General features: G+C 52.2%; 54 protein-coding genes and 1 other annotated feature. Of the genes, 21 read left to right on the forward strand and 33 right to left on the reverse strand.

What is annotated here, in order from left to right; translation table 11 throughout:
- From M891_RS0110345 to M891_RS0110365, 5 genes are all read right to left on the reverse strand, one after another.
- On the reverse strand, positions 1-126 hold a 126-nt coding region (locus tag M891_RS0110345), incomplete at its 3' end, for a transposase (protein ID WP_028538779.1).
- 192 nt (positions 127-318) lie between these two features.
- Positions 319-2319, reverse strand: coding sequence for a peptidoglycan D,D-transpeptidase FtsI family protein (locus M891_RS0110350; RefSeq protein WP_028538780.1), 2001 nt, complete (start codon positions 2317-2319; stop codon positions 319-321).
- A gap of 99 nt (positions 2320-2418) precedes the next feature.
- A complete protein-coding gene (locus tag M891_RS0110355) occupies positions 2419-4455 on the reverse strand; it encodes a peptidoglycan D,D-transpeptidase FtsI family protein (RefSeq protein WP_051416917.1) in 2037 nt (678 codons plus the stop codon).
- 187 nt (positions 4456-4642) lie between these two features.
- The gene (locus M891_RS0110360; RefSeq protein WP_036700037.1) at positions 4643-5803 is read right to left on the reverse strand and encodes a transglutaminase domain-containing protein; all 1161 of its coding nucleotides are present in this window, start codon (positions 5801-5803) and stop codon (positions 4643-4645) included.
- 44 nt (positions 5804-5847) lie between these two features.
- Positions 5848-6291, reverse strand: coding sequence for a hypothetical protein (locus M891_RS0110365; protein WP_028538783.1), 444 nt, complete (start codon positions 6289-6291; stop codon positions 5848-5850).
- Positions 6292-6610: 319 nt separating this feature from the next.
- On the opposite strand from M891_RS0110365, the gene M891_RS0110370 reads away from it, so the two are divergent.
- The 4 genes from M891_RS0110370 to M891_RS0110385 all read left to right on the forward strand — a co-directional run bounded on the left by M891_RS0110370 (position 6611) and on the right by M891_RS0110385 (position 10783).
- Positions 6611-7783, forward strand: coding sequence for an MFS transporter (locus M891_RS0110370; RefSeq protein WP_028538784.1), 1173 nt, complete (start codon positions 6611-6613; stop codon positions 7781-7783).
- Between the two features lie 137 nt (positions 7784-7920).
- Positions 7921-8046 carry a sporulation protein YjcZ gene (locus M891_RS25785; protein WP_139816659.1) on the forward strand — a complete coding sequence of 42 codons (126 nt, stop codon included), beginning with the start codon at positions 7921-7923 and terminating at the stop codon, positions 8044-8046.
- A 170-nt stretch (positions 8047-8216) separates the two neighbouring features.
- Positions 8217-10295, forward strand: a complete 2079-nt coding sequence (locus M891_RS0110380) for a serine hydrolase domain-containing protein (RefSeq protein ID WP_028538785.1) — start codon at positions 8217-8219, stop codon at positions 10293-10295.
- Between the two features lie 128 nt (positions 10296-10423).
- Positions 10424-10783, forward strand: coding sequence for a toprim domain-containing protein (locus tag M891_RS0110385; RefSeq protein WP_028538786.1), 360 nt, complete (start codon positions 10424-10426; stop codon positions 10781-10783).
- A 12-nt stretch (positions 10784-10795) separates the two neighbouring features.
- Here the strand turns inward: M891_RS0110385 and M891_RS0110390 are convergent, their stop codons facing one another.
- From M891_RS0110390 to trpS, 3 genes are all read right to left on the reverse strand, one after another.
- On the reverse strand, positions 10796-11395 hold the full coding sequence (locus tag M891_RS0110390; protein WP_028538787.1) for an SCO family protein: 600 nt from the start codon (positions 11393-11395) through the stop codon (positions 10796-10798).
- A gap of 15 nt (positions 11396-11410) precedes the next feature.
- Entirely contained in the window at positions 11411-12349 is a 939-nt protein-coding gene (gene cyoE, locus M891_RS0110395) for a heme o synthase (RefSeq protein WP_028538788.1), read from the reverse strand.
- Between the two features lie 226 nt (positions 12350-12575).
- Positions 12576-13559 (reverse strand): tryptophan--tRNA ligase, encoded by a 984-nt coding sequence (gene trpS, locus M891_RS0110400; protein ID WP_028538789.1) that lies wholly within the window; start codon positions 13557-13559, stop codon positions 12576-12578.
- An 80-nt stretch (positions 13560-13639) separates the two neighbouring features.
- Positions 13640-13922 (reverse strand) — a binding site (T-box leader).
- Positions 13923-14043: 121 nt separating this feature from the next.
- On the opposite strand from trpS, the gene M891_RS0110405 reads away from it, so the two are divergent.
- Both M891_RS0110405 and M891_RS0110410 read left to right on the forward strand, forming a co-directional pair.
- Positions 14044-15033 carry an aldose 1-epimerase gene (locus tag M891_RS0110405; RefSeq protein ID WP_028538790.1) on the forward strand — a complete coding sequence of 330 codons (990 nt, stop codon included), beginning with the start codon at positions 14044-14046 and terminating at the stop codon, positions 15031-15033.
- Positions 15034-15199: 166 nt separating this feature from the next.
- Positions 15200-15427 carry an alpha/beta-type small acid-soluble spore protein gene (locus M891_RS0110410; protein WP_016310922.1) on the forward strand — a complete coding sequence of 76 codons (228 nt, stop codon included), beginning with the start codon at positions 15200-15202 and terminating at the stop codon, positions 15425-15427.
- Positions 15428-15506: 79 nt separating this feature from the next.
- Here M891_RS0110410 and M891_RS0110415 read toward each other — a convergent pair whose 3' ends face one another.
- Entirely contained in the window at positions 15507-15923 is a 417-nt protein-coding gene (locus M891_RS0110415) for a hypothetical protein (protein WP_009224742.1), read from the reverse strand.
- A 220-nt stretch (positions 15924-16143) separates the two neighbouring features.
- A complete protein-coding gene (locus tag M891_RS0110420; protein ID WP_028538791.1) occupies positions 16144-17946 on the reverse strand; it encodes a M3 family oligoendopeptidase in 1803 nt (600 codons plus the stop codon).
- 109 nt (positions 17947-18055) lie between these two features.
- On the opposite strand from M891_RS0110420, the gene M891_RS0110425 reads away from it, so the two are divergent.
- Both M891_RS0110425 and M891_RS0110430 read left to right on the forward strand, forming a co-directional pair.
- Positions 18056-18259 (forward strand): YycC family protein, encoded by a 204-nt coding sequence (locus M891_RS0110425; protein WP_028538792.1) that lies wholly within the window; start codon positions 18056-18058, stop codon positions 18257-18259.
- Positions 18256-18486 carry a hypothetical protein gene (locus M891_RS0110430; RefSeq protein WP_016310918.1) on the forward strand — a complete coding sequence of 77 codons (231 nt, stop codon included), beginning with the start codon at positions 18256-18258 and terminating at the stop codon, positions 18484-18486. Before M891_RS0110425 ends, M891_RS0110430 begins: the two co-directional genes overlap by 4 nt.
- A 93-nt stretch (positions 18487-18579) precedes the next feature.
- On the opposite strand, the gene M891_RS0110435 is transcribed toward M891_RS0110430, so the two are convergent.
- Positions 18580-19278: a DUF2225 domain-containing protein gene (locus M891_RS0110435; protein ID WP_028538793.1), complete on the reverse strand. Its 699-nt coding sequence runs from the start codon at positions 19276-19278 to the stop codon at positions 18580-18582.
- Between the two features lie 55 nt (positions 19279-19333).
- A complete protein-coding gene (locus M891_RS0110440) occupies positions 19334-19711 on the reverse strand; it encodes a globin domain-containing protein (RefSeq protein ID WP_016310916.1) in 378 nt (125 codons plus the stop codon).
- Between the two features lie 393 nt (positions 19712-20104).
- Here M891_RS0110440 and ylbJ point away from each other — a divergent pair, with 393 nt between their 5' ends.
- From ylbJ to M891_RS0110455, 3 genes are all read left to right on the forward strand, one after another.
- Positions 20105-21334: a sporulation integral membrane protein YlbJ gene (gene ylbJ, locus M891_RS0110445; protein ID WP_028538794.1), complete on the forward strand. Its 1230-nt coding sequence runs from the start codon at positions 20105-20107 to the stop codon at positions 21332-21334.
- Positions 21335-21445: 111 nt separating this feature from the next.
- A complete protein-coding gene (locus M891_RS0110450) occupies positions 21446-22249 on the forward strand; it encodes an NAD kinase (RefSeq protein ID WP_028538795.1) in 804 nt (267 codons plus the stop codon).
- A gap of 57 nt (positions 22250-22306) precedes the next feature.
- On the forward strand, positions 22307-23800 hold the full coding sequence (locus tag M891_RS0110455; RefSeq protein WP_051416910.1) for a S41 family peptidase: 1494 nt from the start codon (positions 22307-22309) through the stop codon (positions 23798-23800).
- 30 nt (positions 23801-23830) lie between these two features.
- Here the strand turns inward: M891_RS0110455 and M891_RS0110460 are convergent, their stop codons facing one another.
- Both M891_RS0110460 and lipA read right to left on the reverse strand, forming a co-directional pair.
- Positions 23831-24193, reverse strand: a complete 363-nt coding sequence (locus M891_RS0110460) for a YutD family protein (protein WP_028538797.1) — start codon at positions 24191-24193, stop codon at positions 23831-23833.
- Between the two features lie 20 nt (positions 24194-24213).
- Positions 24214-25110, reverse strand: coding sequence for a lipoyl synthase (gene lipA / locus M891_RS0110465; RefSeq protein ID WP_016310911.1), 897 nt, complete (start codon positions 25108-25110; stop codon positions 24214-24216).
- 165 nt (positions 25111-25275) lie between these two features.
- Here lipA and M891_RS0110470 point away from each other — a divergent pair, with 165 nt between their 5' ends.
- Positions 25276-26331 carry a M23 family metallopeptidase gene (locus M891_RS0110470; RefSeq protein WP_028538798.1) on the forward strand — a complete coding sequence of 352 codons (1056 nt, stop codon included), beginning with the start codon at positions 25276-25278 and terminating at the stop codon, positions 26329-26331.
- Positions 26332-26342: 11 nt separating this feature from the next.
- Here the strand turns inward: M891_RS0110470 and yunB are convergent, their stop codons facing one another.
- Positions 26343-27233, reverse strand: coding sequence for a sporulation protein YunB (gene yunB, locus M891_RS0110475; RefSeq protein ID WP_028538799.1), 891 nt, complete (start codon positions 27231-27233; stop codon positions 26343-26345).
- A gap of 231 nt (positions 27234-27464) precedes the next feature.
- Here yunB and M891_RS0110480 point away from each other — a divergent pair, with 231 nt between their 5' ends.
- Positions 27465-27827, forward strand: coding sequence for a hypothetical protein (locus M891_RS0110480; protein WP_016310907.1), 363 nt, complete (start codon positions 27465-27467; stop codon positions 27825-27827).
- A 49-nt stretch (positions 27828-27876) separates the two neighbouring features.
- Here M891_RS0110480 and M891_RS0110485 read toward each other — a convergent pair whose 3' ends face one another.
- Together M891_RS0110485 and M891_RS0110490 are read right to left on the reverse strand one after the other, a co-directional pair.
- Entirely contained in the window at positions 27877-28668 is a 792-nt protein-coding gene (locus M891_RS0110485) for a TrmH family RNA methyltransferase (protein WP_028538800.1), read from the reverse strand.
- A 62-nt stretch (positions 28669-28730) separates the two neighbouring features.
- Positions 28731-29402, reverse strand: coding sequence for a potassium channel family protein (locus M891_RS0110490; RefSeq protein ID WP_028538801.1), 672 nt, complete (start codon positions 29400-29402; stop codon positions 28731-28733).
- A gap of 447 nt (positions 29403-29849) precedes the next feature.
- Between M891_RS0110490 and sspI the strand changes: the two genes are divergently transcribed.
- Complete coding sequence (sspI, locus tag M891_RS0110500) at positions 29850-30050, forward strand: small acid-soluble spore protein SspI (RefSeq protein ID WP_442952247.1); 201 nt, start codon at positions 29850-29852, stop codon at positions 30048-30050.
- Between the two features lie 79 nt (positions 30051-30129).
- Here sspI and M891_RS0110505 read toward each other — a convergent pair whose 3' ends face one another.
- From M891_RS0110505 to M891_RS0110520, 4 genes are all read right to left on the reverse strand, one after another.
- Positions 30130-31713 carry a peptide chain release factor 3 gene (locus M891_RS0110505; RefSeq protein ID WP_028538804.1) on the reverse strand — a complete coding sequence of 528 codons (1584 nt, stop codon included), beginning with the start codon at positions 31711-31713 and terminating at the stop codon, positions 30130-30132.
- Between the two features lie 160 nt (positions 31714-31873).
- On the reverse strand, positions 31874-33424 hold the full coding sequence (gene zwf, locus M891_RS0110510; RefSeq protein ID WP_028538805.1) for a glucose-6-phosphate dehydrogenase: 1551 nt from the start codon (positions 33422-33424) through the stop codon (positions 31874-31876).
- A 130-nt stretch (positions 33425-33554) separates the two neighbouring features.
- Positions 33555-34304 carry a spermidine synthase gene (locus M891_RS0110515; RefSeq protein WP_028538806.1) on the reverse strand — a complete coding sequence of 250 codons (750 nt, stop codon included), beginning with the start codon at positions 34302-34304 and terminating at the stop codon, positions 33555-33557.
- Positions 34305-34334: 30 nt separating this feature from the next.
- Entirely contained in the window at positions 34335-35174 is an 840-nt protein-coding gene (locus M891_RS0110520; RefSeq protein WP_028538807.1) for a YwmB family TATA-box binding protein, read from the reverse strand.
- Between the two features lie 69 nt (positions 35175-35243).
- Here M891_RS0110520 and M891_RS23705 point away from each other — a divergent pair, with 69 nt between their 5' ends.
- From M891_RS23705 to M891_RS0110535, 3 genes are read left to right on the forward strand one after another with little or no spacing between them, the layout of a single operon-like run.
- Entirely contained in the window at positions 35244-36335 is a 1092-nt protein-coding gene (locus M891_RS23705; RefSeq protein ID WP_051416911.1) for an endospore germination permease, read from the forward strand.
- The gene (locus M891_RS0110530; RefSeq protein WP_028538808.1) at positions 36332-37822 is read left to right on the forward strand and encodes a spore germination protein; all 1491 of its coding nucleotides are present in this window, start codon (positions 36332-36334) and stop codon (positions 37820-37822) included. The genes M891_RS23705 and M891_RS0110530 overlap by 4 nt, the downstream gene beginning before the upstream one ends.
- Positions 37823-37824: 2 nt before the next feature.
- A complete protein-coding gene (locus tag M891_RS0110535; protein WP_232228325.1) occupies positions 37825-38964 on the forward strand; it encodes a Ger(x)C family spore germination protein in 1140 nt (379 codons plus the stop codon).
- A gap of 18 nt (positions 38965-38982) precedes the next feature.
- On the opposite strand, the gene M891_RS0110540 is transcribed toward M891_RS0110535, so the two are convergent.
- The 7 genes from M891_RS0110540 to M891_RS0110570 form a co-directional block, all read right to left on the reverse strand.
- Entirely contained in the window at positions 38983-39636 is a 654-nt protein-coding gene (locus tag M891_RS0110540) for a response regulator transcription factor (RefSeq protein WP_028538810.1), read from the reverse strand.
- Positions 39611-40693, reverse strand: a complete 1083-nt coding sequence (locus M891_RS0110545; protein ID WP_016310895.1) for a sensor histidine kinase — start codon at positions 40691-40693, stop codon at positions 39611-39613. The genes M891_RS0110540 and M891_RS0110545 overlap by 26 nt, the downstream gene beginning before the upstream one ends.
- 20 nt (positions 40694-40713) lie before the next feature.
- Positions 40714-41364 carry a cell wall-active antibiotics response protein LiaF gene (gene liaF, locus M891_RS0110550; protein ID WP_028538811.1) on the reverse strand — a complete coding sequence of 217 codons (651 nt, stop codon included), beginning with the start codon at positions 41362-41364 and terminating at the stop codon, positions 40714-40716.
- Between the two features lie 114 nt (positions 41365-41478).
- The gene (locus M891_RS0110555; protein WP_016310893.1) at positions 41479-42180 is read right to left on the reverse strand and encodes a PspA/IM30 family protein; all 702 of its coding nucleotides are present in this window, start codon (positions 42178-42180) and stop codon (positions 41479-41481) included.
- 3 nt (positions 42181-42183) lie between these two features.
- Entirely contained in the window at positions 42184-42684 is a 501-nt protein-coding gene (locus M891_RS0110560) for a PspC domain-containing protein (RefSeq protein WP_028538812.1), read from the reverse strand.
- A 6-nt stretch (positions 42685-42690) separates the two neighbouring features.
- On the reverse strand, positions 42691-43365 hold the full coding sequence (locus M891_RS0110565; protein ID WP_009224714.1) for a PspA/IM30 family protein: 675 nt from the start codon (positions 43363-43365) through the stop codon (positions 42691-42693).
- Positions 43366-43426: 61 nt separating this feature from the next.
- Positions 43427-43723: a hypothetical protein gene (locus M891_RS0110570; RefSeq protein ID WP_016310891.1), complete on the reverse strand. Its 297-nt coding sequence runs from the start codon at positions 43721-43723 to the stop codon at positions 43427-43429.
- A 352-nt stretch (positions 43724-44075) separates the two neighbouring features.
- Here M891_RS0110570 and M891_RS0110575 point away from each other — a divergent pair, with 352 nt between their 5' ends.
- The 4 genes from M891_RS0110575 to M891_RS23710 all read left to right on the forward strand — a co-directional run bounded on the left by M891_RS0110575 (position 44076) and on the right by M891_RS23710 (position 47437).
- Positions 44076-45359, forward strand: a complete 1284-nt coding sequence (locus M891_RS0110575) for an ArsB/NhaD family transporter (protein WP_028538813.1) — start codon at positions 44076-44078, stop codon at positions 45357-45359.
- Positions 45360-45456: 97 nt separating this feature from the next.
- Complete coding sequence (locus M891_RS0110580) at positions 45457-45810, forward strand: hypothetical protein (RefSeq protein WP_028538814.1); 354 nt, start codon at positions 45457-45459, stop codon at positions 45808-45810.
- Positions 45811-45941: 131 nt separating this feature from the next.
- A complete protein-coding gene (locus M891_RS0110585) occupies positions 45942-46433 on the forward strand; it encodes a cation:proton antiporter regulatory subunit (protein ID WP_009224701.1) in 492 nt (163 codons plus the stop codon).
- 146 nt (positions 46434-46579) lie between these two features.
- On the forward strand, positions 46580-47437 hold the full coding sequence (locus M891_RS23710; protein WP_051416912.1) for a YitT family protein: 858 nt from the start codon (positions 46580-46582) through the stop codon (positions 47435-47437).
- A 58-nt stretch (positions 47438-47495) separates the two neighbouring features.
- Here M891_RS23710 and M891_RS0110595 read toward each other — a convergent pair whose 3' ends face one another.
- From M891_RS0110595 to M891_RS0110615, 5 genes are all read right to left on the reverse strand, one after another.
- Positions 47496-48338: an aldo/keto reductase gene (locus tag M891_RS0110595; protein ID WP_028538815.1), complete on the reverse strand. Its 843-nt coding sequence runs from the start codon at positions 48336-48338 to the stop codon at positions 47496-47498.
- A gap of 130 nt (positions 48339-48468) precedes the next feature.
- Positions 48469-50499: a glutaminase family protein gene (locus M891_RS0110600; protein WP_028538816.1), complete on the reverse strand. Its 2031-nt coding sequence runs from the start codon at positions 50497-50499 to the stop codon at positions 48469-48471.
- A gap of 67 nt (positions 50500-50566) precedes the next feature.
- Entirely contained in the window at positions 50567-52909 is a 2343-nt protein-coding gene (locus M891_RS0110605; RefSeq protein WP_028538817.1) for a hypothetical protein, read from the reverse strand.
- An 89-nt stretch (positions 52910-52998) separates the two neighbouring features.
- Entirely contained in the window at positions 52999-56037 is a 3039-nt protein-coding gene (locus tag M891_RS0110610; RefSeq protein ID WP_036700047.1) for an alpha-mannosidase, read from the reverse strand.
- Between the two features lie 25 nt (positions 56038-56062).
- Positions 56063-57529: an extracellular solute-binding protein gene (locus tag M891_RS0110615; protein WP_028538819.1), complete on the reverse strand. Its 1467-nt coding sequence runs from the start codon at positions 57527-57529 to the stop codon at positions 56063-56065.
- Positions 57530-57671: the final 142 nt, after the last annotated feature.

The following is a 57671-nucleotide window of genomic DNA, read 5'->3' on the forward strand; positions in this document are numbered from 1 at the left end:
AAATATTTCGATCAAATCTCTCCTCACTTGATTATAGATCTCTTTCCGTCTATACTTCGGGGTGAACACGATATGGTATTTGCACATCCACTTCGTGTGAGCTAAACTATAGCTCTTGTTTGCCATCTAAGACCATTCCTTTCTTTTATTGAGCCTGAACATCTCAATTTTATGGGAATGGTCTAGTTGGTCAAACCTTCGTTCCTCCACCCGCATAGCGGGTGGTTTTTTGTTTCGCACGCTTCGCGAGCTCAACTGGCTAAAGCCATAACAAAAAAAGCCTGCTCATCGCGAGCAAGGCTTCGTTTAATCCTATATTTACTTCTTAGGGTTACCGCCCAAACCGTATTCCCGATCATATGCATCAAAAATTTTCCGAGCAACCGGTGCCGCGCTGTAAGCCCCAAAGCCTCCTTCGGGAATTACAACCGCCACCGCCAGCTTCGGCTTCTCCCTTGGGGCGAACGCAATAAACACGCCGTTATCCAACAGTTCTCCTCTGTAATCCTGCTGCGAAGTTCCCGTCTTGCGGGCAAAATCGTAAGGAAAACCCTCAAAGGCGTTCACAGCTGTTCGCATCCCTTCAATAACTTCATCCCAATAGGCGTCCTTCATTTTCACTTCGTTAAGCACCTTCGGTTCAAATTGAACCACCACTTGGCCTTCGGCATCGGTGATCTTCTGCACAAGTCTAGGTTGCATGCGTTTTCCCCGATTGGCCAGCGTTGCGGCATATTGCGCCAGTTGCATCGTCGTATATTTACCCTGCTGCCCGAAGGAGGCATAAGCCAAGCGGGACAATGCCGTCTGCGATTCGTCTTTATAATCCAAGATCCCTCGGAAATCATCAGGCAAATCGATTCCTGTGGGGACGCCTAACCCAAATTGCTTCATGTAATCGTCCCAAACCTGAATCCCTTTGGCTCCATATTTGTTGTACAGCTTCTCCCCGACCATATCGACCATAAATGCATTGGACGATACGCGAATGGCGTCTTTCGGATAAAGGGGGCCGTAGACATGCCCGGAGGAATTCCGCACACTCGCTGAATCGTTGCGGCCGAAATAAGCGATCCCTCGATCATTGTACTTCGTCTTGGTCGTAAACAAACCTTCGTTCAAGCCGATCAACACCGACAATGGCTTGATCGTCGAACCCAGATACACGGTGGACTCAAAATCGTGGTCGGAGCGCCCGGAGGAATACGGCCATACCGTGCCATTCCGATAATTTGACGAAATTTGGTTCCATACCTCATTGGATACTCCGCCAGTTTGCCATACATTCGTATCATAATCCGGCATGCTGGCCATCACGATGACGTTTCCAGTGTCGACTTCCATAGCCACGGCATAACCCGTTTTGGCGTGAGGATGCACTCTACCGGATACTAGGTTTTGATGAACCCACTCGATTTGATCCAGAATCGCCTGTTCTGCGACCTGTTGCACCTTTTTATTGATTGTCGTATGTAGATCGTACCCCTTCTCCGGTGGTACGATTTCGGGAACGCCATTCACCATGTTCCGCGGATCAATCGGCACGCGCTTATATCCGTTTTTCCCCCGCAGTTCCTGCTGATAATATAGCTCCAACCCATCGAAGCCGACAAACTCGTCTTCCGTGTATTGCAGCGCCGGGTCGGCATTTCGTTGTTCCCGTATCGGCTGATACCAAGCCAAATCATATGTGGATTGGAACTTCTTTAGATAACCGATCGTTTGCACCGCAACCAAATCAGGGTCATAGTGGCGCACCGACTCCTCAATGATGTCTATTCCAGGAAACCTGCTTTTTTGAGCAAGGAAATAGGCGGTTTCTTGTTCCGTCAGGTTGCTCTTGATTCGACGTGGAGCAAACCCGCTGCTGCGGCGAAATTTCAAATCCATCGCATCCAGAATCTCTTCCTCCGTCATCTGCGCGTTGGGATCGCCATACGAATCAAACACCTTCTTCAATTCTTTCGCCAGGGCCTTAGCTTCCGTCAAATTGGCTCTGCCCGTTTCAGTTGTAGAATCATAGTTACTTTTCTGTAAAGTCAAATATAAGGTTTGGATTGGCGTGGAATAAGCCAGCTTCGCTCCATCGGCGGACAGAATCGATCCTCGAACCGGCGGCATCGGGACATCCCGGAACCTCATTTTCACCTCTTCCATAGAGATTGATGGTCCTTCGACAAACTGCAAGATGGCAAGTCGGATAATGATGAGGGTGAACAACGCGAAGGCACTGAAGAAAAACAGATTCAGCCGAATATAGAAATGCCGCCGCATGGAGGCTTGCTGTTCCTGGGGATCCTCAATGACGAATTTGTTCATCCACTTTACGCCTCCCTGTTAGTGATGAATCGTCCTTCCATAAGAAAAACGACCCTTTCAACATCGCTGTGAAAAGGTCGTTGCTGTCATTGGATTCAATTAAGGATTCGTTTGCTCGGTTTGATTTCCGTTTTGCTGGGAAGCATTATTGTTTGTCTGTTGCTGATTTTGGTTTTTGGTCTTTTTCGGAACCCCGTCCAAGCCATATTCCTGATCGTATGCATCAAAAATTTTACGGGCAACCGGCGCGGCGCTGTATGCACCAAAGCCGCCTTCCGGGATAACAACTGCTACCGCCAGCTTCGGGTTCTCCCGAGGGGCGAAAGCGATAAATACGCCGTTATCGCGATTGGCACCATCAGCCCATTGCTCCGAGGTCCCGGTTTTTCTAGCAAAATCGTAAGGGAATCCCGAGAAAGCCATGGAGACATCGGTCTCCATACCGCTGATGACCTCTTTCCAATAAGCATCGTTAAATTTGACCTCATTGAGAACTACCGGCTTAAATTCCTTTACGATATTGCCGTCCGTATCGGTAATTTTGCTGACGAGATGCGGTTCCATGCGTTTCCCTCGCGTAGCCAAAGCCGTTGTATATTGGGCGAGCTGCATCGCGGTGTATTTCCCTTGTTGTCCAAAGGAAGCATAGACTAGTCTTGATAAGGCTGTCTCCGATTCATTTGTATACTCCAGATTGCCCAAATATTCTTTTGGCAGATCCACACCCGTCGAAACCCCTAGACCAAACTGCTTCATGTAGTTGTCCCAAATTTCAATCCCTTTCGATCCGTATTTGTTGTAGAGTCTTTCCCCCACCATATCAACCATAAAGGTGTTTGAAGAATGACGGATCGCGCCAGCCGGGTCGATGGAACCATAAGCATGGCGTTGGGAGTTCCGGACACTTGCAGAATTGTTCTTCCCAAAGTAGGCAATACCTGTATCGTTATAATAGGTACTTGTTGTAAACAAACCTTCATTCAAGCCGATCAACACCGATAACGGCTTAATGGTTGAACCCAACAAAATAACAGATTCCAAGTCATGCCCCGACCGCCCCGAACTAATCGGCGTGATCGCCCCGTTCTGATAGTTGGAAGAGATCTTGCTCCAATTCTCAGGAGATATCCCGCCGGATTGCCACACATTGGTATCGTAGTCCGGCATGCTGGCCATAGCCACCACATTGCCGGTCTCGACTTCCATCGCAACCGCGTAGCCGGTTTTAGCATTAGGATGAACCTTCCCGGATACCGGGTGGGTATGCACCCATTCGATCTGATCAAGGATTGCCTGCTCAGCGACCATCTGAATGTTCTTGTTGATCGTCGTGTGAAGATCATGGCCTTTTTCCGGCGGCGTAATTTCCGGGATCCCGGTGGCCATGTTCCGCGGATCAATCGGCACGCTCTTATAGCCGTTCTTCCCGCGCAGCTCGTCCTGATAGTACAGCTCCAGGCCGTCGTATCCGACGTCCTCAGTTTCTGTATATTGCAGTGCCGGATCATCGTTCTTCGCTTCCCGGATCTGCTTGTACTTCTCCAGCGATGTAGATGCCCCTTTAAACTTTCGGATATAGCCGATCGTTTGCACAGCTACGGTATCAGGATCGTAATGGCGGATACTCTCCTCAACGATGTCGATCCCCGGAAATTCACTTTTCCGTTCCAAGAAATAAGCAACTTCCGCAGGCGTTAAATCGATTTTAATTCGACGCGGCGTAAACCCGTTATACTGCCGGTAATCAAGGTCCATCGCCTTGATGATGTCCTCTTCCGTCATTTGGGTCTCCGGCGAACCTAATTTATCGAAAACTTCCTTCAGCTTCTTGGCAAGTGCCAATGCTTCCGGACGATTGGCTTTTCCCTTATCTGTGGAATTGCTGTAGTCTTTCTGCAGCGTGATATACAGCGATTGAACCGGCGTGGAATAGGCTAACTTCTCGCCCCCCGCCGCATAAATCGTTCCGCGGGTTGGAGCAAGCGGCACATCCTTAACGCGCAAATTACTCTCCTGTTTAGACAACGTTGGACCTTCTACGAACTGTAATATGGCTAAACGTACGATGATAACGGTAAATATGGCAAAAGCACTAAAGAAAAACATGTTAAGCCGAATGTTAAAATGGCGTTGCATTGCGATTTCTTGTTCTTGCGGATCCTTCGCATAAGTGCTTTTCAAGGTGTTTCCCTACTTTCTATCCCTTAAATCCTCATTTCTTGCAGTCAACTTCTCTATAGTACCATAACGAAATAAGGGGCGGTGAAGTTACGCCCCCTTTCCAGTATTTTTTCATCGCACCAACTTAAATTGCAGCACATACTTAAATCAGCTTGTTAGGGACATGGGTTTCACTGAATGCCGGCGGATTAAACCAGTCGCCGCTCTTGGCCCAGGTCGAATCCAGCGGAATCCAGGCGTCTTTCTCGGACAAGTATACCTCGTTCCAGGCATGAGGACCGTACCCGCCTTGCCCGTCGTATCCAAGTCCGGTCACGACCTTCACCTGAAGTCCGACGGTTCTGGCCATGACGGCATAGAGCCGGGCATAATCGATACACACCCCGCGTTTGGTATCAAACGTCATTTGCGGCGTTTGCTCATGCCAGATGCCTTTCTCCTCATAGTCTTTCACTTTATCGTAATCGTATGACACCCGGGTTCCAACCCAGTCGTATAGGCGCCGGGCCTTCTCTTCATCCGTGTCAGCGCCTTTGGTGATCTCTACAGCGGCCAACTCAATGGATTCGGGAATGTTGGCATCAATCACTTCGTATTTCTGCTGCAGGATGCTGCCAAGCTCTGCTTCTACGCTGCGCGTGAATACCGGCAGCTTCTCCTTGATCAAATTGCCGGTAATCGGCTCAATAATCGTTCTTGCCCCTTGTTGATAGACCGGCGAGGCTTCTACGTAACGGCTGAACCCGCTGTTGGGATACAACGTCACGACAATAAATAAGATGGCGATCAGCATCACGCAACGCGCCGCACCAATCACCGCGCCGATTCCTGCGCCAGCCAAACGGCTCAGCAGCGAAGCCGGACGGTCCCCGCCGGAGAACACCCAGCCGAACAGACCGCTTCCCCCGCGAACGAACAGCATCGCGAAGCCCGCCAAAGTACGTATGATCCAATAGAGCAGAAGAAAAACGACGGCAAATCGCATCAGCGGAAAATCCCGCACCGCCATGACCAGCATATATAGAACTTGCTCCCACTTCGCCAGCTCTCGATCCGGCAACGGCAGCTCCGTCAGCCAAGTCTGAACCTTCGGAGATAACCACATCGTTAACGGGATGGCGATGGCAATGCCAACCAGCGATAAGACGCCGCCGCTTAATAGCGTGAACAGACGGCCTGCCGAACGGGAGGCTCCGCGCACCAATCCCTGCAGCACCGAGCTGAGAAGCACGGCAAGCAGCAGCACCGTGATCCAGTTATATTCGCTTAGCGTTTGCAGCAATGTCGTCATGTCCAGCTTCATAAGCTCCTCCGTCCAATCTAGGTGTAAGTCGTCATTATCTTAGGTTATTGAGAATTCCGTTTCGCTTCTTGGATGAAAGCCTCCAGCGTGTCGTTCATCGACCATTCACCCAACGAAACGCCGCGGAACGATACTTTCACTTTATCGCTGCCCGCTTGTCCGGTCACTTCCAGATTCGGGGTCGTAATGGTAAACGAACCGTCCGGATTTTGCGTGATTTGGGCTTCCTTCGCTTCATTTTTCATCATGTTCAACGCTTCGGTTTTACTGATGTCGAGGGCTTGTTCCTTCACCGTTGTTACTGCCTCCCCGATATCCTTCAGCGTGATCCCGCTGTAAATCACGATAAATGCGGCGATGACCAGCACCAGTGCCCATTTGACAACCGTTCTCACAAAATTGAGCACAAGGAAGAGAATGACCAGTGCTACAACAATCACCAGCCAATTTTCTTTCAGAAATTCAGTCCATACTTGTACGTCATACATTGATGAATCCTCCATATTTAGATTTTCCATGATTTTTGATTTCTGTATTTTGATTCTAACCCATTATACATGATGGCCCAAGACCATGTCAGCTTAACCCCCAATCCCGCGGAAATCAAGCTTGGATGAAACTTGGATCGAGCAGCGGAGCGTAGCTGGAAGCTACGTGAGCAACGAAGAGACAAGGTGAATTCAAGATTCGAAGTCGAACAGCATCTCCGCCTCTACTTCGTGATGGAAAGCCGATCGGGTAATAAGTTCGTCCATGGGAGCGTACAAGTAATACTAACGTTCATTCTACGAAAAGGAGGGGCGACGCGTGAAAATCGCCTTCTGGCTGTACTTCTTTATGTTTCTGGCTTTCTTCGACCTGCACGCCCAGTACCCGATCCTGACTCCGTTTGCCTTGTCGCTGGGAGCCGCGCCGACGTTTATCGGCTGGATGATGGGGATTTATGCGCTGACGCATCTGCCGGGCAACCTGCTCGCCGGCCAGGGCGTCGATCGCCACGGCAGCAAACCGTACATGATCTTTAGCCTGGTGACTGCCGGCTTGGTTTTGCTGCTTCAAGCCTATGTCACGGAGCCTTGGCAGCTGCTCGTGCTGCGTTCCATCAGCGGTTTTGTGCTCGCCTTCCTGTCCCCGGCCTGTCTGGCGATGCTCGCTTCGCTGTCCAAAAATCCGGTGCAGCAAGGCAAGCTGATGGCCGGTCACGGGGTGATGCATACCGTTGCTTCCGTCGTATCGCCGGCCGCCGGCGCTTTTCTTGTCGCTCAATCCGGCTTTTCCATCGCCTTTCAAATGCTGGGCTGGCTGTTGATCTCGACAGGCATCATTGCCATTTTTACGATCAAGGAGCCTCCCCGTTTGGTTACGGAAGGTCCGGCCAAATTGGACGCGGCGAAATCACAGGTACCAGTGAAGATCAATGTGATCCCTTTGCGTTATTACGTGTTGCCGTTCGCCGTCTCCTGCTCACAGGGCATTTTGTTCTTTGAACTGCCGCTGCAAGCCGGCGGGGCAGAGGGGATCATGAATACCGGCTTTTATTTTTCTATTATCAGCTTAGGAGCGCTGGTCACGCTGTCGATGTTATTTTTGAGCCGCTATTCCCCTTATTTAAGAGCCAGTATCGGCATTCTGGGGATCGCCTTATCTTTCTTCGCCTTGGCCGCCTTTGAGTTCATTCCGCTTCCCGTGGTGCTTGTAGCCCTAGGGATGGCGAAGGGAGTCGTGTATCCCGCCATGGCTTCGCTGTTTATCGATTTAAGCGGAGGAAAACGGCTCGGCACCGTGTTTTCACTGCAATCGATCGCCATGTCGCTGGGTTCCTTTATCGGCCCGATTGTCGCGGGAGCCATGCACGGCAGCTATTCTCCTTACTTCCTAGCCTTCTTCGTGCTGATGCTGGCCACCATCATCGTCCCGCCTAGAAAGTTTACCGCAACCCTGCCGCCCCCAGTTGGCGCGGGTACGGGACACCATCACTAATCGATGGACTTATGCCCGCGGGACAAGTGCAACGGATTTTTCATTTCAGTTTAGGCTGCCGCACAGGGCACATGATACGGTCCTACATAAGATAATCGTGTAGTAACCGATCATGTTTGAAAGCGGGGTGAACATGAATGGGCGGCATTGACAATTGCGGACCGGGCCCGGTGGTTCCTGGCTATGGATTCTGGACAACGACGGGGACGATCCTCGTGTTGTACATCTTGCTGGTAATCATCCTCCGTGCTCCTCTTTATTAATTCTTGTAATCGTTACTGACCCCTGCACACCGGTCTGCCCTCGGGCAGGCCGCTTGTGTTTAAGGGGGGCTTTTGCAGCACAAGATTCCATCATCTACCGAAAAAGATGAACCCTCCCTTCCTCTGTTAACGTACTAAAAGATAGAACAAATTTTAAGGGAGGGCTCTAGTTGAAGAAAAAACGAAACTCGATTTTAGCCATCATTCTGACTCTTACGCTATGGTTACCTGGAACGGTTATGGCGGCAGAGGCGCCGCCGGCCAACACCTCACCGCAAGGATTGGAGGAAATCGCCGCCGCGAAGGCCGCATTGCTCACCGAGACGTACGGAACAACCAGCGTTCAGTACGCCCTGGTCGACCATGGCAAACTCCTCATTTCAGGACAAGCCGGAAAGAATGATCCTGAAGACAAAATCCCGCTGACCGCTGAAACGATATATGGCATCGGATCGACCAGCAAAATGTTTACGACCGCTGCCGTTATGAAACTGGTCGATCAAGGTAAAATCAGCCTCGATTCGCCGTTGGTTAATTATATCCCGGAGTTTAAGATGAACGATGAGCGATACAAGCAGATCACGCCGCGCATGCTGCTGAACCATTCCTCAGGTTTAAGGGGATCCAGTCTCACCAACGCGTTTTTGTTCGAAGACAACGACCCTTATGCGCATGATACGCTGCTTGACCAACTGGCCAATCAATCCCTGAAGGCTGACCCAGGAGCGTATTCCGTATACTGCAACGACGGATTTACACTGGCGGAAATTTTAGTCGAACGTGTCAGCGGGATGGATTTTACGGATTTTATCCACCAGGAATTCACCGGACCGCTTGGGATGGAGCATACGTTGACGCCGCAGGACGGTCTCGACTTTGACAAGCTTGCCGCACTCTATGCACCAGGAAATCCACAGCCATTACCGAAGGAAACGGTGAATGTAATCGGGACGGGCGGCGTTTACTCGACCGCTGAAGATCTGGTGAAATTCGCCGGCTTGTTTACGGGCGAAGCCGACAACATTTTGTCCAAGCAAGCAGCTAAAGCGACGGCACAACCGGAGTATAAAAGAGGGATCTGGCCTCAGGATAACGACAACAGCGTCGACTTTGGTCTAGGCTGGGACAGTGTAAAACTGTTTCCTTTTAATGAATACGGTATCCAAGCATTGGCCAAAGGCGGCGATACATTGCTGTATCATGCCCAGCTGGTCGTGTTGCCAGAGCAACAAATGGCAGCAGCGGTTCTCTCCTCCGGCGGGTCCAGCTCGCTGAACCAACTGCTTGCGAACGAAATCCTGCTCCAAGCGTTAAAGGAGAAGGGGACGATTTCCGAGCTCAAGCCAGCCAAATCCTTTGGTACGCCGGAACAAGCGGACATGCCTGAAGAACTCAAGCAGTTCAGCGGATATTATGGAGCCACCAACCAGCTGATCCGCATCGATGTCGCCGATGGGGAAATCCAAATCACGTCCCCGTTTGCGCCTAGCGAATCGTTAGGACTTCCTAAGCTCGTGTATACGAAAGACGGAACCTTCGTCAGCGAGGACGGATCACTGAAAGTCAGCTTTGTGAAAGAGAAGAACGGACGCACCTATCTGTGGGAAAGACAATACGCCACCGTTCCTGAATTAGGCCAGCTCGCCCTCAATCTGTACTCCGCAGAGAAACTTACGGACAACACCATTTCACCGGAAGCGGAGGCAGCCTGGAAGCAACGCGATGGGAAAAGTTATTACCTCGTATCGGAAAAATACAGCTCGATGGCCTACTTCATGATGTTGCCAGTTGTCCAAATGAACCGTACGGACAGCCTGCCCGGTTACGTGATGGACAAGCAAATTACAGGCCCTGATACCCTGATGGGCAAACATCAGGTTCCAGCGACGGGCAGCCGAGACTCCGAAGAATATCGCTTCTTCACTCAAGGTGGAAGTGAATATTTGGAGGCCGGCGGCGCCTTGTACCTCAGCGGCGATCAAATCAAAGAGCTGTACCCTGGCAAGAAGTCCACGGTGACCTTGCAGCCGTCTGAACAAGCGCGTTGGTACACGATTCCGGCAAAAGCAGCAGGAAAGACGATCACGGTGGAACTTCCAGCCAAAGCCTCCTTTGCCGTGTATGATGCTGCAGGGGCTTGCGTGAACTTCTCGGTAGCCAGTGGCAGCACCCAAGTAAACCTGCCTGAGAACGGAACGATTGTGTTTATTGGTGATCCAGGCATGCGCTTTGGCATAGAATTGAACTAATCGAATCGAACAGCCCTTATTTTCTTATCTAGTTTCTAGCAGTTTTGCATGAAGTCCCCTCCCGGGTATAAACTAGAACGTAATAACCCCAGCTTGGTGGATTACGTTTAGCCTGGAGGGGATTTATTTTGCCAATCAGCATCATTGTGGAAGGGAAGAACGACCGCAGTAAGCTGCGGCGCCTATTAGATGAAGAAGTCCGCATTTACTGTACGTTTGGGACATTAAATCATGAGAAACTGGAGAGCTTGCGGAAGAAGGTCAAGGATGACGAGTTGTTTCTGTTCCTCGACAACGATCCTTCCGGCAAACGAATTCGCGGCGTACTTCGGGATGCTTTTCCCGATGCGGAGCAAATTTACACAAGACGAGGATATGCCGGAGTCGAAGGAACGCCCGATGAATACCTGATCGCTCAATTAGAAAAAGCCGGGCTGGAGGAATACATCATCTATCCCCCAACACCGGCTACCTATGACAAGTTTTGATTGTGAATGAAGTTACTCCTTGGCGAGGCTGATCACACCCGCGGCGATTTCATCCGGCGTCGCCTCTGGCCGGTAAATTTCCCGCAGCTGGCCTTTGCGATCAACGAGACCGATGAGATCCATATGCACGTAGTTTCCATCCGCGTCCTTATCGATCAGAATTTTAAAGGAGTCCATCGCCAGGTCGATCGTCTTCTGCTGATCCCCCCGCAGGAAATACCAACCGGAATAATCCGCTTTGAATTTATCCCCAAACGCCTTGATGTTCTCCAGCGTATCGCGTTCCGGATCAAACGAGATCGAGACAATCGACGCATCCTTGCCGAACAAGCCTTTCTCTTTCAAAATATCCTGGACTTGGCTCAGCCGGAAGGTTGTGATCGGGCAAACATCGGGACAGTTGGTGAAGAAGAAATAAAACAGCCGGACTTTGCCATTGGTATCCTGCAGCGAGACCGTCTTGCCGTCTACGTTCTCCATGCTAAAATCCGCAACAGGGCGGATCACGGGAAGCTTAGGCTTCGCATACGTATCCCAGAGCAGATAGCCGGCTAAAATCACGCAGATGGCCAGCAGAATCCATGTCCATTTATATTTCTTCAAAACCGCCATTTCCCATCCCCCTAATTACAACCTAACCGTATCCAAGATCATCACGATTAAAGCAATGGTTAAATAGTTCACGGAGAAAATAAATACCCGTTTCGCCCAAGCGTCGTTATCCTTAGCCCGGAACCCTTGGAGTGCCATGAGCAGCCAAGCCACCGACAGCAGGGTGCCGATGATGAGGAACCAAACGCCCGTATAGCCATAGACATACATCAAAATCGGTATCGGAATCAGCAATGCCAGATAAGGGATCATCTGCAACTTCGTGCGCGGAATGCCCTTCACGACCGGCAACAACGGGAAGCCCGCGGCCCGATATTCCTCGGTACGGCGAATCCCCAGCGCCCAGAAATGAGGCGGTTGCCATAGGAACAACAGGGCGAATAACATCCAAGTTCCCAAATCGATCCGGCCGGAAGCCGCAACATAGCCAATGACCGGCGGCATTGCGCCGGAGATGGCCCCAACCGACGTGCTCCAGGTCGAGCTACGCTTAAGCCACAGCGTATACACCACCACGTAGACAAACATCCCTACCGCACCAAACAACCCGGCCAGCAGACCAGAGAAGATAAACAAGACGGATAAGCCCAGCACTCCCAAGATAACGGCATACCATAACACCGTCCTCGGAGCCAGCTTCCCCGTAGGGAGGGCTCGGTTCTTCGTCCGGGCCATCTTCGTATCCATCTCCCGGTCGAAGTAATTGTTAAAGACACAGGACGATGCCATCACCAACATCGTTCCCAGCAACATGACAACTAATTGAATATAATCAAGCTCCCAGCGGGAAGCCACCCAAAACCCGGCAAACGCAGCAATCAGATTCGAACGTAGAATGCCCGGTTTCGTTAAGGCGATAAAATCTCTCCAAGTCGCCGTCTCTCCCGGAGGAGTAGGTCTCACGGACAACGCAGCGGATTCCGAAGAAGCCTGAACACTTAATGGTTTGTCCACGCGCGATTCATTCCTCCTATATTTTGAAATAAAGTTCAGTTTAGGTTTAGGCTTACCTTTATCGATCATTCATAAAATTCAACGTTTTTACCCTTACGCTATAAACTTTATCATATCAAAAGCTAGAAGTGTTTGACAATCGCTGGAATATCGCGCGTTAACTATGACAATTTAGTGACACAATAAGCCGCCGGGCACAGCCGGCGGCTTTCTTTTGACATATCGCTTATTTTCCGACAAACCCCATCAGACGTTGAACATCCTGCAGCGTTTTCTCAGCCATTTCGGAAGCGCGTTCCGCCCCTTGGCGCAAGATGTTGCGCAGCTCGCCCGACTCGCGGATATCACGGTACCGCTGTTGGAGCGGCTCAAGCACACTGACGACCGCTTCAGCCAAGTCTTTTTTGAACGGACCATACATTTGCCCTTCATACCGTTTCTCTACTTCCGCGATGGTCAGTCCCGAGCATTGGCTGTAGATCGTAATCAGGTTGCTGATCTCCGGTTTCGTCGCCGGATCGAATTTTACTTCTCGCCCGGAATCCGTAGTTGCCCGGCTGATCTTCTTGCGGATTTCGTCCGGCGTGTCCAGCAAGGCGATGTAGCTGCCTGGATTCGGATTGCTTTTGCTCATTTTCTTGGAGGCATCGTCCAGCGACATGATCCGTGCCCCAACCTCAGGAATGTACGGTTCCGGCAGCGTAAAGTATTCACCAAACCGATGGTTGAACCGTCCCGCCAAATCACGGGTTAATTCCAAATGCTGTTTCTGGTCATCTCCGACCGGCACCAGATCCGCATTATAAATCAAAATATCCGCCGCCATTAAAGCAGGATAAACGAACAACCCGGCCCCGACGGATTCTTTCCCGGCCGATTTGTCTTTAAATTGCGTCATCCGTTCTAGCTCGCCCATCGAGGTGAGCGTCGTCAGCAGCCATCCGAGCTGGGCATGCTGCATCACATGGGATTGCAGATAAACATTCGCTTTATTCGGATCGATACCAGCTGCGAGATAAAGCGCCGCCACCGCTTCGGATTGCTCCGTCAGTGCAGCCGGCTCCTGCGGAACGGTGATCGCGTGCAAATCCACGATCATAAAGTTACAAGCATGATCATCCTGCAGCTTCACAAAGTTCTTAATCGCCCCGATGTAATTGCCTAGTGTCAGTTTGCCGCTGGGCTGAATGCCCGATAATACTCTCTTCATAACAAAAATCCTCCCTTTAATTCTATTTCTGCATAAGTAAGATCCCGGTTTATTGTAAAATGCAAAAAGGCCCCACGCCCGCAAGGGACGTGAGACCGTGGTGCCACCCTTCTTTGCTGATGTTGGAGCATGAATGTTACGCAGTCAACTTAAGACGCTGATGCGTTTGTCGCAACAAGATCAGCCTTTCCAATCCGTAACGTGGATGACCCGGCCGGCCTACTGGCAACAGGCTCATCGCCTCTTGTGTTCAACCTGGCGCTCCGAGGCCCATTCGGCACAAGCTCCTTCACCGGTTCGCATCAACCACCGGCTTTCTGAGGAACGGAAACTTCGCTTACTTCCCCTCATCAACGCTTTCTCATTATGCCTATCATCATAATTAACACCAGCGTTGGTGTCAAATCTATTTTTCGTCTTACGCAAAAAGTGTTATGATTAGTCTAGTCTAAGGAACTGATTATGTGGGAAAAGGAGCAACGATATGAAAAAGGTGACCAAAGGGCAATGGAACGGTTACGATACGTACATCTTACATAGCCGAGAGCTTGAAGTCACGCTGCTACCTCGCCTAGGAAATAACGTCATTCGTATATGGGACAATGTCCAGCAGCGCGATGTGCTGCGTCATCCAGAAGAGAACGAACTTGATTTCTACCTGCAGAAGCCATATCATTTCGGCATCCCGCTCTTAACTCCCCCCGGACGCATTCGCAGAGGGAAATTCACGTATGCCGGGCAAGAATATCAATTTGATCGCAATACGGCAAATGACAACCACATCCACGGTCTGCACCGTACGCAAAGCTGGTGCGTGAGCGATATTGAAGAAGACGACGAAGGCTGCACGATCACCACAGAATTCAAAACCTCTGACGATCCCAATTGGATCCGTCAGTATCCCGAACCCTTGAAGCTGGAAATGACGCTCAGATTGCAAGGGGCAAAATTAACGCAAACCTTCAAAATTACGCACTTGGGTCAAAACCCAGCCCCCTTTGGTTTGGGGCTGCATACCTGGTTTCTCATTGACGGCGAACCTGGTCGCTGGAATGTGAAGCTGCCCGTGACGGAGCTTTACGATTTGGACGAGGAGAACATTCCTACCGGGAAGACCGCTCCGCTAGGAAGCTGGGATGCATTAAACACAGGGATGAATCTGCAAGGCGTGAATTGCGATACCATGCTGCGAATCGGAGATAAGCCGGTCGAAGCGTTGATGCTGCGCGATGACGGCTATGGCCTTCGCTACGCAGCGGATCCTGAGTATTTTAAATTTTGGGTGATCTACTCCAAGGGGGAAGCTGATCAATTCTTCTGCATTGAACCTTACACTTGGTTGCCGGACGCTCCAAATTTGAACCTACCCGCCAGTGAGACGGGGCTGATCGAGTTGACGCCGCAACAAACGTTGGAATTAAATCTTTCCCTAGAAATGATTTATCCGAATACCGGCGATGAGAACGAAGCTTAACCTTTTTCAAAATTTCCACCTTCCTTTAGAAGGCGGTTTTTTTGTATGATTCCACAGCTTGTCTGCGAGAAGAAATAATTACCACCGCTATAGTTTTGAAGCCTCCCGCATATTTTGCACCCTACGAACCATACTAACATCACAAACGCCAAAGGAGGTGACAAACATGGCAGGTCAAAGCCGCGGAAGCCGTAATAACCTTATTGTTCCTCAAGCAACTGCTGCGCTGCAACAACTGAAAATGGAAGCAGCTCAGGAATTGGGCGTACAAATTCCGCAAGACGGTTACTATGGGAACTATACTTCCCGTGAAACCGGTTCTCTTGGGGGCTATATCACGAAACGTTTGGTTCAAATGGCGGAGCAACAGTTGTCGGGTCGTTCGAACCTGTAACTTGCATCCTCCCATTACCCTCTATAGAAACAGGCGGTCTGCTTAGCAGATCGCCTGTTTCCCTTGAATGTTGAACCCTTTAGGAAGACAGCTTTCGGTATGTACTAGCGCCTTTCTCCTTCTGCGGATACCGTTGGATCAGCAAATTGGCCATGTTATAATTCGATTCCATGATTGCATCCACGACTACGGCCCCTTGGCGCAGGGCAAATTCGTAGCTGATCTCGCCATGCGTCCAGTACCGCTTGTACTTCAGCGCTTCAATCGCCATTTTTCGAAAAGAATGGATCTGTTCTGCATTTAGTCCGTAGGGTTCTTCACTAAGCTGCCCGTTTCGACCCGCAATCGGATTGTGGCGGATGCCAAATTTCCCGATGGTGTTATTCCGGATCTGCAGAAATACGGTACCCGAAGTTAACCCCGACAGCTCCTCCTCCAGTTCCTTAAAAACCATGTCGATCTGCCTAACCAGCGATAGTTGCTCGGCTTTCAGCATATTCTCCCACCTTTCCCCCAAAGAATGCAACCTATGAAATAGGTCTTATGTCACATTATAGGTTAAATTTTCCTATATATCAACATTATGATATAAGCTGACTAATTATGTCTGTTTCTCTCAACATTTTCTTTCCTCTTCCGACAAAATTCTTCAACAAAAAAGGTCCCCTCTCGAGGACCTAAAACAGTGTAACAGAATGAAGCAGGTAGCGCCCGGTTTATTTGGTTAATTCCAAGAATGCGTCAACGTCGGCCACACATACGGCCATCGCGTCACGCCAAAAGTCCGGCTTCGTCAAATCCACGCCCAGATGCTTGGCAGCCAGCTCTTCTACCGTCATGCGGCCGGTATCTTGCAGAAGCGCATCATATTTAGCCGCAAAGCCTTGGCCTTCACGGAGCGCTTGTGCGTAGATCCCCGTGCTGAACATGTACCCAAAGGTGTAAGGGAAATTATAAAAAGGCACATCGGTGATATAGAAATGCAGCTTAGATGCCCAGAAATGCGGGTGATAACTGCCCAACGCCCCCTGGAACGCTTCACGCTGCGCTTCTTCCATTAATTCGCACAATTCCGCAGCATCCAAGTAGCCCTGCCGGCGCTTCTCGTAGAACCGGGTTTCAAACAGGAAGCGAGCATGGATATTCATGAAGAAGGCAATTGAATTTTGCACCTTATCGGCGAGCAGAACAATTTTCTGTTGATCATCTTCCGCATGTTTGACGAAGGCGTCAGCTAGAATCATTTCCGCGAAGGTCGAAGCGGTCTCCGCCACGTTCATCGCGTAATCCTGACTGAATCTCGGCAGCTCTTCCATCACGTATTGATGGTAGGCGTGTCCCAGCTCATGCGCCAACGTGTATACGTTGGATACGTTCCCTCCATATGTCATGAAGATCCGTGTCTGCTTGCTCAGCGGCAGAGAAGTGCAGAAACCACCCGGGCGTTTACCAGGACGGTCCTCGGCCTCGATCCAACGTTTATTAAACGCCATGGTGGCAAACTCCGCCAGCTTCGGGCTAAATTTGCCGAACTGCTCGACGATGTCTTCGGCTGCCTGTTCGTACGAAATTTTGCCGGAGGCTTGGCCTAATGGGGCATCCACATCGGTCCAGCTTAATTTCTCCACCCCAAGCAGCTTCGCTTTGCGCTCCAAATAAGCCACAAACTTCGGCTTGTTCTCGACGATCACTTGCCACATCGCATCGAGCGTGGCTTTGGACATCCGGTTCATGTCCAGCGGTTCCTTCAAAATATCTTCCCAGCCGCGTTTCTCGTACAATTTAAGGCGGAATCCCGCCAAGCGGTTCAGCGTATCGGCACAATAGTCCTCCGCCTTTGTCCAGGCTTCCTCCCATTTCGGGAACACGCGCTCGCGCACATTGCGGTCTGGATGATCCAGCTTGTTAGCTGCTTGACCGACAGACAGCATTTGAACCTCGCCCCCTTCTTCTTCAAAAGGGACTCCTACTTTGGCAACGATCGTATCATAATGCTGTCCCCAGCCGTGATAACCGTCTACTGCCAGGTCGGACACGAGGTTTTCCAGCTCCGGCGCCAGCTTCTCCCGCGCTTGCTCCCGTTTCTCGCGAAGCAGGAAGGAGATCGGGGCGATTTCTTCCCGCTGCATCCAGGCTTCCCACACCTCATCACTCGTCAAGCGGAGCAGGTTCCAGAATAAAGTCATCACGTTGTTGTATGCAGCGTTTAACGAAGTGACTCTCGCGTCAAGCTGGAGAGCTTTCTTGTCATGCTGGTCTTGCGCGGTCAAACAGCCGATAAAGGAGCCGGCTTCGGACAGACGGCTGTCGGCCGCTTGCAGATCTTCAATCAGGTTGTCCAATGCCTTGGTCTCTTCTACAGTGGACGGAGCCTGCAGTTCTTGCAGCTTCGCCTGGTAGGCGGCAATATCCCGTTCCAGAGCATCCAGATGATCTCTTAGCGCCGTAGAGGCAGAACCTCCAGAGAAAATGGTTTCCAAGTCCCAAGTTTGTTGAAGGGTTCCTACGAATCTTGACATAGTTCGCTTCCTTTCCGTATCGTTTAGAATTGATGCCTTATGGGATAACAGTGTATGCTAGTAGAGGATGCTCTATTATCACGCTTGTCTAAATACAGGGGGGATTTCCATGAAACCGTTGCAAATATCGGCGGATACCGCCGTGAAATTAGCCGCAAAACTCAAGGTGCCGGTCGAGCACCTTATGCATATGCCGCAGCACATTTTAATGCAAAAAATCGCAGAACTGGCCAAAGAAGAAGCAAGCCAGCCTTCCGCACCATCAGAACCCGGAAATGACAATCAAGCCGGTCACGAATCGGAGCCTTCATGATCCCGTTTAACCAAACATGGCCTTATGATCTTGTCATGGGGGACGTGTATGTCCATGAATGCCCATTTTGCTCCAGTCGTAACGTGCTGCTGCCGCTGAAGCCCCGCGAGTTAAAAACGATCCACGAGGGGAAGAAGAAGCTGCTCGTCTTCCCTTGCTGCGGGAACAAGCTTCATGTCCTGGACTGTGACAATGATTACCTGTTAACGGATAAGGTGGTCCGTTAGGTCGCCTTTAGCGCTCAAGATACAGGAAAGGGCCGTTTCCTTCTGGAACCGGCCCTTCGTCATGCCTTCTTCGATGTCTGCTTGTCCGTTCCGTCAACCGCGCATTTCCTCAGGCAGCTCATGTCCGCCATTCATCATTTCTTCGCGAAGCAGCGCCCACTGCTCACGGGATGCCCGAATCATCGCCGCATCCATGATCTTCTTGTCATTAATGACGCGCCCAAACCATTTGACCGCGTCGTTGTACTTGCCGACCCGACGGTTCAACTCGCCGATCAAATACATCAGCCTTGCATCGCTGCCGCCGACGCCTTCTTTTTCGTAAACACGGATGTAAGCCTCCAGAGCAAACTGCAGAAAACGCTTCTCCTGTTCGACGTTGTTCTTGTACCGGTACAACCAGGCAATATGATGCAGCAAGCTGGCAATAATTCGTTCCGTTTCGCCGATGGTTTGCGCGCAGATCAGCGCCAGCTTGTACGTCTCCAGCGCGGTCTCCCAATCCCGTCGCCCGCCATAGTCCTTCTGGTTAAATCGGCTGCCGATCGCCTCTTGGAATAGGGTTCTTTGCCGGTCGGTCAATCGTGGTACCGAATTCTCCGTCGAAGCAAAACCGCAGGACGGGCATACCCGAACAACGTAATAATCCGGATTCTCCTTCTGGTAATAGCTGCAGAAATCCGTGTCCGTACGTACAGCCCGTTTAAAGCTCGGACGCACACGCGAAGTCGAAAATTCATTCTGACAATGGATGCAAGTAACCTTGATCTGATAAAGCGGTTCAAGTTCCAAAACGTCCTACTTCCTTTCAGTAATCTGCCCTGCCCGGCACATTAAGTTCATCGGTCTAAGGTGTGTTTACGAAATGAAAAGCCGGGCCGGACAGACGCTCCAGCACGATCCCTCGCAGCGGCTCCTCGACGCCAATCTCCTCCAGCGCAGCTTTCATGCAGGCCAGCCAAGCCTCAGCGCGTTCCGTCGTCACGGGAAACGGCAAATGCCGGGCACGCATCATCGGATGGCCAAAGGCATCTGAATAAAGGGACGGGCCTCCAAAAAACTGCGATAAGAACATAAATTGCTTCTCCATGACCGGAGTAATGTCTTCCGGGAATAAGGGTCCTAACAACGGATCACGTTGAACCCGCGGATAGAAGGCTTCCACCAACCGCCGAATCGTCTTCTCTCCGCCGAGGTTGTCATATAGACTTAAGCTTGGATTCATCTGTTCACCGCCTCCGTTTTCCCTTATTATATCAAAAAAAAATAAAAGCTCCTACCAAGGAGCTTCTATTCGCTGCGGTCTTTCCATCTATCAGTAGCTGCGCCAATCCTCTTCGCCGGGATGGACGAGAGCGGCTCGAATTACATAAACAAAAGCACAGACAAGTATCCCTGCGACAATGCTCATGAACATCACTCCATCCTCAAAATTTGGCTGCAAACCATGTTTGATCAAATAGCTGGTACTAAAGTTCTATTATTAGTCTTAAGCATCATTTTAGCATAGAAGCTCAAAAATATCAGCCCTTTTTTGAAACCGCTTCCTCAATTTTTTTGTGCTGTTTGTCCCAATCATTTCATACACTTCACTATGATTTGTTGTGGAGGCGTACCCATGAAATTCCAACGCTTAACGGCTGTGTTATTACTCTTTACCGCACTCATGCTGGCCGTTCTTATGGCCTGCTACCCGGAAGCTTCCTGGCAAGCCGGGGTTCGCGGGCTCGCCATCTGGTGGGACGTGCTGTTCCCGTCCCTCTTCCCGTTCTTCGTCATCTCCGAAGTGCTGCTGGGCTTTGGGATTGTTCATTTTCTCGGCAAACTGCTAGACCCGCTGATGAAGCCCTTATTCCGGATCCCCGGCAGCGGAGGATTTGTGCTGGCGATGGGGTTTGCTTCGGGCTACCCCGTCAGCGCCAAGCTGGCGACCAAGCTGCGCGAGCAACGGCTCGTTTCCCGGGTAGAGGGAGAACGGCTGGTCTCGTTCACCACGTCATCCGACCCCATCTTTCTTATTGGGGCGGTCTCGGTCGGTTTTTTTGGGAATCCGAAGCTGGCCGCTGCACTTGCATTAGCACATTATGGAGGAGCCCTGGTGATCGGCCTGATCATGCGCTTCTACCGTCCAGATCGAAACTTGTCGGCAGATCCCGGGGAAGGCGGCGAATCCGAATCCGGGCGCTTCAGTCTGAAGCTGGCGCTTAAAGCCATGCATGAAGCCCGGATCCAAGACGGACGAAGTCTCGGAGAACTGCTGCGGCAGGCCGTTGCTTCTTCCCTGCAGCTGATGACCGTTGTTGGCGGCCTAGTTGTATTTTTCTCCGTAATCCTGGAGGTGCTCACCGCTTCGGGTTTCATGGGCTTCCTCTATAACGGGTTCCAACAGCTGCTGCCGCTGCTGGGGCTGCCCGGCCAGTTAGCTGAGCCGCTTATGGGCGGCTTGTTCGAGGTCACCTTGGGCGCAAAAGCATCCGCAGCGCCAGAGGGGATTCCGTTGCAATTCAAAGCTGCAGCGGCCGCCTTTATTCTCTCTTGGGGCGGCTTATCGGTTCATGCCCAAGTGGCCAGCATCTTAAATGGCGCTGACCTGCGTTATTTGCCTTTTCTCATTGCAAGATTCCTTCATGCCGTGATCTCCGCCGGGCTGTTGCTGCTGCTCTGGAACCCCTTGATGGGAGCCTCACCGGCGTGGGCAATTCAACCCCCTGCGTTTGGGGGCCAACAGATGCTATACGGTTGGGGTGCGGTTCCGGGAGCGTTCCGGCTCTTCTTAGTGACCCTGACCATGTTGCTTATTTTGTCATTTTTGGCCGAAATCATTCGCCGCCAGCGGCATCGAAAATGAAACGTTGTGTTCTGCGGACGAATTGATTATGATCTTTACAAAAGGACATTCAAGCGCATGTTCAAAATATTGTTCATTTTTGAACAGTCTTTTTCAAAGGAGCTTGTCAACTTGAGATACTTTGTACTTGACCGCGGCGATCAGCTGTCCGTGGAATTAAGCCAAACCTTCCATAAGCTTGCTGCGCAGCATGGGCTTGAGCTGGATGCGAAATCCCCGGACATCGTCGTCTCCATTGGCGGGGACGGCACGATGCTTCATGCCTTCCATACGTTTATCGACCAGATTCAATCCATCGCATTCGTAGGGATTCATACAGGCCACCTGGGCTTCTACGCCGACTGGAAAGCCGACGAAATTCCCGAGCTGGTGGAAATGATGAGCGGTCATGCGGATCCTGGCTTGCTCAGACCGCGTATCGTCCGTTACCCCTTAATCGATCTGGAGATTCAGAAGAAGTCGGGCAGCTCTTCCTACATTTGCTTAAACGAATTTACCCTGAAGGGCGTCGATGGTACGGTGGTTGCCCAAGTGGACATTAATGACCAAATGTTCGAAATGTTCCGCGGCGACGGCATCTGCGTTTCCACCCCTTCCGGCAGTACCGCTTATAACAAGAGCTTGGGGGGAGCAATGATTCACCCCACGATTGAAGCGCTGCAGATTACAGAGATCGCTTCGATCAACAATCGTGTGTTCCGGACGTTGGGTTCTCCGCTCGTGCTGCCCAAGCATCATCATTGCGACATTTATTCGCGCAAGGAACAACGGTTATTGTTGACCATTGACCACGTCAACCTGCCGATGGACGATTTAGTGTCCGTGCGCTGTCAGGTATCGGAACAGAAGATCAGCTTTGTCCGTTATCGTCCATTCCCGTTTTGGAACCGGGTCCGCAATGCATTCCTGGACTAATCGGCAGATTTGACAAGCTCAATGGATCACGAAAATATTGTAAAGGAAGAACTGAATATGATCTTAAGCTCATTCCGCAAGTATGCATTCATCCCGGTGTTGTCCCTCGCCTTGCTGGGCTTGCCCCAGATGGTTGGAGCGGCCGGGACGGCAGGCACATCTGATGCCGCAGCTGCCGGGACAATCATTCAACTGGGAACATCGGAAACTTCCACGGACCTGCAGGCGCTTCAAGAAGTATTGGACTATCTGGAAGCCTACAACATCGAAGGCGTTGAGCGTCAAGAGTTTCTCGATAATGCGATACGCGGCATGGTTTATACGCTGGACGACCCTTACAGCGATTACTATTCTAAAGATGAACTGGAGAGCTTCGAGAACAGCGTCAATCAGGAGTTCGTTGGCATCGGTGTTACACTTCGCTTCTTTAACAACAAACTGTACATAACCGACGTGTTGCCTAATTCTCCAGCCTCCAAAGCCGGGCTTCTCGCAGGGGATATTATTACCAAGGTGGATGCAAAGCCGGTCACCAGCAGTGAGGATGTCGCCCGGATTCAAGGGGAGGAAAATACCCAGGTCTCCATTACGGTCAACCGGAACGGACAGGCTCTGGTATATCCAATTACAAGAGCGCATTTCACTTTGCCTTCCGTCACTGGCAAGGTTATCCCTTCCAGCAGAGTCGGCTACATCGCCGTGACTTCCTTCTCCGATACTGCGGATGAGGAATTTGCGCAAAAATTAGCCTCCCTTCGCAAAGAAGGAATTGGTGCACTTGTTCTGGACCTGCGCGACAATCTTGGCGGTTACGTTGAATCGGCAGCTAATATCGCCAAGCAGTTCATGAAAGAGGGAATCTTAATGTACACCTCCGGCCAGAGCGGGGAAATGCAGCCCGTAGAAATCACGGGCGGCCAAGACATCGGGATGCCGGTTGTGGTGTTAACCAACGGCCTGACCGCCAGCGCATCGGAAATCTTGACAGGGGCGCTGCGCGACAACGGAATCGCTAAGGTCGTAGGGGAACAAACCTACGGAAAGGCGCGCATTCAGAACGTATTCCCGTTGTCCAATGGCAGCTCATTGAAGCTGACGGTTCAAGCCTACTTCACGCCAAACAAGCTGGATTTCAACCATGTGGGGCTCAAGCCGGACATCGAAGTAAAGAACAATGCCGCAGCGCAGTTAATTACCGGGATGTATGCAGCCGGTGTACGGCAGATCAGCGTATCCGGAGGGCCGGCCTCGCTCAACATTAACGGAACGGCTTTCCCGGGATATATCGATGTGATTCAGGACGGCCAACTCACCTATGCCCCTTCCCGTTTATTATCGTCGCTGATTCAAGGAACGCCGGTCTGGAATTCCAAGAACGGGAAGCTGACCATCACCGACTTGCAAGGAAAGCAAACCGGATTCACCTTAGCTGCCAAAACCGTCAAAGTGGTCGATGGTGAATCTTATCTCGAACTGCATGAGTTCCAGAAGAAATATCCGAAGCTCACATGGAGCTATAAACGAGGCTTACTGAACTTATTTATGAAATAATTCCTTAAGCCCAAAAAAACGGCCTCCCGATTATTCGGGGGCCGTTTCTGTTTCCTGGGTTTGCACGTCTTTACCGTTTCCGGCATCTTTGTCCTTCGCTGCGTCCTTATCCTTATGGTTATCCCGCACCTTCTGAAGAACAAAATAAGCGCAGCCGAAATTACAGTATTCGTTAATATAATCCGTGATGCCGGAATACGCGGTATCCCGATTAGCCTTGGGATGGTTGTCCCGCAGAAAACCCTTGAGGCGGAGCTTCTCATAACCCCAGTCCCCAATGATGTAATCATAGCGGTCAAGCACTTCGCTGTAACGCTGCTTAAACGCTTCAGGATCCCACGCATCCCGATAATTCTTAATCAGTTCGTAGGTTCTGCCGCCAATTTGAATCAAAGCCCCATCCTCCTTTCGGTTTACGGCGAAACAGGTGCGCCGGCTTGTTTCTTGGCCGATTGGACCTGTTCATGCGCATGATACGAGCTGCGCACAAGCGGACCGGACTCCACGTGGCTGAAGCCGCGCTTCATGCCTTCTTCCTTCAGCGCTGCAAACTGCTCAGGTTTATAATATTTCTCTACGCGCAAATGCTGCGGTGTAGGCTGCAAATATTGTCCGATCGTCAAAATATCGCAGTCCACGGCCCGCAGATCGTCCATCGCCTGCAAGATCTCGTCCCATTCTTCTCCAACCCCCAGCATAATGCTGGACTTCGTTGGAATCTCCGGCTGCATTTCCTTCGCTCGCCGGAGCAGCTCCAAGGAGCGCCGGTATTTCGCCTTCGCACGAACGCGGTCAGACAACCGTTCCACCGTTTCGATGTTATGGTTCAGAATATCCGGCTTCGCATCCATCACGATCCGTAGCGCATCCGCATCCCCCTGAAAGTCTGGGATCAGCACTTCAACGCTGCAGAACGGCAAGCGTTCCCGGATCGCTTTAATCGTCCCGGCAAAAATGCTTGCCCCGCCGTCCTTCAAATCATCCCGAGCTACGCTGGTCACGACGCAGTGGCGCAAATTCATCTGCTCTGCTGCTTCCGCCACGCGCTGTGGCTCCTGTAAATCGAGCTCCGTTGGCATCCCCGTATTCACCGCACAGAAGCGGCATGCCCGTGTACAAATATCGCCCAAAATCATAAACGTTGCCGTCCGGTTGGCCCAGCACTCATATATATTTGGACAACGCGCCTCTTCGCAAACGGTATGTAAAGTTTTAGAGCGCATCATCTGCTTGATGTCTTGGTAGTTGTCACCTGTCGTCAATTTAATACGAATCCAATCCGGTTTCGGTTCCTGGATTTGTTTAGCCAAAGCGCAAGACCTTCCTTCTTGTGATTTAAGCTGTAGCGCCATTTATTATATCATGAATCCGCTGGAAAAACCTACTTCGCAAATGGAATAAAAAAACAGCATTTGCCTCACTCTAAGAGGGTCACGAATCGCGTGCAAAATAAAGGCGAAGGAGGAATACTTGCCTTGAAGTCTCAACGGTTTGCCCGCGGCAAAGCGGCCTGGTGCATCGCCTGTGTGATGCTGATTACCTCATTTGGACCGATCTTAGGCATAGGAGCTGCAGAGGCGAACGCTCCAGGAACAACAGAGAAGCCGGTGGTCAGCGTATTCCAGCAACGACGCACCTTGTACGAAGAGATGGAACTGTTGACGAGTGTTCCCTGGTATTGGCTTGCGGCTGTAGATCAATATGAACGCACCATCACACCGCGTAAGGAACAGCAACAGCAAGTGCAGCGCGTAACCGGGTTTCGCTTCAAGGAAGCGTTCTGGTCCGGGCCGCTCAATCCCGATCCTGAGGATCGAAATCCGGCCACCATCGAACTGTTTGGCGGCGTTGGGAAGGATGCCACCGCAGATGGCGCAGCCGACCCGACGAACGATCGGGACGCCTTGTACACCTTGGCTTCTTATTTAACCAGCTTCGGCTATACAGAAGATGATTTTCGCATCGCCTTATGGCGTTACTATCAACATGATGCTGCGGTCGAACGGATTCGCCAATTCGCGAAAATGTATAAACACTGGGGCAAGCTGGACTTATCAGACAGCGCCTTTCCGCTTCCGCTGCGCAGCTCCTATACCTATCGCGACACCTGGGGGGATCGGCGCGGCTGGGGCGGTCTCCGAATCCATGAGGGCACGGATATCTTTGCCCCGATGGGCGTCACAGTACGCAGCGTTTGCTACGGGATTGTAGAAACGAAAGGGTGGAACCCTTACGGGGGGTGGCGCATCGGCATCCGGGATATCCAGAACCGTTACCACTACTATGCACATCTGCAAGGTTATGAGAAAGGAATCGAGGTCGGTCATTTCGTCGAGCCTGGACAAACGATCGGCTGGGTGGGCAGCAGCGGCTACGGCCCGCCGGGAACGTCGGGGAAATTCCCGCCGCATTTGCATTACGGGATCTATCGGGATACGGGAAGCACGGAATGGGCATTTGATCCATACCCACTGCTGAAGAAATGGGAACAAGCGGAACGCTCCAAAAAAAATAAAAGGGCGACCAAATAGTCGGCGCCCTTTTATTCATGTTCCCCCGTATCGGTTGTTTCTGAGTGGGGGGATTCCTCCGTGCTCGAACCGTTGTTCCCGGCCTCTGGATTTCCAGCGGAATTGGAATTCCCCGTTCCTCCATTTCCATCTGGCAGATTCCCTTTGTCCTTGGTCAGCGGCTCAGTGGAATCCTTCTCGCTGGGCAGCACCGGAAGAGCAATGTTAGGTGCATTAGCTTGGCCTTCGCCCACCGGGTTGCCTTTGCTGTCATAGTAGTACATCGGCACATCTCCAACCACGAGCAAGTAGGACACCGGGATTTCCGTTTCAACCGTCTGTGACTCCATGTCAAACGGGACGACGACGGCCAGCTCCGTTTTTACCCGAAGGTACACTTCGACAAGAATCATGTTAATCCCGGCATCTTGTTGCCGTGTATTCAGATCAACCTTCACATCCCCTTTGGGCTCGATCTTGATTGGAATACTGGGACCAAAGGAAGCCAGAATCGGACTGCCGAGAGCCTGCCCCAGCGGGATGGACTCCGATAGCCGGGCGACCTCCACCAGCGTATGCCGCACCGTTTGAATCGTTTCAGACGTGACCTTCATGTGGGCGGAGTAGTTGAGCATAAACCCGGTGATTTTTCCGTTATCGTCCATCTTCCAGTCGATCAATTCTTCGACCTGTTGTTGATTTGCGACTTGCGCGGTGATGGCGTCATTAATGGATTCTGTCGCGATTTGCTTGACTCGAATTTGCGCCAGATGAATGATAGGCCCTGTCATCCGGCGTTCGACATACTGTACAAATTGCAGCAGGCCGATCACCGTAACGAGCACAAGGACGATCCATATCGTTCGTCTATGCTTTGGCCGCCTGGTTCGGCTTCGCCATCCGCGTCGTCGTCGTATCCGCATGTTCTATCACCCCTGCTTCTCTACAAAGTTATGCGGGACATGGCCAAAAAAGAAGGACGCACGAATGGAAATGAAAAGGCACACTTTCATGGTTTTGCCCTTGATTTTTTGAGGTCAATTTCGTATAGTTCTTTAGGATTAAATTTTTGTAATGAAACTTAACTTCAAAGCTGACATGAACCATGCTATAATATTCATCACAGTGCATAAATATACAAGGGGACCTGCAACATGAACAGCTTAAAAACGCTGTACCAAGTCACCATTGAATTAAGGAAAGATCAACTGGCATCGAGAGTCATGCCATGGAAGCTGCTTGTGGAAACAAATCGTTATTACGAAATCAAACCCATCACAGGACCGGGAGCAGTCAAACGTCTGTATAAAGAGAAGCTGAATATCGCCGTTCATGAAACCAAACATTATTGCGATGGGACCCTGGCGGTTTCCGCTTTCTGTCAAGAAGAGCATATCGAGGAGATCCGCAGGTACCTGATCGAACAACTCGACTCCAAAATTAATAACTATATGAAGGACCTGGAACTAAACAAAAAAGCCCTTGGCTCCAAGCTGGCTATCAAGGGCTTTACGTAAATAAAAACCCCGAACCGGAGATTCTGGTTCGGGGTTTGATTTTTTCGCGCTAGCGATAATATCGCTGCCGCATCGCCTCATACAGCAGCACCGAGGCGGCCATGGCCACGTTCAGCGATTCGGCCTGGCCGCGCATCGGAATCAGCAGCCCGTCGTCCATCAGCTCGCGGACGGTCGGGCTCAGGCCACCGCCCTCGCTGCCGAAGAGCAGCCACACGGGCTGCGTGAAATCGTAGGCGAAGCAGTTCGCCGCCGCCTGCAGGCTGGTGCCGGCCAGCCGGATGCCCCGCTGCTTCGCCTGCGGCAGCACCTCTGCCAGGTCGGCATGCATGACCGGCAGGTGGAACAGCGAGCCCATGGTGGCACGCAGCACCTTGGGCCCGTAGATGTCGGCGCAGCCAGCGCCGACGATGACCCCGTCCGCAGCGACCGCATCGGCGCTGCGAATGATCGTGCCGACGTTGCCGGGATCCTGCACACCGTCGAGCACGACCACCAAGCTCCGCTCCTTCGCCAGGAGCGGAGCGACCGTCCCGCGGTCCTTGCGGACGACCGCGAACACCGGCTGCGGCGACTTCGTATCGCTGCACTTGGCGATCACGGCGGCGGACACGCCGATCCAATGGACGTCCAGCCCTGCGGACGCGGCCTCCTGCAGTTCGGCTGGGATGCCGCCTTCAATATCGTAGCAGACGCACTCCACGTCTGCCCGCGCCTCAAGCGCCTCCTGCACGAGGTGAATGCCTTCAATCAGGTATTTCCCCTGCTTGTCCCGATTTTTCTTCTCAAGCAGCCCCGCCCATTCCTTGACGCGGGGATTCTGTGCAGACAAGATTTCCATGTTCTTCCATCCTTACTCTGGTTTCAAAAAGATCCGTCGCTCACGAAGCCCGGCTTGTCTTATTACTCAGCATAAGCCAGCTCCAGCTTCGTTAAATCCCCCTTCTCGCCAACGATGACGAGCACGTCCTCCTCCGTCAACGGAACCGTCGCTGCCGGGGAGATGTTCATTTTGCTGCCCCGCTTAATCGCCATCACGTTACAGCCAAACCGAGCGCGAATATCCAGCTCCTTCAGGTTCTTGCCAACCATTTCCGAGCTGACACGCATCTCCACAATGCTGTACTCGTCGGACAATTCGATATAATCCAAGACGTTCGGGGAGGTCAGATGATGCGCCACCCGCAGCCCCATATCCCGTTCCGGGAAAATGACCTTATCGGCCCCAATTTTCTGCAACACTTTGCCATGCAATTCATTTTGCGCCTTCACCACAATGAGCGGCCCGCCCATGTCTTTGAGGATCAGCGTGGTTAAAATGCTGGCCTGAATATCTTCACCAATCGCTACAACAACGACGTCAAAATTTCGAATTCCCAGTGCGCGCAGCGCATCTTCATCGGTGGAATCCGCGGTTACCGCGTGCGTGACCTGATTCGCCACGGCCTGCGTATGATGTTCATCCGCATCGATCGCCAGAACGTCAAAGCCCATGCTGCTAAGTGAGGTTGCCACACTTAACCCAAAACGGCCCATACCGATCACGGCAAACTGTTTTTTAGCTGCATTTGCCATGCTCTCACCACCCATATTTTATCCATCCGATTTAGTATACCACAATCCAGGAAGGAGCATGGCGGGAAGCAGCTTAGATGCGCTAACGGACACCAGAGGCGTTATTTATCAGGTTCGCACATTCCCTGAACTTAACGGACTGAGAAGACCTTATTTCAGGCAAAACCAGTATAATCTCCGACAAAAGAACCCAATAAGAGCCCTGGAGTCCATTACAGCGGGAAATAACCGGGAAATGAACAAATAACGTCATTACGGTCCGTTACATCACGACCATTCTCAGGCTCAGGTTCAGGATCGCGTCCAGACCACACGACAACGATTCACGTTTCCGCACCCCCGCGCATTTTCCCAGTAGCAATCGGGCAAATTAACACCGGGCAAGTCACTTATTTCAAGGAGGGAAACTACGTGCCATCCATTACACTCGACCTGCGTCAAGCGATTATGCACAAAATTCACGGCAAAGACGAGCAAGGACTGCGGGAGATGATCGAAGGATCGATCGACGCTCAGGAAGCCGCACTGCCGGGTCTTGGCGTCGTCTTCGAAACGATCTGGAAGCATATCGATACGCCCAAGCAAAATGAACTGGTATCCGTGCTCAAGCAACAAGTGAATCAGGCTAGCCTCAAACCATTGAAATAGAACTGCCCGCTACAACAAAAAAGACCGCCCTATCCTAGGGCGGTCTTTCCTCTGTTCGGAAGGCTGCGGACCTTACATCTTAAGGTGCGGTCTCTAGGAACTTCGCGTCAGGATTTTTCTCCATCGCCGTCCGCATCGCGTATTCATTTTCGAACAGCGCGACATAGTTGCCTTTCTTATCCTTCACCAGCGTGGAATTGATCCGGAACTTGGAAGGGTCGATTTTGTCGCCCACAATCCAGCGTGCGAACTGATACGGCATCCGTTGAAGCTGGACATCCACGCCATATTCATTTTTCATCCGGTATTCAAACACTTCGAACTGCAGCTGTCCTACCACGCCCAGCAGCGTATCTTCAAATCCAACCGTAGTGAACACCTGAATCGTGCCCTCCTCGGTCAATTGATCGATCCCCTTCTGGTATTGCTTATGCTTCAGTGCGTTCTTGACCGTCACCTTGGCGAAAATCTCCGGAGAGAACGTCGGCAGCTCGTCAAATACGATTTCGCTGCCTTGACTCAGCGAGTCACCGATCCGGAAAATGCCCGGGTCAAACAACCCAACGATGTCCCCAGGATACGCTTCGCTGACGATATCCCGATCCTGCGCCAGAAATTGCTGCGGTTGAGACAGTTTGATCTCCTTACCCGCCCGCACATGCTTCACGGTCATGCCGCGTTCGAACTTACCTGAAACAATACGCAAGAAAGCGATCCGGTCGCGGTGCGCAGGGTTCATGTTCGCTTGGATTTTGAACACGTACCCCGAGAACTTCTCGTTCGTAGGATCAACTAAACCTTCGGTACTGCGCCGCGGCGTCGGCTTTGGAGCCAGCTGCAGGAAGTTCTCCAGGAAGGTCTGCACGCCAAAATTATTGACCGCACTGCCAAAAAACACTGGCGTTAATTCACCTTTGCGAACCTTCTCATAATCAAACGGGTCCCCGGCTATGTCCAGCAGCTCCAGGTCCTGGCACAGCTGGTCATGGAGATATTCACCCGCCATTTCACGGATCACCGGATCCGTATACCCATCCACCTTCTTCACCTGAATCGTGGAGTGGTCGTCTCCTTGGAACAGCTCAACCTGATTCTTCATCCGGTCATAGACCCCTGACAGCTCGCGGCCCATCCCAATCGGCCAGTTCATCGGAACGGAGCGAATACCCAGCACCTGTTCGATTTCCTCCATCAATTCAAACGGGTTCCGACCTTCCCGGTCCAGCTTGTTAATGAAAGTGAAAATCGGAATGCCTCGCTTCGCGCAGACCTGGAACAGCTTGATCGTCTGGGCCTCCACGCCCTTCGCCACGTCGATCAACATGACGGCGCTGTCTGCTGCAGTCAGCGTCCGATACGTATCCTCCGAGAAGTCTTGGTGGCCCGGTGTATCCAAGATGTTCACCCGATGGCCGTTATAATCAAACTGCATGACGGAAGAAGTAACGGAAATTCCCCGTTGCTTCTCGATTTCCATCCAGTCACTTGTCGCGTGTTTGCTCGCTTTGCGCGCCTTGACCGATCCGGCGAGGCGAATCGCGCCGCCGAACAGCAGCAGTTTTTCGGTCAGCGTCGTTTTCCCGGCGTCCGGGTGGGAAATGATTGCAAACGTACGCCGTTTGTCCACTTCCTGCTGCAGCACTTGGTCCAATGCTTTGCTCATGCTCACTTTCCTCTCGTCCACAAATTCACGTTTTCTATTGTATCATATTTTGTCCTTCCGTTAAGCAAAAACACCTTACGCCCTGATAGGACATGAAGGTGTTTTCAGCTAAACCTATTCTATTCGCCCATTGACCGGTTCGTTCACAGTTAACGCAGCATTAATTCGGGTTAATCCAAACGACATTATCTTCCTCTTGACCGTTCACCGGCCACCAGTGGAAGCCGTCCTTCGCCAGCAGCTCGTCCGCTTCCTTCGGTCCCCAAGAGCCGGCAGGATACGTACTGATGTCGGACGGATTTTGCGCCCAAGCCGCCGCAATTCGATCGACAAAGGCCCAAGCCGCCGCTACTTCGTCCCAACGGGTGAAATACGTCGAATCCCCTTGAGCTGCATCGTAGATCAAGCGCTCGTAAGCTTCCGGCGAGTTGATCCCCACCAGACAGCTTTGGCAAAAGTCCATCGCGAGCGGTTGGATTTGCGATTCCGAGCCTGGCTTCTTGGCATTAATCTTAATGTAGATGCCCTCCATCGGATTAACGCGGATCACGAGCAGGTTCGGCTCCAGCGTGTGCTTTTGACCGAGATAGACATTCGTTGGCATCGCCTTAAATTCCACCACGACCTCTGTCGTTTTGACCGGAAGCCGCTTCCCGGTGCGAATATAGAACGGCACGCCGGCCCAACGGAAATTGTCAACGTACACTTTGGCCGCAAAATACGTCTCGGTATTGGAGTTCGGATCAACCTTGTCCTCCTCACGATAACCCGGCAGCTTCTTGCCTCTCGCTTCCCCAGCGATATATTGCCCGCGTACCACGTTCTCCTTCACTTCTTGCACCGACTCATACGGACGCAACGAGCGCAGCACCTTCACCTTCTCGTCGCGGATATCCTCCGCATACAAGCGGCTAGGCGGCTCCATGGCGATCATCGTGAGCATTTGCAGCATATGGTTCTGCCCCATGTCACGCAATGCACCGGCATGATCGTAATATCCGCCGCGTTCTTCCACGCCAACCGTCTCGCTGAGCGTAATTTGCACATTGGCAATGTGCTTGTTGTTCCAGAGCGGTTCGAAGAACGCATTCGCAAAGCGAATCACTTCAATGTTCTGCACCATTTCCTTGCCGAGATAGTGATCGATCCGGTAAATCTCCTCTTCTTTAAACACCTGGCTCAGCTCTTCATTCAGCTTCTGAGCAGACTGCAGATCATAGCCAAACGGCTTCTCGATTACCAACCGGTGCCAGCCGCTCGTATCTAACATGCCGCCCTTCTGCAGGTTAAAAGAGACGCTGCCGAACAGCTCCGGTGCCAATGCCAAGTAGAACAGACGGTTTCCGGGAATCCCAAACCGTGCTTCCACAGACTCGGTCAGTTCTCTCAGCTCGTGATAACCGTCAACGTTATTGATGTCCAGCGATTTATAGGAGAAATGCTGCGCGAAGCGCCCCCAATGCTCCTGGTCGTCGATCTTGTACCGGCAAAATTCCTCAATTGACCGATACAGATCCTCCTTAAATTCTTCGTCCGTACGCGGACGGCGGGCTACACCGATGACGGCGAAATCCTCGGCCAGTTTCCCTTCACGATACAAGGAATAGATAGCCGGGAAGAGCTTACGGCGCGCTAAATCTCCGGTAGCTCCGAAAATAAAAAATACCGCCCCTGGGGGCTGAACTGTGGGTTGTGAGAAATTGTCAGCCATAGCTCCTCATTCTTTCTATGTAAGATTGGTAATTTTTAAACTTCATTCCCGATCAATGACATCTCTTTACAAGGCATCACGGGATGTGATGCCATTTTAGCACATTCGCCAGACGGATTCCATCATCTATCTATAATGAGACAGGGTCATAAATGATATACCCCGCTGGAGGCTCGACCTCTACAAATCCGGCCATGCCGTGGGCTTGATACTGGATCGGCTTACGGCTGCCCGCGAGCAGCATATTCCGGGGTTCGTGAGGCTCCGTTGCCGGCAGCGTAAACACCCGGACATCCTCCATCACTTCTCGTAACGTGGCAGTAAGCGCCGCAATCCAAGCGTCCTCAGCCCCGCGTCCGAATAGATTGAGCAGCAGGATCCCTTCCTCATCCAGTCTTTCCGCCGCCAACTGAAAAAAACCAAGCGACGTCAAATGGCTCGGCGTTCCCTGTTCGGAGAACGCATCCACGATAATGCCGTCGAGGGATTTGGGCTTCTCTTGTTCAAGCAAAGTCCGCCCGTCCCCGATACGCACCGAATCCCCCGTATAACCGAAAAAGCGGCGGCTAATTTCCGCCACCAGCGGATCAATCTCCGCTATAATCACGTCGCAACCGCTCAAATGGCTGGCGATCGTTCCTGTGCCTTGACCGATGATGAACACCCGTCCGGGATCGGAAACATGGCGCTGAAGCAAATACAACATCGCCCGCGGATATTCTAGTATGATCCGTTCGGGTCGGATCATATCCATCGCGCCTTGTACCGCCTCGCTGGCGAACTGAAGGACGCGAAACGTCCCTCGCTCGCCATATAGCTCGTCCGTTTCATAGACGAAGATTTCCGAGCAGCTTTGCTGATGCAGCAACAGACGTTGCACGAATCTCCGTTCCTCCTTTTAATGATCTCTCTAATATTCTACCGTGAGCAGCGGCGTACCGATCGTAATCTCATCCATCCCGGTGCCGCTGTTGCGATGAACCGCCACCTGCAACGCCACGTGATGCTCCCCGCTGAGGATCGTGATTGGCAAGGCATCCACCCGATACGTACGGCTGGCCGTTCCTTCGTCCCCAAACGCTTCAACTTGCTTCAACTTCAATTTGGCGGATCGCTTGATTTGCGATTCCAAGCGGTCAAGCGTCGCAGCCAGCACAGAATCGCCGGAGCCTTCCCCCTCCTCTTTCACGGATGCAGGCCAGGCCATCCCCTGTATCGCTGCATTCCATCTTGGATCGACGCCTTCATCCGCCAGTGATTCCCCTGCCATCCGTTGGGCTTCTTGAAGTTGCTTCCATAGCGCCGGATCCTCACCGGCCGCTTCCAGTCGAAGCATCGCGTAATGCTTGCCCTCTTCCAGCGTGACCAAATCTAGCTCGGCGTGAATTCCTTCGATCTGACCTTGTGACTGATACACGGTTCTCCCTTGAACCATTCCCGACTCTGGACTTGACAGCCCCAGTCGGGTAGCTAATACCCCCGCCGCTTCCTCTGAGGAGAGCAGCGAGTCCCAATCCCCCTGCCATTTTACGGTGATACGAAACGGATTCGACGTTACGGCCTCTCCTATCGCAACCAGCGCGTCCAACTGCTGCTCCGCGTCTTTCAGTGGATCTAAGGCATCCGCTTCTGGCTCGGTCATCTCGGCTATTTCGCTCGTCTCGATCGATTGGATCCGTTGCAAGCCGACCAGCAGCATCGCGCACACGAGGATCAACACCCCGATACTCCATATCTTGCGGTTTTGCATGTCACGCGCCTCCTCTGCGAATAATAACTCAATGAGTAGAGCCAGAATCTATCAGGATGGGAGAAGCTTATGATCCGCTCACCGAAAGCTACGAACCTGCAGGCTATCATGACGTTGATGCTGGCCATCGGGATCACGAACCATGTCTTCATCATACCGGCCTTGCTGCAAATCGCCAAACGGGATGCTTGGTTTTCCGTGATACTGTCCGCCGTGCCATTTGCAATTGTAGTTTGGCTTACTTACTACGCTTCGTCCCGGATTGGAACCCAACCTCTCCCCGATTGGATTCGCCATCGACTGGGCCGAATTCCTGCTTTTGGATTTCGCTGGGTGATCACCGTCTTCTTCTTCGCTACGGCGTGGTTCAGTTTATACGATACCGTCATGTGGATGAAGGTGACGTTTCTGCCCTACACTCCGGTTATAGCCAGTTCGTCGATCTTGATGCTGCTATGTTTCGTTGGAGCATTGAAGGGCATGAAAACGATCGCGGTGACCTCCGGTATCTTGTTGCCGCTTGTCGTCCTGCTCGGCTTCTATGTCGCGATCGTCAACATCGAATTTAAAGATTACAGTCTGCTGTTCCCTCTTTTGGAACAAGGATGGATTCCGGTTTTTAAAGGAGTATGGTACGCCTGTGCCGGGTTGTTCGAGATCTTCTTTGTCTTTTTTCTTCAACCCTACCTAAAGGCCCCGTTAACCCGAATTCAGCTCATTGTGTTCAGTCTGATCCTGTTTGGTTTGACGCTGGGACCCCTGACCGGCGCGATTGTCGAGTTTAATCCGTTTGAGGCGGCGGTCCAACGTTATCCAGCGTATGAGGAGTGGAGAATTGCCGGGTTTGGCAAATACGTATCGCAAACCGATTTCTTCTCGATTTATCAATGGCTGTCCGGCACCGTGATCCGCATTTCCTTTGCGCTGATCGTCATCGCAGACATGTGGAAGAAGCAAAATCCCCGCTGGAGACCTACGTTACTCGCCGTCCTCACGGTCATCCTGATTCTACTTAGCTGTTACACCATGACCGACATCCTGTTTCAGCATCTGATGATTCGTTACATATTCCCGATTAACGCCTGTTTCCTGCTGTTCATGATGCTCTTCATTACTGCTGCCGCTTTATTCAGAACACACAGGAAAGGAGGATCCACATGAATTCCAGCGATCGACCATCCGGTCAACCATCAAACAAGATCGACATTCCGTACCTGATCAATTATTTCCAGCCTTCTTCCGATGTCAAGCTTCGCCCGTTTGCTGCCGAAATGGGGTCAGGGCATGCGATCACGTTAATCTATTGTGAGCCAATGACGGATTTGAAACAGCTAAACGAGGTGATCTATCCCCGGCTTGCTGATCTGTGTCGGGACCAGGCCAACCTCGAGATTGACGCACTTGGACGTAATCCCTATTTACCGTTAAATCGGATCGAAGAATCGGACTTGCTGCATCATCTTACTCTTCAAGTTTACTCCGGAAGACTGGTTCTTTATTTTGAACATAACCAGACCTTCTTCAGCTGCAATATCTCGAATCCACCTGGCCGTTCCCCCGAAGAAGCCAGCACAGAATCGGCCGTCAAAGGAGCCCGTGATGGCTTTACCGAGAACTTATCGACCAACATCGGATTAATTCGAAAACGGCTGCGGACCGCTTCCCTGGGTGTCGAGGAGATTATCAAAGGGACGCGGGGCGAAACGCGCATCGCGCTGTTCTATATTCGAGATGTCATCAATCCGGATATTCTCGAAGAGGCTCGAAAGCGATTGAATGAGATAGACACCGATGCGATTATCGGCACCTCGTATCTCGAATCCATCGTCAAAGGCGCGCATAAACGAGCTATATTCCCGCTGACCGATTACTCAGGGAGACCGGACTACGTTGCCGATGCCTTGCTGGCGGGCCGATTCGCCGTGTTGGCGGACGGGAACCCCATTGCGATCGTGGCTCCCGTAACCATGATGAATCTGTTGATTTCACCGGAAGATGCCAACAACCCTTACTACATTGTGTCCGTGCAAAAAGTGCTCAGACTCATCGGGCTCGCGATCGGACTGTTTCTCCCGGGCTTCTATGTCGCGTTAACCAGTTTTAATCTGGAGCAAATTCCCGTCCCGCTGCTGGCCACCATCAGCAAGTCGCGGCATGGCTTACCGTTTCCGGTCCCGTTTGAAACCTTCATGATGTTATTTTTGTTCGAGATATTTAATGAGGCAGGCAAAAGACTCCCCCAAGCCATGGGGCAGACAATCACGGTTGTCGGCGGCCTGATTATCGGAGATGCTGCCATCCGCGCCGGGATTACCTCACCGACCATTATCGTTACTGCGGCCATCTCTATCGTAGCCAGCTCCACCTTAGAGAATCAGACCTTAAGCGGAACCACATCCCAACTGCGTATCTTGATTTTGTTGTTGTCCTCCATTTTTGGGATGTTCGGATTTCTGATCGGCTTTATCGGTCTGATCCTTTACCTTGCCTCATTAGAGTCTTATGGGGTGCCTTATCTGTCACCATTCTCTCCGTTCGTCAAAAAAGACTTTGCTGAGGCGGTTCTGAAGAAGCCGTCGAATTCAGTGAAGCACCGCCCCCGGATTCTGCGGCCTCGGGATCAAACCGCAAGGAGGGACAAACCTTGAGAGTGATTCCCGTGTTCCTTGCGCTGATCCTGCTGCTGACAGGCTGTTGGGATATGAAGGAGGCGCAAAATATCAACTTTATCACCGCATTGGGTGTCGATTATGAGAATGGCCGTTTCGTCATCTATGCCCAACTGCTGGACTTTTCCGATATCGCGAAGCAAGAGGGAGCAGTTGAAACGGGACATGGGGAGGTTTGGATCGGAAAAAGCGAAGGAAGGACGATCGACGAGGCTTTGATTTCGCTCTATCCCGCCTCCCAGCAACGAACATCCTGGACACATGTGCGAACGATCATCTTCTCCAAAGCGCTGTTGGACAAGCATCTGCCCGAAGCTGTCAACGGCTTGATCCAAACCCGCGATCTTCGGTACACGCCTTGGGTGTTTGGCACCGACCAGAAATTACCTGACATACTCAAGAGCATCTCCCTGCTGAATGAGTCGGTGCTCAACTCAGCACTGCTGGACCCGGAAGAATTATTTAAACTTTATTCTTACGTCGAGCCCCTCCGACTAATCAAACTAATGGACGGCGTGAAGGAGCCAGCAGTGACAAAGCTGTTACCCTTGGTCAGCTGGACCGAAGGGGTCTGGAAGGGGGATGGCGAACCTACTCCTCAAGTCAAGCTTGTCGGTGCATATGCCATCGCGCAGGGCAAAAACCGGGGACTGGTTGATTCGGAAATGCTTCAGGGGGCTAGATACGTGAAGTTCCGACGAATGATCAGTTTCCCCTTGCCCTTAGTTCTAGATGAAGGAGCCCCGGTAACGATCAATATCGCTCATCGCGATCCGGACATTCAAATCGGTCCGGGAAACGACCCGATTCGAGTTAATTTGAATGTGCGTGCTAAGGCCTATATCACAGAATTAGCGGCGGACAGCGGAATAACATCCGCACGCCTCCGTGCTGCGGCCGCAGAGACGATTGAACGCGAAATCAGGCGTTCCTTCGACGCAGCGAAGGCAAAGCAGATCGATCTATACAATCTGGAAGAAATGATCTACCGCCATGATCACGAGCGTTGGAAGAAGCTTCGTTCCCAAGGAAAGCCTCTAATTTCTATCATGGAATTGGATCAAGTCCATGTCGAGGTCAACCTAATCCACTCCTCCTCTCATAAAGTGTTGAAACAATAAAAACGGGTCGGCAGAGATTCACTCCGCCAACCCGTTTTTGTATGCGTAAATGGCCGCCTGCGTGCGGTCCTCGACGCCAAGCTTCGCCAAAATATTAGTGACATGGAACTTCACCGTCTTAATCCCGATGATCAGCTCGTCGGCGATATCCTGATTGGATTTTCCTTGAGCCAGCAAACGCAGAACGTCCATTTCGCGTTCTGTCAGCTCTTCGTGAGCCGGTGCCTCCACCTTGGGTTGGCGGAACCGATTCATCATCTTGGAAGCAACCTGTGACTCCAATACCGATTGACCGCGGGCCGCAGCACGTATTGCCTCGGCGATCTCGGATGCGCGTGACGTCTTCAACAAATAGCTGAACGCCCCGGCTTCGATCACGGGATACATCTTCTCGTCATCAAGATAGCTGGTGAGCACGATGACTTTACAGTCCGGATGCAACGCAAGCAGCTGACGAGTCGCTTCGATGCCGTCCATGCCTTCCATCACCAAGTCCATCAGCACGACATCGGGCCGGTACTCCTGCGCCAGGCGAATTCCTTCCTCGCCGCTGCTGGCCTCGCCAACGACCTCGATTCCTTCTTCCGTGCCCAGCACCGCCGCCAGACCAATTCTGACCATCTCATGATCATCCACAAGCAGTACTTTAATCTCCTTGTCTTCCATCTCCATGACTGCCCTCATCCCCGCTTTCTTCATGAATTAGTGGAACGGATATCTCAATGCGCGTCCCTTTACCGGGCGCAGTGATAAATTGAATCGATCCGCCGATCTCGTGAATGCGTTCCTGCATCGTTGACAAGCCGTAGGATGCTTGCTTCTTGTCATCCAACTCGAAGCCGATCCCGTTGTCGCGCAGCGTCACCTTGACCGCCTCGCCTCGGCGGTGAATTCGTATCTCCATCTTGTCCGCCTTGGCGTGGCGCAGCGTATTGGACATCGCTTCCTGGATGATGCGGAACAGATGGTTTTCAATTCCTTTGCCTAAATTCAAATCCTCGTCGATCTCCAAGGTTAAATCCATCGGCACCTTCGTCTTCAGCTCTTTAACCAAATCGCTTAAGCCCTGCGACAATTCCTTGCCTTCGAGATAGACCGGACGCAAATGCAACAGCAGCGCGCGCATTTCGGACTGCGCCACCGAAGCCATCTCCTCAATGAGCTCGACCTGGCGCTGCGCTTTATCAAAATCCTTCTCCAGCGTACGCCCCACGGCCGTAGCCGTCATCGAGATAGCGAACAGTTGCTGGGATACGGCGTCATGCAATTCCCGGGCCAGCCGCTGCCGCTCCTCCACAATCGCCGATACCCGGGCCTGCTCGGCCAACTGGGCGTTGTGCGTGGACAACCGCTGGAGCGAGGACACCTGCTCCTCCCAGCGTTTGCCGATCCGTTCCAGCTGCTCTGCCAGTCGGCCCAGTTCGTCTTCGCCAAGCTTAGGTACGCTCCCAGTCTGATTGCCCTTCTCCCATTGCAACAAAGCTTCACGCAAACCGTCAATCTGTCGTTTGGGGCGATACCCTAGAAAGAACCCGTGAGCTGCGCCGATGATAAGAAGCAGTGAGAGCAGCATCGTGCCGGCTTTTATGGCCGTCGCCCAGGACGGTTGAGGCTGAAAGTACCCATATGTATACATCACATAAATGGTGGCTGCCATCGTAATAATAGACAGGAGAATCCCTCCGCGCATGCTGCGGGAGACCATGTTGCTTGGCTTTTTCGATTTCATGCGGGACGTTTCCTCCTGTCTTAAAGTAATCGTATATCGACATCTCCTACAAGATAGGAAATGATGATTTTCACTTTTTGGTCACGGGTCTCGTAATTCGGCGACTTCCAATACAGCCGATTGAGCATGCCCGTCTCTTTATCGTGGCTGAAATCGATTTGCCCGAACAGGACAAACGCTTCGATCTCCACGCCGTAATCTTCCGGAATCACTAAATCCACATCCCCGACAATCCCTTGAAACATGAGGACGTTATGCCCGCCTTCCATCATCGCCAGCGATAAATCGATGTCAAGCTCGCCAAGCACATGCCACATGCTTGTGTTCCGCAAGTTCCACGGATCGCGATCCCAACGGACGCTGGAGGTGATGTTTTGCTTCTGCACGTAATTGCCTTGCGGTTGGGTTTTGCGAACTTTCGCGTAGTAGTACCCCAGCGAGATCATCAGAATCGCCAAGATCAGCATGAAATGATCCAGCAGAATGAGTCCGCCGCCGATCGCCATTAAGATATAGCCGGTCTTGACCTGTTCCCCCTGCCGGATTTTATATATACCGAACCCGAGCAAAAAGAGGGCGACAATGGTAAAGAAACTCAGCCATTTCCCGAAAATCAACAGTAAGCCAAATCCGATTAAGCCGATGGCTAAGAACCTTTTCCTTGTATCCATGTGCCGCACCTCCCAGCAGGTTCATAGAGTTGTAAAAAGCCATAACGGCATGGCCTCCCATACCGTATGGCTTCACCAGTATTTAGAATATCACAATGTCCAGCGGACGTGTAGCTATTCCTTGTCTTCTTCGCGAGCTGCGGACGGGTTCAATTTTGCTTTCAGCGCTTCAAGCTGCGCATCCACTTTCAACTGCTTCTCGGCATCGGCCGGGCTGATGTAAGGGGAAGACGAGGATCCACGATAAACCATGCCCGCAACTTCGGCTTCTGCTTCCAGTTGCATGATCTTCTCTTCCATCCGGTGGAATCCGAGTGAAGCGTTGCCGCTTTCGATCGTATGCAGCGTGCTGATTTGCGACATTTGCTTTCTGGCTTTCGCCATTTGCGCACGGCTTACCAGCTCGTTCCGTTTGTTGCGCAGTTTATAGAACTCGTCTTTCATATCGTGCAGCTGCTGTTTGAGCTCGGCAGCATGTGCTTCAGCTTGCGCGTGCAGCTCGGCGAATTCCGTTTGCTTCTGGTCGTAATGGATTTTCTCCTCCAGCATTTTGCGGGCAACTTCCTCCTGCCCATTGCGGAGGGCCAGCTCAGCTTGAGCCTCCCGTTGTGCAGAGATACGGATCGCTTCATCCAGACGTTGCTTCATCCGGCGCTCGTTGGCCATTTGCTTCGCAACAGTCACTTCGGCGTCGCGAATTTCAGCCTCCATATCGCGCAGGTATTGGTTCAGCATGACAATCGGGTCTTCCACCTTATCCAGCAAATCATTTACAGACGCTTTCGTAATATCTTTAATTCTTTTGAATACTCCCATCGTTTACACTTCTCCCTTCTCGTATTCGGAGAGCTTCTTGCGCAGCTCTTCCAACTCTTTTTTCAAGGCTTTCTTCTCAATATCTTCCATCATGGAATCCAGACTCGATGCACCCGGAGCGGACTGGAAGCCAGCTCCCGAAGCACCTGCACCGTATTGCGGCGGCTGGGTTCCGTAAGTATTACCGGTTGGATTACCGTACGGTGGACGGGGACCAAAGCGCTGATCCTCGTAGAAGTCCCGGCGTTTACCGCCGTAACCCGGATGCGGGCCGTTGCCCGGCCATCCGCCATGATAGTACGGATCGTGAGGCTGATAGGGCTCCTTGGATATTACCAGGGTAGCGATGAAGTAGATGAAGATCGTTGTCCCGCCGGTAAAAAATATGCTGAGAAAAGCGATCAACCGGAGCACACCGACGTTAATTCCGAAATATTCTCCGAGCCCTCCGATCAAACCGCTGATCCAGCGATCTCGTCTGGATCGGTATAAGGGTCTTCCCATCGATTCTTACTCCTCTCGCTGGTTATTTAGCTTCTGCTTCAAGCGGGAGAGCTCCTGTTCCAGAGTTGATTGAACGGCGGAGCCGGCTTGGTTCAAGAAATCCGAACCCGCTCTCCGCAATTCGCGCAGGCTGCGGGCTTCCCATTCCATATCGGATACCCGGTCCTCCAAGCGATGGAACATCTTCGGCACATCCTGCATGCCGTAACCGTTCATCCGCTGGTTCATCCGCTGCTGTAAACGAAGCGTCTCCATTCTTGCGTAGTAGTACTGCCGTTTGTTGTATACGACTTGATATTCGGTCTTCAATTCGTTGAGTTGAGCTTCAAGCTCCTGCAGCGATTCCATGCTTTGCGTGTACAGCTCGGTGTATTGCTCAACCTTTTCCTCGTACAGCATCTTCTCCTGCAGGGCCAGCTTCGCCAAGTGCTCCTCGCCTGCTTTCAAAGCAAGCAGCGCTTGTTCCTCACGTTTGTCGCGCATCACCTTGGCTTGATCGACCTGCTGCTTCAATTGCTTCGCATGTCCGCTGTATTGATAATGAAGCTTCTCGGCTTCCGCAATTTCCTGACGCGTTTCTATCAGAAATTGGTCGATCAAGCGAACCGGATCCTGCGATTGTTCCAACTTCTCATTTAGAGTAGCTACCGTAATATCTCGTACTCGACGAAATACACTCATGACATCCTTCCCTCCTAACCTTTCGGTTCACATTCAAGTTCATCTGCATGTATTTAATCAATCAGTAACTCCGTTTGCCTCTTAAGGAAGAGATACCGTAAACGATTAATCCAATACCTAAGAGCGGAACGATCAGCCAGGCCAGCTTGGAGATCAAGGAAATGACCCCGAAAATCAACACCAGCCATCCGAAGAAGGCGTTCCCCCGTCGAATCCCGTAATAGCCGAGACCGATCATGACAATCGCAATCACCAGTCCGAACAGGCTGCCCAGGAAAGGAGTTAATTTGCCCAGCAGAATCAGTGCTCCGAGGGCAATCAGTACAAAAGCGAATACATTCGGTCGATTGGTTCTCATTGAAAATTTCACCGCCTCTCATTTGATCAACCTTATGTCTCTATTCTAGGATGATTACGGGTTATCCAAAACGGACTGGGGACGGTTTTTCACCCTAGACCTAAGTCGAGGATACGCTCAGCCTGAGGGTTTACGGGGGAAGGGAGAGTTTCTCTGCAAGTGCTTTACAATCCAAACAAGTCAGTCTATAATGAACTCAGCATGACTAAACAATAGAAAATGAGAGTTAGCGGAGGAGCCTGCCATTTTGCGGGCTCTTTTTGCCTTTTTTTGACCGGGAATGGCATAATTCAGCCCCAGCATGGCAAGCTAAAGTTACCTCAGGTTACGCATCATGGAGAGGAGAGTTCATATGGAGCAACAAGCAATTTGGGCCATCGTCATTTTTCTACTAACTTATGCACTCATCATTTCGGAGAAAATCCATCGGACGCTGCTGGCAATGGTCGGTGCCGTTCTGATGATCATCCTCGGCATCGTGGATCAGGAGTCTGCGATTCATCACATCGATTTTAATACGCTAGGTCTCTTGATCGGTATGATGATCATCGTGAACACCACGGCAGAAACAGGGTTATTCAAATATATCGGGATTTGGACGGCTCGGATCGCCAAAGGGAAACCCGTGACCATCCTATGGCTCCTGGCGTTAATTACAGCGGTTGCTTCCGCATTTTTGGACAATGTAACCACAATTATTCTGATGGTACCGGTTGCCTTTAGCATTACCCGGCAGTTGAAGGTCAAGGCATTTCCTTTCATCTTCTCGATGGTCATAGCCTCAAATATCGGAGGAACGGCCACATTAATCGGGGATCCGCCTAATATTATGATCGGCAGCGCCGTCAAGGAATTGACCTTCATCGCTTTCCTGCAGCACTTGGCGCCCCTCGTGGTCGTGGTCCTGGCTGTTACCCTGCCGCTTCTTGTGCTGATCTTCCGGAAGCAAATCCAGTCCACGCCGGAGAATCAGAAGAACATCATGAACATCAGCTTGGACGGCTTGATTACGGATAAGAAGCTGCTGATTAAATGTCTAATCATTTTGGGCTTGACGCTGCTTGGCTTCTTCCTGCACCAGACATTCCATCTGGAATCGGCGACCGTGGCGCTCGCTGGAGCCTTCCTGTTGTTGCTGCTCACAGGCGAGCACGTGATGGAGAGAGCGTTCCGTTCCGTCGAATGGCCAACCATCTTCTTCTTTATTGGATTGTTCGTCCTGGTCGGCGGTTTGATTGACACCGGTACGATCAAGCGGTTAGCGGAATGGTCCATCGACTTAACCGGAGGAGACCCGCTCACAACTTCCATGTTGATTCTCTGGCTAAGCGCGATCGCCTCTTCCTTCCTGGATAATATTCCGTTCGTCGCTACGATGATTCCAATGATTCAGGACATGGGCGCGATGGGAATCAGCAACTTGCAGCCGCTGTGGTGGAGTCTGGCCCTGGGTGCATGTCTTGGCGGCAACGGAACCCTGATCGGGGCCAGCGCCAATTTGATTGCTGCAGGCATGTCTGCCAAGGAAGGGGAGCCAATTACATTTGTCCGCTACATGAAATATGGCTTCCTGCTGATGATTCTGTCGATCATCTTCGCAAGCGCGTATATTCTGATTCGGTATTTCCTAATCTAATAGAGGTCCATCCAAGTCCACTCTTTCTTTGGAAAGAATGACGTCGATATGCTATCCTTAATAGTAAGTAAATAGATGTCGAGGGGAGGGATGACGCATGACAACGCAACAACTAAGGCTTCGTTGGTTAGCTGTGGTGGTATTGACGTTGGTCCTGGCGTTGTCCCTCCCTTCCTTTATTTCATCCCCCGTTCATGCAGAGTCCCGCGGGGAAGAGACGCTAGAGACCGATTATGGCCATGTGCAGCACAAGGTATCACTTCGCCTCAATAGTACACCGTCTTACGGCAAGCTGTTTATCGACAGAACCCCGCATCAACTGGATACCGTCCCGGCCTTGATCAGCTTTATGCTGCTGGCGCCATGGGCGTGTTTCCGACCGTTATTCTGCCTGCTGTTAAAGCGGCGTCTGCTTATGCCCATCAAATTTACGAGCATGTTCGTGGCTTAACCGAAGTTGTATCGTTTTTTTGATCCAGTCTCCTGCAGGACTTTCACGTTTTTTCAAACGAAATCGCATGAGGCTTATTTGGTATTACCCAAAATGGAAAAATGACTTTAAAAACTGGAGGCTTGACTCAAATGAATCTCAAAGAAACAGATCTGCCCGGAATCGGTAAACAATTCGTGGTCCAGGCCCGCAGCGGCGACAAACTCTCGATCGTTATTCATAATGATGGACGGCGCGAATTATCTCATTTCGATGAAGATGATCCAGACAACAGCGTTTCCATGGTCACTTTGGATGACGATGAGGCGAGATATATCTCTGCCATTATTAGCGGTGCGACATATAAGCCAACAGCAATGGAGAACATTGAAGTGGCTTTAGGCGATCTGATCATTGAGTGGTATAAATTAGATTCGAACTATAAAGCGATTGGCAAAACCATCGGCGAGTTGAAAATTCGTCAGCGTTCTGGAGCGACGATCATCGCCGTAATCGAGAAGAACCACAAGAAACACATCAATCCCGGACCTGATCTGATGCTGACCTCCGAGGCAACGGTGGTCGTGCTTGGCGAACGGCTCCATCAACAACAAATCAGACAGATCCTATTGAGCGGAAAATAATTCATTGGATCATCTCATGCTGAAGGCGGTTTGTCCTTCACCCGGATCGCGGCGAGGAAATGGTCTACTGTCCGCGATCTATCCGTTGCTTGGTATAAGAACCGCCTGCCCTTGATGATGGGTTTATCCAGTAAGGAGGGGTCGGTTTGAAACACCAGTTAAGAATTCATTCCTCCCGGAAGACCCGCGGCGGCTTCAAGACACTAATTCCGACGTTTGGCCATGCTGCCGGCGTCATCGCCGGCGCATTGCTTGCATCGGTCGGCTTAGAGCTGTTCCTGATGCCCCATAGCATTGTCGTTGGAGGAATGACCGGATTATCCGCATTGTTGGCGTTAAAGACGGAGATGCGGCTTGGATTGTTCTTGTTCTTGCTGAATCTGCCCTTGCTCTTTCTTTATCGGAAAAATATCCACTGGTCCTACGGGATCTTCACAGTGCTTGGCGTATTGGTATTTTCATTGGGGACGCTTGTGCTCCATCCTTATCCTTCCCTGATCGACGAGCCGCTCCTGGCGGCGTTGATCGGGGGATTATCCTTGGGAATTGGGCTGGGTTTAGCCCTGCGTTTTGGAGGGGCATTGGATATTGCGGAGAAAGCCGTGAACCAACTTCAATATGGCAGATTGTCCCCTGAGCGGATTTTGCTGATGCTGAACTGCCTAATCCTGATTGGTGCGGGCTTTCATTTCGGCTTTCTCCAGGCCCTCTATTCGGTGATCGCCTACCTGTCCGCCTTTGAAGCCGTCAAGCTTCTGGTCCAAGGCGGGATTTTCACCCAAACGGTACGAATTAAAAGTCGCCATTGTGCTGCGATCCAGAGGGAACTGTTGCGATACCTGAACCGTTCGGCTGTTTATCGGCTGGATCCCGAAGTAACTGGGGACGAGGAAGGGATGGGCATTTTGGAAATCCACTGCCATCGGCTGGAGCGGTCCCGCTTGATTTCTATCGTTCATCAATGTGACCGCGAGAGTGAAATTACGTTTCTTCCAAGGAAATAAACGTAATGAGCCGCAGGAGTAAATCCTGCGGCTCTTTATTTTCTATCGTGGGCCCAATTTAAAATTCTTCGTAAACGGCAGGATCCTGGTTTCGAATCCGCCCGTCTGGACGGGACAAGCCGTTGATCTGCTTCATTTCTTCCTCGTCTAGCGCAAAGTCGAAGATCGAGAGGTTCTCGATTTGCCGAGCCGCAGAGGCCGATTTCGGGATGGATACAGCGCCCAGCTGGTGATGCCAACGCAAAATAATTTGAGACACCGACTTGCCGTGCCGCTTCGCGATTTGCTGGAGCGTCTCGTGCTGCAGCACCTCATTGCCATGGGCCAACGGGCTCCAGGATTCCGTGACGATTCCATGCTCTGCATGATATTTGCGCTGCTCGGCCTGATTATAGAACGGATGCAGCTCAATTTGGTTAACGCTTGGCGTCACGCCCGTTTGCTCGATGAGGCGGTCCAGATGGTCCGGCAAGAAATTGCTGACACCGATAGAACGGATCAGTCCCCATTTTTGGGCGTCGATGAGAGCTTGCCACGCTTCCACATAATGCCCTTGCTTCGGATTAGGCCAATGAATCAGATACAGATCGTAGTAGTCGAGCTGTGCCCGGTACAGCGATTCCTGAATCGCTTTGACCGCTTTATCGTAGGTGTGGTAACGCCCGGGCAGTTTGGAGGTGATGATCAGCTCTTCCCTCGGCACGGCAGAACGCCTTACCGCCTCACCTACCGTTCCCTCGTTCTCGTAGTTATACGCGGAATCTAGCAAACGATAACCGGAGTGGATCGCATGTACAATCGACTGCACGCCTTCGCTGCCGCGGAGCGTGTAGGTTCCGAGCCCGACTACCGGCAGTTTCAAACCGTCATTTAGCGTAATTTCTGGAATGATATGACCCAAGCTGAACACTCCTTTCGGATAAGTACTCTTTCAGAATATCATAATTCAATTGATATGAAAAAACGAACAGAAATCGCCAAATGCGGCGATTTCTGCGGAGTGTATATGAAACTACGGATCAATTCAGATTTTACGCACGATCCCATCCGCGATCCTTCAGCAGCTTGATGAACAAGCCGCCAACTACCGTCCGATGTTGGAAGCCAATCTGCCGCGCCGTCTTCGTGTCGTACCAATCCGTGAACGGTACGCGGTCCGGCGTCTCGTTCAGGAATACCCAGAGCGGCTCAACGATCCGCTGGAAGTCTTCGCGCGTTTCCGCGAGCGTCCCGGCCCAGACGAGCCAATCGGCCTTCGTATAGGCTGCTCGATTATCCAGCGGTGTGCCATACCGTTCCTGTTTCTTCTGATACCATGCCACTTCACGGCGGATGATTTCCTGATTGAACAAGCCAGTTCCGAAGATGCCGTCCCAGACGAGGTTATATTTTAGACTCCAGGTCCCCGGCTGACCAAAGGCGAGCAGTGTATGGTTCTCATCGCTCGGATCGGCGGCGAGCACTTCCCACTGGCGCGCCATTTCGGCAGAGGCTTTGCGGTAACGCTCCGCTTGTTCCTGATCGCCCAGCAGTTCGCATAACAGCCCATAGCTGGCAACGCCCATCACGGCTTTCGCCGACAGGTTCGCATTGCGCGCTAAATGTCCGGCGAAATCGTCGGTACATAATTGATGTTCCGGGTCCAGCCCATGCTTCAACAGATAGTTGGCCCATTGGGCGAGCAACTCTCGATGTTCCTCGACGAAGCTCGTATTCCCGTCAGCCAGCGTAACTGCGGCCGCCATGACCAACATATTGCCGCACTCTTCCACCGGCATTTGCCCTTCGAGCTTATTCTCGCCGTATACCTGACCGTTAGCCAGCGGATATTGACCTACGTCATGCGGGGCAAATTCAAATGTCCAGGCGTCGCTGGCAGCGTATTTGAAGATTGGGCGCATCATACCGCGAACCAGCTCAGGCTGGTACAGCAAGAACAGCGGAATCGAAGGATAGCTCACGTCCACCGTCGCTATACAGCCGTTACTGAAGCATTCCTTCGACATGAACAGCACCTGTCCGTCAGGATCCAGAACCAGTTTGTGTGCTGCAATCGCCTGTCGGTAGGATAAGGACAGGACATCGGCATATTTCTCCCCGCCGGCACGGATTGCGTCCTCGCGAAGCTTGGCATCAAAAGAATCGCAGCGGGCAAGAACATCCGAATAATCCCGGAACGCTTCGTGGAGCAAAGTCGGGAAGGTTTTTCCGTCTTTTCTCCAATACGCCTCCAAAGGCTGACCAAAATACTCAATCGCATACACGTCATCATAAGCAAGAACGAGGAGATGCGTCTTCTCATCCGTTCCGCTGACTTCACCGGCATTCCATACCGAAGCCATCACAAGCTCAGCCTCGCGAACGGGCTGTGGTTGGGATAGCGGAGCCGCGCCTTCCTGAAGACGAACCTCACCTTCGCGAACGAATTGCTTGCGAATCTGTGCCCGATCCAGATAGGTTTCGACATCCGATGCCTGCTTGACGGCCAGCATGAAGGTGCCCCAATCGATGCGCTGGTCATCACCCGAGCGATGAAGCGGGTTCTGCTCAACATGACGAACCTGCAGCACGGTGAGGTCTCCCTGCACGTCTTGTTGCCAAGTGATCGCCTGATCGGTTTCATTAACGCACCATTCCCCGGTTACGTCGACATAGACCCGCACTTGGTGGGGCTTTCCGTCAAGGGAATGCACGCGGAACGCGACATAGGAAGCCGGCCGCGACAGCAGCTCCAGATCGTCCGGCAGCAGCGGACTCGTAAAAGTCACGTCCAGCCCAACGCCTCCGGCCTCGAACTGATAGCGGGTGGAGAGCGGTGTGACTTCAAGTCCAGTTTGGTTCATCGCCTCCGGCTCTGTATAATACCGTTCCGGGTTAGATTCAACGCGTCCGGCAAACCGCCAGGCTACGCCGTCGATATAAGCCAAGCCGGTGAACGCTTGCCGACGCCCGGTCCAATGGCGGGTGAAATCGTCGGTTAATGAATCCGCCATCGACCAGACGCTGAAAAAGGGATCAATAGTAACCAAAGGTACTGCCGGTGGACGCAATTTTGTACTCATTCGAAATCTGCCTCCTATCTGGATCATGCGATTTGTCCAATCGTTTTTATCTGTTCCATTTCGTTTCCTATTTTGTCACGGTGATGCGGGTTCCTCCATCTCCGTGCTCGTAATGAAGCAGCAGCGTGTGTGACTTCGCGTCCCATTCGAACGGCAGAGTGACGTTTGACGCCGAAGCCGAGCCGTCTTCCTGCTGCAGTCCCAACACTTCTGCCGTCACCGCCGTTGGTTTCGCATCACAGCGAATCCGCGCCACGGCTTGCAGCGGACGAGGCCCCTTAGCCGTAAACGTAATGGCATTCTCCTCCTCGCGATAATCCTCAATCCGGGAGGAGGCGGCAATCACTCTAAAGCCAGGTTCAGAGTCGAGGCTGTGGCTGTCCGGCCCGGGGTAGGCTAAATCATAAAGTAAGGCCTGGTGTCCGGGTTGCACCGCAACTTGCTCTTTGACCGGCAAACCGGGATCAAGCAAGTCAACGAAAAGTCCTTCGAGCTCCAGCGGCGCATCGCTGACTGACTCGGTCATGACGGAAGCGATCACATACGGACCGCGGCGGAGATGAAAATAGTTGACTGGTTCCCAACGGAGCGCGTCCGCTGACGTTGGAGCCGGCTTTCCTTCTGCGGAACCTCCCGCCCCTGTCTGCGCTGCAGATGAATCCCCTGACGCGCCTGACGCCGCAGATGCTTCTCCGCGGCCGAGCAGCTCCATCGCTTCCCGTACGGCGGTGCGATACCGTTCCGCCGCCTCCGCACTTTCCGCGATTTTGTTTGGTCGCAGCGGCAAATAACTGACCAGGCCGGCGCCAACTCGGGTGACGCCTTCTGCCGCTGCTCCCGTCGCGCTTGGCAAGCCGAGGCATTCGAACAGATGGGCCCGGGGTGAATCGTAGCGCCGCCGCCCCTGGTTCCACCATTCCCGGACCTGATGATACGGATCGCTGTCATCGCCAACATATATCAGCGCTCCGCCTTCCCGCACCCATTGTGCCAAAGCGTTATGCAAATCCGGGTACTCCGGCTTCATAAACTCATAGCTTAGGACCAAAACGCGGTAGTCATCCAAATATCCCGGGAACCGCCGAACGTTATCCAGCTGCACTGGCCGTACCGGCAGTCCATGCTTAACGAGCGGAAGCGTCAGCCCGTAGAAAGGCGAGAAATTCAGCAGTTCCACCGCCGATTCATCGCTCAGCTCCACCTCGTTCGTCCCGTCGTATTTCTGCATAAAGCCGGACGTTCGCGTCCCAATCCGTTTCCGCTGGAACATGGCTGAATCGGCGAGGAGCACGCCGGTGACAGCGGTATTGCCGTGCACCTGGACCTCTTCCTGATCCATATTGCCAAGCGTATGCATCACGTTCAGCAGCACTGTCGCGTAATCGGTCGGAATTCCCTCTTTGCCGTTGCCATCAGCGGAAGGATATTGCCCCTTAAAAATCCGGCGGGGCCAAGGGGCGACCTCATAGCGGGAAACCGCCGGGTGCAACAGCGAAGCGATCAACGTCTTCGTGTAGTTCTCGCGGTAATCGATCCACGTCCGTGTCGGATCGTCCTCGATCGGATCGTGCAGGAACCACATGCGGCGGTGCGTCCCGCGCACCAGTTCCTGCATGATACCATATTCCAGGAACGCCGTCTCGAATGTCCGCTCCGCCCGTTTCCCTTCGTATACGTTCGCTGTGCGCGACGTCCCCGTCCAGATTTGGGCGATATAACCGTCAATCGCCGGCAAATCGAGCAGCCGGGATTCCGGACTGACGATCCGCCATTGGGTATAGTTAATCAGGCTGTGAGTGGGTACAAAAAAACGCAGCGGTCGATTATACCGGACCAGCGAATATTCCTTCAACGCCGAACAGATGCGGTCCAAACAACGCGTGTACAGATAAGCCTTCAGCTTGGACGCTCGGTATTGCGCGTCCTCCGAAGTGTGGGGCGGTTGCCAAGGCTCGTTATAGTAATTGCGCCATTCGCGTTTGAACGCCTCCGAGTATCCGCCCTCCACCCAGAATTCCGGTTCCTCCAGGTGAATGGCCTCCACCCCGGCATCCACCGCCGGACGAATTCGCTCGATAAGAAAATTTGCATAACTGATGGTTGGTACCATATAAGGAATATCTACCGAGGTTCCATGGATGATCGTCTCGCCATCTTGATACTTTTGGGCTTCGTCCCAATGGGAGCGCCCGTCAACTTGGCCGTTCAGATAGTCCTGGTAACCGCCCCAGGACACTCCGGTCATGAGATGCACATGGTAGCCCCGCTCCGCCCATTCGCGAATGCGCTGGGGCATCGTTTCCCCAATGCCATACACCATCACAAAATCCGTCTGCAAATCGTAGGCCGCATGATAAGCACCGCTTTCCTGAAATCCGGTCCGTTCTTCCGCCCTTGCTCTTCCCGTCACTCCTAAGCCCTCCCTTTGTAACTTAGAGTTCGTTCACAGCCAACCTCATTTACAGCTATCTTAAAACCTCTGCTGCACTCGATCCGTCATTAAGCTAACTGAATGCGAATCGATTTGATCTCAAACGGCGTAAACTGCAAGCGAATCCGATCCGTATTTTCGGCCAGCAGCCCCATCGGCTCCTCCAGCAGATTCACTTCTTCAATGGTCCGGCAAGCCGGTCCAAAGCTTAGCTCACCGTCCGCTCCAGCTCCTGCCGTTTCGTACAGACGAACGATCAGATGATCGCTGTCCTCGGCCTTCTTCACCGCTTCAATCATCACGTTAGGATGATCAATCGTGAGGAAGGGCTTCCCGTGCAAGGAACTGCTGCGAGGCGTCCCGCCGCCTTGAGGCGGCACCGGGATGGCCGCAGCGGATGCAATCGGAACGTTCAGCTCATAACCTTTGCGGTATACGCCGGCTTGGATAAAGTCACCCGCATGCGGATACAGCGCATAAGTGAAGCGATGTTCCGCCCGATCGGCCTGCGGATCTGGATATCCCGGGCTGCGCAGCAAGTTCAAATCCAGCACGTTGCCTTCTGCACTGTGCCCGTATTTGCAGTCATTGAGCAGCGCCACGCCGTAATCCGGCTGCGACAGATCGAGGTAATGGTGAGCGCAAATTTCATCGCGGGCAAATTCGATCGCATTATTGCGCGTTGTTGCCCGTTTTAACACTCCAAACTGAATTTCGCAGTTTACCTGATCGCTGACAACTGCCACCGGGAAAGCAACCCGGAGCATTTTACCGGTTTCCCGCCAATCGGCTTCCGTTTCGAAGCGCAGTACATCATCGCCTTGCAGCAAGCGGATCGTTTGCTTTAACGTTGATTCCCCGAAGCGGTAAACTTGCTCGATCACCGCCTGCGGCCCCGAGACGTAAGCGCGCCGGCTTTCCAGCGTCATCGTTCCGGCAATCGTATCGCGATAGTCGCGCGGGAAGTCCCAGGCATCACCGTCATCATGGTAAACCGTAAATACGTTAGCCTCAGCGCCCGGCTGAATCGCTTCCCGCCCGGCGGCTTTATCGTACAGCGACACGATGCTGCCGTTCTCGGCAAACCGAACCGCAAGCCGTTCATTCTCCAGCCGGAAGTCCTCGGCAATGAATGCATGTTCCGAAGCCGCTGGTTCTACTGCAGCCTCCGTGAGCTTGCGCCAGCTCATCGCCGGTACCTGCACGTACTTCCAGCTTCCGCCAAGCTCTACCCATTCCTGACGGTCCCAAGGCAAGGAGTTGAACAGCACAAGTTCACCGGCAGCAGCCCCGGACAAGCCAGCGATTCGTCCATAAGCTTCCGTAATCATCGCTTGGACTTCCTCCAGCAGCTTGGCGTAGCGCTCTAACGACTCGTCGTACACCCGGGTGATCGAGGATCCTGGCAAAATATCATGGAATTGATATAAGAGCACTTCCTTCCAGATCTTCTCGAGCTGGGCCGCCGGGTACTCTGCCGGGCTTGCGCCTAGAGCAATCTGCAGCGAAGCCGCGAATTCAAGCTCACGCAGCGCCTTTTCCAGCTTGCGGTTATACCACTTGTTGCGCGCTTGTGTCGTTAACGTCCCTTGGTGCTTCTCCAAATACAATTCGCCGCGGTACGTTTGGAATCGCGAAGCCTCTTGTTCCAATCGCTTGAAGAAGTCGATCGCCGGCTCCTGAACGACCGGCGGAAGTCCCAGCAGGTTCACCTCTCGCTCAAGCCGCTCCAGGTGCTCTTCCCCTGGTCCGCCGCCGCCGTCGCCGATTCCAAACAGCATCAGCGCATGCTCCGAGACGTTCCGATCGAGATAGTCCCGTTCGATCTTGGTCAGCGACCGCGGAGCCGCCGGGCTGTTATAGGTATCCTCCGGCGGTAGGTGCGTCAGCACCTTCGTCCCGTCGATGCCTTCCCACATGAAGCTGTGGTGCGGATGCGTATTATAGGTGCTCCAGGAGAGCTTCTGCGTCATCATGTAATCGACACCAGACTTCTTCAGCAGCTGCGGCAGACTGCCCGTATATCCAAACACGTCAGGCAACCACAACACCTTCATATCCTTGCCGAACTCCTCCCGGAAGAACCTCTTGCCATACAGGATTTGCCGCACTAGCGCTTCGCCACCGGAGATGTTCGTGTCCGGTTCAACCCACATCGCGCCTTGCGCTTCCCAGCGTCCTTCGCGGATCCGCTCCTTCACTTCGGCGTACAGCTGCGGATAGTACTCCTTCATCCACTGGTACAGCTGCGGCTGGCTTGCGCCAAACACGTAACTCGGATACTTCTCCATGTTCCGCAGCGCCGTAGCAAAAGTACGGGCTCCCTTGCGAATCGTCTCGCGAATCGGCCACAGCCAGGCCAGATCGATATGCGCGTGGCCAATAGCGCTGATCGTCAGGACAGGATCCCCGCCTTTCTTCGCCAGTTCGCGGGCCACATGCGCTTTCGCCAAGCGTACCGTTTCATCATTGATCTCCGACAGCTGAAGAGCTGCTTCATAGACAGATTGCAGCACCTGAGCTTTTCTGGCGCTGGAATCCGGCAGCTGCTCAACCAGCTCGATGAGCACTTCCAGATCGTAAGCCAATTGCCGAGCTTCCTCATGGCAAATGGCGATGTCCGCTTCCTTCAGCGTTCCGCTGCGATAATGTCCAAAAAGGTCATTGCAGCCGCCGTCTCCCCACAGATTGATCGTTTCCCCGCCTCGGGCGGCGGTACTCACGTCCACCACCCGCTTACCCGGCCGACCTAGGCTGTAGTCGAATTCGGAGCTAACGTTCGTTAAGCCTTGCCGCGGGGTTCCCGCTTCATCTACGAGACATAATTCTCCATTAATATCGATCAACAGAACGACTTTTTGGCCAGCGGCCGTTTCCGGTACGGTTCCTTGAAAATGGAACCAGGCGCAATCCCACAGCTCTCCCCATTTATCACCGGGATGAAGCCGTATGTGCCGGCCGCTCATTCGCTCGGCGTAAGGGACCGGCTCTTTCGTCACCCAAGCTTCAACCTCCAACCCGGCAATCGGGCGGTAAATGAATTCCTGTAGTTTGGCAAGCCTTTGCTTTGCCTTTTGGATCATAATGTGGTTCGTTTCATACGGCATGCTGCATCACTCTTTCAATTTAAATTTACTTTTTGGTATAGGCCTCCGCTTTCTTCTGTGCATCATCCAGAATCGACTGAATATCCTCCTTGGTCATTAACGCTTTCGTCACCGATTCACCAAAGATTTGCCATACCTTGGAGTCTGCATTCGCAAACGTTGGCAACCCTTGCACATTGCCGGCCATCGCCAGATAGTGCTGGTACATTTCCGGATGCGCCTCTTTATATGCATCGGTTTCAGCCACCGATTTCAACACTGGAGACCGGACACCCGTATCGGCGATCAGCTGTTGAATCTCTTCGCTGTACATTGCGCGAATATACTCAAATGCAGCTTCCTTGTTTTTGGCATCCTTCGGTACGGCATGGAACGCAGCGCCGATGGTGATATTGCCGGCTTTGCCGTCCGGGGACAGCGGGATTTGCGACATGCCGTACTCGATACCGATTTGCGCGCTCTCGATCGCACGCCACGGACCGTCGATCAGGTAAGCGATCTGTCCTTTCTTAAACGCATCGAAATACGTTCCCTCATTGGTGTTGACCATCAATCCAGCTGGATGGTTGGCGTTCAGCTCTTTTAAGAACTGTACCGTTTCTACGTTAGCATCGGAGTTAAAGACAGGTTGACCTTGATCATCCGCAAATCCTCCGCCATTGATGACAAGCAAAGTCCCATACCGCAAATACCCCCCGGCATTCGGTCCAGCATAGACCCCGCCGCCGTAGAACTTGCCTTTTCCTGCTTCTGTGACCTTCTTCACGTTCGCCAGCAGCTCATCCCACGTTTCCGGCGCTTTGTCCGGGTCCAGACCTGCTTCCTGCACCAGCTTCTTGTTCCAGAACAAGCTGCTTACGCCAGGTTGCGAAGCAAAACCGTAAATCTTGCCGTCATACTCCATCGGCTTCCAGGCAGCCGGTGCTACTTTTTCACGAATTTCTTGAGCCATGTCATCTGGGAACGGTTCAAGCAATCCCTGTTGGGCAAACCCAGGCATTTGCGTTTCCCCAACGATGATATCAGGCATGTTCTTCGCCAGGAATCCCGCCGTTTGCTTCTGGATCAGCGGCTCCCCCCAGCCCCAGTCCTCGGTTTTCACCGTAATGTTCTTGCTTTGCATTTTCTCATTGATGATCGATTGATAATAGTACGGGAAGACGCCTGCTTTCTTCAGCGGTTGACCCGGCGTATAGTTGAAATCCTCTGCTGTAATCCGGGGATTCAGCGTCTCGTCAGCGATTTGTCTTTCTTTGTGTTTCTCCAGCAGTTCGCTCAGCACCCCGACGCCAACCGCTACGGCTCCTTCATTTAATACGGTAATGGTAGCGCCTTCAGAAGAGGACGAACCTTGATTTCCGGATGCTCCATTAGTCCCTGGGTCGTTCGCAGCCTGGTTACCTCCAGTGTTACCCCCTCCAGATCCGCAAGCCGCTAGTAAGGTGATGAGTAACAGCGATAGAAACATGACGTGGAACTTTTTCAACAACATGCTTGAACCCCTCCAAAAGTCATTTTATTCAGCGTGAGTGTCCATTAAGTCAAGTTTTCAATACGGGTGTTGAACTGTTTTCATCGATTCGATCCATAACGGACCGGTAGTGCAACTTCGACATAAAAAAATGAGTTCCCGG

The sequence above is a fragment of the Paenibacillus sp. J14 genome, assembly GCF_000518465.1.
GTDB lineage: Bacteria > Bacillota > Bacilli > Paenibacillales > Paenibacillaceae > Fontibacillus > Fontibacillus barengoltzii.

Bases quoted from the DNA above. Each gene is read 5' to 3' on its own strand.
- liaF (WP_028538811.1), bottom strand. From the start codon at position 41,364: ATGGATACAAGGAAAAGGTTCTTAGCCATCGGCTTAATCGGATTTGGC.
- M891_RS0110600 (WP_028538816.1), bottom strand. From the start codon at position 50,499: ATGAGTACAAAATTGCGTCCACCGGCAGTACCTTTGGTTACTATTGAT.
- M891_RS0110540 (WP_028538810.1), bottom strand. From the start codon at position 39,636: ATGGAGATGGAAGACAAGGAGATTAAAGTACTGCTTGTGGATGATCAT.
- M891_RS0110440 (WP_016310916.1), bottom strand. From the start codon at position 19,711: ATGAATCCAAGCTTAAGTCTATATGACAACCTCGGCGGAGAGAAGACG.
- M891_RS0110480 (WP_016310907.1), top strand. From the start codon at position 27,465: ATGAACAGCTTAAAAACGCTGTACCAAGTCACCATTGAATTAAGGAAA.
- M891_RS0110560 (WP_028538812.1), bottom strand. From the start codon at position 42,684: ATGGGAAGACCCTTATACCGATCCAGACGAGATCGCTGGATCAGCGGT.
- M891_RS0110530 (WP_028538808.1), top strand. From the start codon at position 36,332: ATGAATTCCAGCGATCGACCATCCGGTCAACCATCAAACAAGATCGAC.
- M891_RS0110565 (WP_009224714.1), bottom strand. From the start codon at position 43,365: ATGAGTGTATTTCGTCGAGTACGAGATATTACGGTAGCTACTCTAAAT.
- M891_RS0110390 (WP_028538787.1), bottom strand. From the start codon at position 11,395: ATGGCGGTTTTGAAGAAATATAAATGGACATGGATTCTGCTGGCCATC.
- M891_RS0110350 (WP_028538780.1), bottom strand. From the start codon at position 2,319: ATGAACAAATTCGTCATTGAGGATCCCCAGGAACAGCAAGCCTCCATG.
- M891_RS0110490 (WP_028538801.1), bottom strand. From the start codon at position 29,402: ATGGCAAATGCAGCTAAAAAACAGTTTGCCGTGATCGGTATGGGCCGT.
- M891_RS0110580 (WP_028538814.1), top strand. From the start codon at position 45,457: ATGACAACGCAACAACTAAGGCTTCGTTGGTTAGCTGTGGTGGTATTG.
- M891_RS0110545 (WP_016310895.1), bottom strand. From the start codon at position 40,693: ATGAAATCGAAAAAGCCAAGCAACATGGTCTCCCGCAGCATGCGCGGA.
- sspI (WP_442952247.1), top strand. From the start codon at position 29,850: ATGCACAAAATTCACGGCAAAGACGAGCAAGGACTGCGGGAGATGATC.
- M891_RS0110455 (WP_051416910.1), top strand. From the start codon at position 22,307: ATGATCTTAAGCTCATTCCGCAAGTATGCATTCATCCCGGTGTTGTCC.
- M891_RS0110555 (WP_016310893.1), bottom strand. From the start codon at position 42,180: ATGGGAGTATTCAAAAGAATTAAAGATATTACGAAAGCGTCTGTAAAT.
- zwf (WP_028538805.1), bottom strand. From the start codon at position 33,424: ATGGCTGACAATTTCTCACAACCCACAGTTCAGCCCCCAGGGGCGGTA.
- M891_RS23705 (WP_051416911.1), top strand. From the start codon at position 35,244: ATGATCCGCTCACCGAAAGCTACGAACCTGCAGGCTATCATGACGTTG.
- M891_RS25785 (WP_139816659.1), top strand. From the start codon at position 7,921: ATGGGCGGCATTGACAATTGCGGACCGGGCCCGGTGGTTCCTGGCTAT.
- M891_RS0110355 (WP_051416917.1), bottom strand. From the start codon at position 4,455: ATGCAACGCCATTTTAACATTCGGCTTAACATGTTTTTCTTTAGTGCT.
- M891_RS0110410 (WP_016310922.1), top strand. From the start codon at position 15,200: ATGGCAGGTCAAAGCCGCGGAAGCCGTAATAACCTTATTGTTCCTCAA.
- M891_RS0110585 (WP_009224701.1), top strand. From the start codon at position 45,942: ATGAATCTCAAAGAAACAGATCTGCCCGGAATCGGTAAACAATTCGTG.
- M891_RS0110365 (WP_028538783.1), bottom strand. From the start codon at position 6,291: ATGTATGACGTACAAGTATGGACTGAATTTCTGAAAGAAAATTGGCTG.
- M891_RS0110415 (WP_009224742.1), bottom strand. From the start codon at position 15,923: ATGCTGAAAGCCGAGCAACTATCGCTGGTTAGGCAGATCGACATGGTT.
- M891_RS0110485 (WP_028538800.1), bottom strand. From the start codon at position 28,668: ATGGAAATCTTGTCTGCACAGAATCCCCGCGTCAAGGAATGGGCGGGG.
- M891_RS0110610 (WP_036700047.1), bottom strand. From the start codon at position 56,037: ATGCCGTATGAAACGAACCACATTATGATCCAAAAGGCAAAGCAAAGG.
- ylbJ (WP_028538794.1), top strand. From the start codon at position 20,105: ATGAAATTCCAACGCTTAACGGCTGTGTTATTACTCTTTACCGCACTC.
- M891_RS0110425 (WP_028538792.1), top strand. From the start codon at position 18,056: ATGAAACCGTTGCAAATATCGGCGGATACCGCCGTGAAATTAGCCGCA.
- M891_RS0110575 (WP_028538813.1), top strand. From the start codon at position 44,076: ATGGAGCAACAAGCAATTTGGGCCATCGTCATTTTTCTACTAACTTAT.
- yunB (WP_028538799.1), bottom strand. From the start codon at position 27,233: ATGCGGATACGACGACGACGCGGATGGCGAAGCCGAACCAGGCGGCCA.
- M891_RS0110420 (WP_028538791.1), bottom strand. From the start codon at position 17,946: ATGTCAAGATTCGTAGGAACCCTTCAACAAACTTGGGACTTGGAAACC.
- M891_RS0110570 (WP_016310891.1), bottom strand. From the start codon at position 43,723: ATGAGAACCAATCGACCGAATGTATTCGCTTTTGTACTGATTGCCCTC.
- M891_RS0110405 (WP_028538790.1), top strand. From the start codon at position 14,044: ATGAAAAAGGTGACCAAAGGGCAATGGAACGGTTACGATACGTACATC.
- M891_RS0110505 (WP_028538804.1), bottom strand. From the start codon at position 31,713: ATGAGCAAAGCATTGGACCAAGTGCTGCAGCAGGAAGTGGACAAACGG.
- M891_RS0110430 (WP_016310918.1), top strand. From the start codon at position 18,256: ATGATCCCGTTTAACCAAACATGGCCTTATGATCTTGTCATGGGGGAC.
- trpS (WP_028538789.1), bottom strand. From the start codon at position 13,559: ATGAAGAGAGTATTATCGGGCATTCAGCCCAGCGGCAAACTGACACTA.
- M891_RS0110360 (WP_036700037.1), bottom strand. From the start codon at position 5,803: ATGAAGCTGGACATGACGACATTGCTGCAAACGCTAAGCGAATATAAC.
- M891_RS0110520 (WP_028538807.1), bottom strand. From the start codon at position 35,174: ATGCAAAACCGCAAGATATGGAGTATCGGGGTGTTGATCCTCGTGTGC.
- M891_RS0110615 (WP_028538819.1), bottom strand. From the start codon at position 57,529: ATGTTGTTGAAAAAGTTCCACGTCATGTTTCTATCGCTGTTACTCATC.